We start from the raw sequence: 41,333 nt of genomic DNA, 5'->3' as shown, positions 1-41,333 counted from the left end.
TTTGCCCAGGACGATGCCGAGGCCGCAAAGGCCCAGTGGCGCCGTGTTGCGGATCAGCTTCGTCCCAAGCTGCCCAAGCTCGCAGCCTTCCTGGACGAAGCCGAGACCGACGTGCTCGCCTACATGACGTTCCCGCCGCAGCATCGGACCAAGCTGCACTCGACCAACCCGATCGAGCGTCTCAATGGCGAGATCAAGCGGCGAACTGAGGTGGTAGGCATCTTCCCCAACGAAGACTCCATCGTGCGCCTGATCGGCGCGATCCTGCTCGAACAGAACGACGAGTGGGCCGTCCAGCGGGCCCGTTACATGACGCTGGAAACCATCGCGCCCTTGAGCGATGATCCAACCGTCAGCCTTCCGGCTATCGCCAGCTGACCAGTCCGGCTCGCGCCGGCGAACGCGGTGTCCCACCGCCAGTTACACCATGCTCAGGGACACGATCTTCAGTGATGGCCGAACTTCTCAACCAGCAAGGATATTGCCCAGGTGGATCAGCGCGCTCCGGCCGTCACGAGACCAGCTTCACGGCCTTGTGGATCGCCTATCTCGCCATCGCCATGGCTTGCGCTCGCGCTATGACCGACTGCGAGATCGCGGAATGCTGGCAAAACGGGAAGCCGTGCGCGCCTCAGCATCCGCGAAACGACCCTCGCCAGGTGGGCTGAACATGGACTCGTTACCAGGCACGCCTACAATGCACACTATTGACTATACGAGATTCGCACATCGAGCCTGCCCCGCAAGCAATGCAGCGGGCATCGAGATCGAGCTTGGTGGCGGCCGTTGAACGGGACGGTGGAATTGGCTTGTCGATCGAGCCGTCGCCCTCACGACGGCAATGGCGCCAAAACCCTCAACTGAAGCTGAATTGGCTGTAGTATGATGCACGTAGTTGGCATAAAGCGACATGCCCAACCCGTCATGCCAGAGAATCTTGACCAGATCGCCGCGGCGGCCCCGGACGATATAGAGATCGCCGGCATGAGGATCGCGCTTCAAGCTTTCCTGAACCGCAAGCGCTAGGCTTTGCATGCCGCGACGCATGTCGGTGCGGCCAGTCGCGATCCAGACCCTGACGCCGCTCGGGACCGGGATCATCGTCGTTGCAGGAGCTCAAGAACCCGCTTTGCGCCTCGCCGCCGGCAACCGCCTTGCGTAGTTTGAGATGCGGCTGATGGACGCCGAGATTAGGTGTTTCCCAGACCCTCCAGCCCATCATCGGAGACGGAGGATTTGCGATGCCGAAGAGGACAACCGGTGGCGCCCCGTACTTAAAGCCGGCCAACCTCGGCGCGGCCGCTATCGACATCGAGTCAAAGATGCACATGGCCGCGGTGAACCCGGGCTGCACCGACACGCCAGTGGTGAATTCGGCACATACACGCAAGACCTGCATAAGCTGGCGGACTGGTTCAAAAGGCGTGCGGCGTGACCAGTGTCGCGATAGAATCCTCTGGGATCTTCTGGATCAAAGTCTACGAGATCCTAAAAAAGCGCGCATTTGAGGTCATTCTGGTCAACGCGCGGCACGCCAAGAATGTGCCTGGGGCGCAAAACCGATTTCAGCGATGTCGCTTGGTTACGCCAGCTCCACTTCCATGGCCTGTTACGGGGCAGCTTCCGAGCCGATGCCGAGATCGCAACCGTGCGAGCCTATCTGCGCCAGCCCGAACGGCTCGTGGAATATGCTGCCGCCCATGTCCAACATATGCAGAAGGCTCTAATGGAGATGAACCTGCAGCTCCATCATGTTGTCTCGGATATCACCAGCGCGACCGGCATGCGGATTATCCGAGCCATTGTTGCAAGCGAACGCAATCCCGACGCCCTGGCAACGTATCGGGACGTGCGCTGCCATTCATCGATTGAGATGATCCGCGCAACACTCGTAGGCAATGACCGCCACGAACATGTCTTGCGGGCGCGGGCGCGACGCCGGCGCTTGCCGAAGGCAGCGGCGATCGACAGCTCGAGGCCGTGCCGGCTAACCTCCCCGACCGGCAGTTCATTGCCGAGCGGCCGAACCAGAAGTGGATCGCCGACTTTACGTATCTCTGGACGGCCGAGGGCTGGCTCTACGTCGCAGCAGTGATCGACTTGTTCTCACACCGGGTGGCGGGTTGGTCGATGAGCGCCACCATGACAGCTCAGTTGGTGACCGATGCCCTGCTGATGGCTGTGTGGCGACGCGGCAAGCCCACGCACTGTTGCACCACTCCGACCAGGGTAGTCGGGGCGCATTCAAACGGTTGTCGCAACAAGTCATTTTCACTCATGACAGCAATTTCGTCAAGGGCTTCTGCCGGCGTTTTCCAGCCGAGTGTCTTTCTCGGTCGGGCGTTGAGGGCCACTGCTACAGCGGATATCTCGTCGGCGCTGTGGATGCTCAGGTCTGTGCATTTCGGAAAGTACTGCCGCAGCAACCCGTTGGTGTTCTCGTTAGTGCCGCGCTGCCAAGGCCGTTGCGGGTCGCAGAAGTAGACTTGGATGCCCGCTTCGAGGCGGTCGTGCTGAGCCATTTCTGCTCCTTGATCCCAAGTCAGCGTGCGACGTAGTTCTTAGCAAAGCGATGATGGTGGGCAAAGATCGCGTCACGCACGGCTTCCGCCCCGTGTCCGCAAGCGCAGGTCCATTCTTCGTGCACGGAGCTTCGCGATGCCTCGTGAATCGGGAAGGTGCAACAGCATTGTGAAGCGTGTCGTGCATTCGACCAACGTGCCGATCGCCGAGCTGGCAAGACCGAGGATGAGGTCTCCCTCCCAATGTCCCGGCACGGCTCGATCGGCTGCTTCAGCGGGGCGCTCACTGATCATGATGTCCGGCGAGACAAAGCCCTTGCCCCGCCTGGGTACGCGGCCCCTGGGCATGCGCAACACGCGTCCCGTTCGCAACCAGGCCGTCAGTTCGCTGCGTAGTACACTGCGCCCCTGAACGAAAGAGCCTGATAAATGGCTTCGTGGCTGATGCGCATCGTCTTGTCGTCCGGGAAGTCGATCGGCAAGCGTCGGGCAATCCGCTCAGGGCTCCATGCCTTGGACCATCGTCGATCCTTTCGCCGGCCATGCCTGCCGCCGTTCCACCGAACGGTGGGGCCAGCAATACAAGCTCCGCTCGGGGCTACAACACTACCGCCAAGTCTATCCTCCACATAAGTGCGCAAGGCTGCGTTCGGCGCAAGCTTAGTCGGCTTCGTCCAGCGGGCAGATTGGTCTGTATGCCATTGGGCAGTTGTGGCCCGATAATCTAGCCCCCGCCGCCGGTGGCCGCGTTCCGCCGCAGTTCACGGGAGACCGTCGAAGCAGCCCCTCCCAAGCTGGGGCCCAATCTCCCGTGCGAGAGATAGCGCGGCAGTTAGGAAACGAGACCGACAGCTGGGCAGCGGACTCCTTGAATCAGACCGCCGTCGCGCGCGCGAATTCGATGTAGATCTCCCGCAGCCGTTGCGTGATCGGCCCCGGCTTGCCATTGCCGATTTCCTTGCCGTCCACCGAGATCACTGGCTGTACGAACAGCGAGGCGTTCGTCACGAAGACCTCTTTCGCCTCCTGCGCCTCAGCGACTGTAAAGGCGCGATCCTCCACACGCATGCGCCGCTCCTCGGCGAGGGCCTGCACGGCCTTACGCGTGCAACCCGGAAGGATGATCGTGGAATTCGGGCGCGTCACGATAACGTCCTCGCGCGTCAAGATAAAGGCGGTGGAAGCCGTGCCTTCCGTGACAAAGCCGTCCTGGACCATCAGCGCTTCACCAGCACCCGCCTCCTCGGCCGTCTGGCGAGCCTGGACCTGTGCTAGCAGCATGACGCTCTTGATATCGCGACGGCCCCAGCGGATGTCCGGCACCGAGATTACGCCGATGCCCGTTTTAGCTTCGGGCGTGTCCACCAGCTCCGTCGCCCGCGTGAAAACAACAAAGGTCGAGGGAATATCCTTCGCCGGGAAGAGAAAGTTTCGCCCTCCTGGATTGGCACCCCTGGTCAGTTGTAGGTAGGTGAGGCCGCTTGTGATCTTGTTACGAGCAACAAGCTCCTTCTGGATTTCCTGGACTCTCTCCAGCGACACCGGCAACTTTAGCGAGATCTCACCTGCCGAGCGCTTCAGCCGCATCAAGTGCGACTCGTTATCCACCAGCTTGCCGTCTAGGACGGCGCCCACTTCGTAGATCGCGTCGGCGAACAGGAAGCCGCGATCTAGGACGGACACCTTCGCCTCGGACATGGGAATGAACGAACCGTTGAGGTAGGCGGTCAAGAGGAGCTCCTACAGAATATGCGTTAGTTTGAGGACATGCATAATTGGGCGCTCGACTTGTTAGACTCACTCTCGGGCCCGCGTCGGAACAAACATTCCTTATTTTTTATATAGAACCATATGATCCGATCTGTCAACGCTTGAGGCTGCGAACGGCGATAGGGGCATTGAACAGGTGGTGATCGCCGCACTGAACCGAGCCGCGTGAAAACGACAGACAACTTTGGGGGAGGTTATGAGCGAAAATATCGCCTCGTCATCGGCAGTTGCATGCGCCGAACCTGTCGCAAAGATCGGAGTTCAGATCGACCGAAAGCCCCTAAGTTTTTGAAGAATTAACAAGGCCAAGCAGACTCAGACGCCGAGATAGGCCTAACGAACGGTTGTTTCGCCCGATCCTAGTCTCATGCTTCGAGCGAGACGCTGGAGCGTCGATCCGCGGCAAGATCACGCATCACCTTGGCGATCTCATTTATGTTCGCAGCTCCGAGGTCCCGCAGCGGCAGCCGGACCGAACCGCCGTCGAAGCCACGCAGGTTCATGGCTGCCTTGGTGGTCTGAGGCTGTCCAAACTCTCGGGCCAGGGCACGAAGGGGATACCAGAGCCGGTGCAAATCGCGCCCAGTTGCGGCGTCGCCGGCTTCCAACGCTCGAAAGGTAGCAAGGATCAGTTCGGGCAGCGCACAGCTATTGGTGGAACTGATCCCATCAAATCCGCACATCATTGGGCCGAGAAAGGCCAGATCCGAGGCACAGAACAGGCGGATGCGCCCGCCGATCCGGTTCGCGATCTGATCAATCGACGTCGGAGTCAGGTCGCCCTGCTTGACGCCGACGACGCCCCGGATATCTGCGAGTTGCTCCAGAACCATTGGCGAGAGGGTGATTCCGATGCCAGGAGCGTTGTAGACCAGCACGCCAGTGCGCGAGAGTGGGGCCATCTCGCGGAAAAATGCGATGATCTGCGCATCGGTTACTTCGGACACGTACGGCGGCATGACCATGGGCACGCCGCCAAGTTCTCCGGCCAACGTCGTCAACTCGCGAGCGGCGCGAACATCAGAACCGGCGGCACACAACATGACAGGAACGCGGTCGCCGACGATATCCATTACCCTGCGGAAGGTCCTGGCGCGCTCCTCGAAAGCCCCGTCGGCTTTAAAAGGCGTGACGGTGATGTTGAACAGACCATGCAATCGCGCGTGACACTCGTTCCATTTCAGCCGGCGACTTCCAGCAAGCATCCATCCGGATGCACTCGCATCTCGAACAAGCACTCGCTTCCGCGCAGACGGCGGCAAGGTGACTGTATCCCCGGCTGCAGCTCTTGGAGACCGCCCATAATCGCCGGTCTTAACTGCTTCGCCGGGACAAGCCTGCTCCTGCATTTCTAATCCATGAGGGCATCGGCCGCCGTTAGCAAAGTGCTTAAGACCACGTCGGACCGCCGCCGACATCCGTCTCTGCCTTTCAGTGGCTTATGCGGTGGGCGTCGGTGCTGCGGCGAGTTTGTTCGAGCGCGTGTCCGGGTCGTGAGGACATTGCATGGCCACTGCGACGGGTGATCCGCGCCGCGGCCGTGCTCACTGAACTGACGTTCAGAAGAACTCATCCCCCGGGGCCGTCATCCATCTCAAGAGCGCAACGTGCTCTCATCAGCGGGCAAGACGCATCGCAACTAGGAATAACGCGAGCTTCCCGTTGTTGTGTGCCTATGAAGAACTGCCATTCAATCTTGCGCGGTTGCAGCCGTAGGACGTCGGATTTGGCGGCTCCGAGTTTTGCGAGCATCTGCGCGAGCACTGACACCTAAACAGGTCCACTGCCCTCATTCGGTAAGAGCCGCAGATCCGCTCTTTGCTAACTGTGTCGCATTCTCTCGTGAATATTACCAGAGGCTCGCTGCGCCGATCGCCAGCGCTCATCAGCACCTTGTCTAAGATCAGCACCATCAGGCCAGTGATCGCTGGCTATTCAAGTACTTTGGGCGTGTCCTACCAATCCGATAGAACGTCAACCGGTTATTCGGCCTCTTCGCTTGGATGCTAAGGCGCGAGCGTGGTCGTCAGCTTCGAGCGAGTGCTTGATAAAGTAGAGCGATGCGGGCTGCCGGTTGGCAGATTGAAGCGCGGATAGACAGGCACAAAGATCCTCGTGAGCTTTAATGACTTCGTCGGAATCAAGACACGGTCCGCACCTGTAGCGGGCCGCGATAGCGGTCCGCGCGCAGATGGCAGGCGACGAAGTGGCCTGGGGCGACCTCGCGCAGTTGCGGCTCTTCGCTGCGGCAGCGCGGAATAGTGAATGGGCAGCGCGTATGGAAGTGACAGCCGGAAGGTGGGTTAATTGGGCTGGGTACGTCGCCTTCGATGAGCAGGTGTTCTCGCTTGTAGCGCGGATCCGCGACCGGCGCCGCGGTGATGAGCGCCTGCGTGTAAGGATGTAGCGGCTCCTCGAAAACAGCGTCCTTGGGTGCGATCTCAACAATACGCCCTAGGTACATGACCGCGATGCGGTGGGCGATATGCTCCACAACGCCGAGATCGTGAGTGATGAACATATATGCGAGCTTTAATTCTTCCTGCAGGTCCATGAGCAGATTGAGCACTTGGGCCTGCACCGAGACGTCGAGCGCCGAGACCGGCTCGTCGGCGACAATGAGGGTGGGATTGACGGCCAGCGCTCGGGCGATCGCCAAGCGCTGGCGTTGACCGCCCGAGAACTCAAAGGGATAGCGCCGCATCGCCTCAGCGCGCAGCCCTACCTTCTCGACGAGGCCCGCGACTCGCCCGTCGCGCTCGCTGGCCGAAAGGCTCTCAAAATTCTCGATCGGCTCACCGACAATGGTGCCGGCCCTGAGCTTTGGATTTAGCGAGCCGTTGGGGTCCTGGAAGACCATCTGCACGCGCCGCCGGTGCTGGCGCATTTCGCCCTCGCTCAGATGCGTCACGTCGACACCGTCGAGCCGGATGGCACCACCAGTCGGGCGGGTGAGGCGGAGAACGAGCTTGCCCACCGTTGACTTGCCGCAGCCGCTCTCGCCGACGAGGCAGAGCGTCTCGCCCCGCGCGACGGAAAAGCTAACGCCGTCCACCGCCTTGACCCGCGCCACCTCGCGTCGCATCAAGCCGCGCACCACCGGGAAATGCTTCTGGAGATCGGTAACCTCCAGAGCAGGAGTGCTCACGTCGCTCGTGATCACTCCGGGCGCCCCCGTTCCGGGCACCCTCCGGGGGCCGCACGATCCGATATGACGATGCATCATATCGCAACTCCCTTCATGGCTTCCCAGCAGGAAACGAAGTGCGTTCGCTCGAAGCGTTCGAAAGGCGGCGCCTCGGAGCGGCACAGCTCAGTCGCGTATGCGCAGCGCGGCGCGAAAGCGCAGCCCGGCAAGGGCTGGTTGAGCATCGGCACGCTCCCAGGGATCTCGGTAAGGCGCCTAGGTCTATTCCGCAGCCCGCGGCGTCTTGGGATTGAGGCGATCAGCCCCTGCGTATACGGATGAAGCGGCCGGTCGAATAGTTCGGTCACCTCAGCCTCCTCGACCTTGCGGCCCGCGTACATCACGATCACGCGCTGGCAGGTCTCCGCGACGACGCCGAGATCGTGGGTTATGAGCATAACGGCGGAGCCGAAGCGTTCCTTCAATTCCAAGATCAGGCGTAGGATCTGCGCCTGGATGGTGACATCAAGCGCCGTTGTCGGCTCGTCTGCGATAAGGAGCTTGGGGTTGCAAGCGAGGGCCATCGCGATCATCACGCGTTGGCGCATGCCGCCCGAGAATTGATGCGGATAGTCCCCAAGGCGTTTCTCAGCATCGGAAATGCGCACAAGACGCAACATCTCCGCGGCCCGCGCCAACGCTTCGCTGCGATCCTTTTTCTGGTGGATAATCAATGCCTCGGCGATTTGGTCGCCGACAGTCAATACCGGGTTCAAGGACGTCATCGGCTCCTGGAAGATCATGCCGATGCGGTTGCCTCGGACGCCGCGCATCTCGGCCTCGCTAAGCGCCAGCACCTCGCGGCCCTCGAAGCGGATGCGCCCTCCCACAATGCGTGCGAGCTTGGCTGGCAGGAGACGCATGATGGAGAGCGCGGTGACGCTCTTGCCACACCCGCTTTCGCCTACGATACCAAGCGTATCGCCCGGTCTGATCTCAAAGCTCACGCCGTCGACGGCCCGCGTCACTCCGTCCTGCGTGAAAAAATGGGTCCGGAGTTCATCTACAGTGAGAAGTGGTGTACTTGCATTCATATTCATCTTTACATCCGGCGAGCAAGGCGGGGATCGAGGCGGTCGCACAACCCGTCACCGAAGAGATTGACCACGAGAATGACGAGGGTCAGGAAAATCCCTGGAAAGAAGATCGTCCAGGGGGCGCGGGCGAGATACAGCCGACTCGACGAGATCATGTTGCCCCAAGTCGGAATCTCGGGCGGCACGCCGAAACCGAGGAAGGAAAGCCCGGCTTCAGTTAAAATGGCGTAGGCGATGATGGACGTCGCCATCACGACGAGCGGTGCTACTGTGGAGGGCAGAATGTGGCGCGCAATTATTTTAAGGTCGCGGCTGCCCGAGGATACTGCCGCCGCGATAAAGTCCTGCTCGCGCGTCGAGAGCACGTTCGAACGCACCTGCCGCGCCACTCGCGGGATCGCCGGCAACGCGATGGCGATCACGACGATGCCGACTCCGGCTTTGAAGAGCGAGACCAGTGCAAGGGCAAGGAGAATCGAGGGGATCGCCATCGCCGCGTCCATGATGCGCATGACGACCCCGTCGAGCTGCCGGTAATACCCTGCGATAAGACCGATGAGGAGGCCGAAGGCATTCGATACCAAGGCGACCGTAAAACCGACCAACAACGATACCTGAGTGCCATAGATCGTTCGCGCATACACGTCGCGACCGAGATCATCGGTGCCGAACCAGTGCTCCCAGGAGGGTCCTTCCAAACGATGGGCGGCCGCCAGCGCCATTGGATCACCGGCAATGGCCGGCGCAAAGATCGCAACGAGTGTAAGGAGGATGAGCAGTGCCCCGCCCACGACGATCATTGGGTTGCGCCGGGCGAACACGCGGAATCCCGCGCGCTTGCTTGATGCCCCAACCGGAATGTCAGTGAACACCGCGGCCATCAGTAGCGGATCCTGGGATCGAAGAGCACGTAAGAAAGATCGACAAGAAGATTTACCAGCATGTAGACTCCAGTACTAACGAGGGTGATGCCTTGGATAATCGGAAAGTCGCTCCGGGCAATGGCGTCGACGGCAAGGCGGCCAATGCCCGGGATGTTGAATACAGTCTCGGTGATGACAACTCCCGCGATAAGGGACCCGAAGGCGTTACCTATCACTGTCACAATCGGTACCGCCGCGTTCTTGAGGGCGTGCTTAAAGAGCTGCTGCCGACCTGACACGCCTTTTGCGCGCGCGGTGCGCATATAATCCTCACTCAGTACCTCGAGCATGGAGGCGCGGATCATGCGAGCGATAAAGGCGACCCACGGAATACCAAGCGTCACCGTCGGCAGTACCATGCTACGCGCCCACTGCGCCACTCCGTGGGCGATCGGCGAATAACCCTGTACAGGCAGCCATTTGAGCTCGATTGCGAAGAGGAAGACGAACAGATAGGCCACTACGAAGATCGGAAGCGAAAATCCCAGGGTGGCAAAGCCCATTACCAACCGATCAAGTGCAGTGCCCGCCTTAGCCGCGGCTGTGACACCGAACAACAGCGCGACGACCACGGCGAAGACGGTGGTGGTCAAAGCGAGGGCAATGGTGGGTTCAGCGCGCTGGACGATGAGCGTCGTCACCGGCTCATTCCAGAACATGGAGCGGCCAAGATCGCCTTGCAGGAGGCTCAGTACCCAAAGAAGGAATTGCTGCCAGAGAGGCTTGTCGAGTCCGAGCTTCTGGCGGATCTCCTCGATGTGTTCCGGCCGCGCATCATTTCCCGCCAAGATCGCCGCGGGATCGCCAGGCGCCAAATGGAGCAGCAGGAAGATGAAGGTAGCGACGATGGCCATCACCGGCAGCATCGAAAGAAGGCGACGGATAATATAGCTGACCATTGATGCTCTCAGGTTCTGCGCGACGCCATCGAAAATAGGCTTCTCTGAGCCTCCGGTCGTTCCTGAAAAAGCCGGTCCGCTCTGTGTTTTTCCACGGACCGAATTAACCCTCGTGCGCAGATGGCTCTGCGCACGAGGGCTTTGCCGATCACGTCTTTTCGACGTTCCACCAGGGTGTGTACCAGACGGACTCTAGCATGCCGTTGACGTTAGCGCGCCTCGCCTGCCGCGGCGTGTACTGCCCGAAATAGACCAGCGGCACGAAACTCCAAGCGTTCTCCTGCATTTCGCGCGCGATCTTCTTGCGGTCCTCGATCGTCTGCGCGAACGCCCACTTGACGCGCAGTTCTTCATTCTTGGCATCGTTCGCCCACCCGTTCCCCGACAGCTTGCCGTCTAAGACGTGATGGCTGTAGAGTGGGTTACCGACAAGCGCAACTGCGTCTGAGGTAATGTAGACGTTCCAACCTCCTTGGTCAGGCGGCGTTTTGACGCCACGGCGTGTCACTGAACTGCCCCAGTCCATTGCCGCCATCTGCACGTTGATGCCGGCCCGGCGCATCTCGCTGGCGAAGATTTCACCCCAGTTCTTAAAAACATCGATAGTGGTTGTCTGCAGCAGCACCACGGGGCGACCCTCATAGCCGCCCTCCTTCAAAAGCTGCCTCGCTTCCGCATAATCCGGCGCAGTCTTGAACCAAGTCGTATTGCCGTCGTTCTCCATCGACGTGTTGCAAGCAAAGAGGGAGGGGCAGACCTTATAATACTTTGGATCGCTCGCGACTTGCAGGTAGTCAACTTGCTTGACAATGTGCAGCATCGCCTGGCGGCACTTCACGTTATCGAAGGGCGGGTAGAGGAAGTTAAAGCGGGCGTAGCCGATAAAACCCAGCGGATTGTTTTCCTGGAGCCTGATGTTCGGGTCTTGGGAAAGCTGGGCTTGGAGGTCCCTTGGCGGCACCTCGTAGTAGTCAATCTCACCCGCTTGCAGAGCGGCAATGGCCGTGTGTGCATCCGGCATATTCATCATGATGACGCGGTCGACCTTTGCTATCTTGCCGCCAGCGGTGCCGCTCGGTGGTTCTTGGCGCGGCACGTAATCCGGGTTCTTGTCATAGGCGTATTGAAAGCCGGGCTTGGTTCCATTGAGGTTGAACTTGAAAGGACCCGAGCCGATGACCGTGTCGATCTGTCGCGCCGGATCGGTCTCCGCTTCTTTTTTGCGCATGATGAAGAAAGTGCCCTGTGCGAGCACATCGATGACGATGCCGATGGGCTCCTTGAGCTCAATGGTGATGGTCTTCTCGTCTTTTGCCGAGATATTCCTCACATAGCTCATCATGAATCGAGCCAAGCCGTTGTTAGCCGCCCAGCGGCGCAGAGAGGCAATCACGTCGGCGCTTGTTACTGCCGTGCCGTCATGGAATTTGAGCCCATCGCGTAGCTCGAAGCTCCAGGTGAGCTTGTCGTCCGACAGCCCATATCTGCCGAGCATCTGCGGTTGCGGATTTTGCTGCGCGTCGAGCCCGAAGAGCGTATCGTAAACCATCGCTGCATGATAGCGGGTCATGTAAACCGAGCTGTAGACCGGGTCAAAACTGGATATGTCGCCATGCATCACGGCTTTGATTGTCTTGTTGCCGCTCCCTTGACCTAGCACGATCTGGGGCGCTGCGAGCGCCCCCGCGATGGCTAGACCGCCCTTCATGATCGCGCGACGCGTAACACCGTTTGCAGTCAAAGTCGTTCCATTCTTCATTTCCTTCCCTCCTCTAACGCCCCTTTTTCAGTTCCGATGTGCAATCGACAAAAGGGGTGGATTATTTTACGCGAGTGCTCGCGCCATAATGTTGTCGAGCCTTAAGACGAAGATGCCGCAGCAATTAGCCGGGGCCCGGAACTCCCCTCGTGGTTGTGCGAGCGAAGGACGCGCGTGGCGACAACTATCCCGAAGGGCAGCGGCCGGTCGAACGACCTTGGCGTTATGTCACCTTAGGCTACAGCCGAGGCGGCGTAGCCCAAGCAGTTTTCTGGCGTCCACTCTTGCGCAAAATCGTAACGCGATCGACCGGGACACTCGCACGGTCGGCAACTTGGTCTTTATAAGCGAGGGAGCCATCGCTGGGCGTTTTGACGAGCAGCATGATGTTCTGCAGCAGAAGGGGCAGCCACAAGACCGTCGTGTGTCTCAGCCACATGATTCTGCCAGCGAACGAAATCAGCTTACAGTCAAGGATCGCAGCAATTTCATACATGCCGCTGCCAAGCAGAATGCAGCGATCGAGGATCGAGACACCTGCTTCCAGGGGCGGAGCGAAAAACGCGTCGCGACAAGCCATCGAGGCCACGATTGATCTCCGATCAGCGAACTAAGCTGTTGTATTCAATTGAAATGCTCAAACCCGTGGATCTAGGATTAGACGCGAATTTGGGCTCCTTACGCGCAGATTGCCGGTCGTTTATCCCGCCACGGGCGCTCCCGCTCCAGTTGGGCAGCAAGCCGCAGCAGCGTCGCTTCGCCGCCGAACCGGCCAGCGAACATCATGCCGAGCGGCAGGCCCGCACTGCTCCATGCCAACGGCACGGACATCGCGGGCTGACCCGACATGTTGAACATAGATGTCCCCGGAAAGTGACGCCGACTGACCGGGCTCGTAAAGGACAAGGCCTGCGTCATCGAATTGAGCTCACCGAGACGTATTGGCGGGGCGCACAAGGTTGGGCTCAAGAACACATCGTAGTTCACAAAGAATTCGGCTAGAGCGCGCGAAATCTGAAAAACTGCGATTTCGGCGGCGACGTAGTCTGTTGCAGTTAGCTTTTGCCCATTGCAGGCCATCGCGAGCGTTGTCGTTTCCAAATCCTGGTCCGTCATAGTGCGGCCGAAGCGCTTTTCGAGGAGCTGCACGGTCATCGCGGTGTTGGCCTCGACGATAGTCATCAACACCTCGGCAGGATCGACCGGCAGCACCGGCGCTCGCTCCTCAACATGATGACCGAGCGAGTTCAGGAGCGCCGCGGTCTCACGCACAGCTGCGGCGATCTCGGGATCGATTGCATCGCCATGAGGCGAGTCGGCCGTAAACGCGATGCGCAGCGGTCCTGGCTCGCGCTTGATCTGCTCAATGAATGGCCCCTCGGGTGGTGGCGCATGATAGGGACTGGTCAGTTCCGGACCACACAATGCATCGAGCATTGCAGCACTGTCGCGCACGCTGATGGTCAGCACGTGAGTGCAAAACAAGCCGGCCCAACCCTGACCGCGATCCGGACCAACGGGATTACGTGCTCGCGTAGGCTTCAAGCCAAACACGCCGCATGCGGAAGCAGGAATACGGATTGACCCTCCGCCATCACCGCCATAGGCGACCGGGAGAATGCGCGCCGCGACGGCCGCTGCTGCTCCGCCCGAAGAGCCGCCGGCTGAATGGGCCGGATTCCAAGGATTACGGGTCGGCCCATGGAGACGCGGCTCCGTCGTCCCGAGCAACGAATATTCCGGCGCGGCAGTTTTACCGAAGATCGTAAGACCTGAGTTCAGAAACCGTTTGACAACCGTGCCGCTGTGATCGGCGACGTTATCCTTCAGCACGCTAGCACCAAACGTGGTACGCGTGCCTTCGAGCAGTTGGTCATCCTTTAGAAGAAATGGCACTCCAGTGAAAGGGCCCTGGGGCAGGCCTCTATCGATCTGCCGTTCTGCGTAGTCGTAGTGCCTGACCACCACAGCGTTGAGCTCCGAGTCTACCCTTTCAACACGAGCAATCGCTTCATCGAGCAACTGCTTGGCTGTCACCTCCTTTTTGCGCACGAGATCGGCCAGACCGACCGCGTCGTAATGCCCGTATTCCTGGAATGCCATTTAATGCCCCTCTTATGCAGCAGTGACTGGTCAATCAGGATTTGGTCGTTCGCTGCGCCCAGATGATCCTGATACGCGCTTGACTGCTCAACCAAGCGAGACTTCTCCGAACGATTAAGGTCTGACTTTTCCCTTCCAGGAACCCTCGGGCACAAGATGCCCTCGCGCATTCAGACCAGCGATTAGCGTGCTTAGCGACCATTGACTCCCGCTGTTGCCGTTTTCGCCAAACTCGACCAATCCAATGAACAGTATGATCCACCCGAATGTCAAGCGGATCAGTTGATCCTTATGCATACTTCTTCTCGGGGCCCCGCTTTCACAGGCGAGCGCAAAGTCGGTTCGCCGATCGGTCGCGAGGGCTCGCATCACTTTCGGCTAGCGTGCTGATTTTGACAGGGTCGAGATCCAGCACAGTGGCGGACATCCCGGACCGCCGGCGAAGCTGCGCAGGTGCATCGCGGCCTTAGTCGTTTGCGGCTGCCGGAATTCGCGCACCAGGGCGCCTAGCGGGTACTAAAGCCAGTGAGAGGTCGCGCGCAGTCACTGCATTCCCCATCTCCGGCACCCTGCAAGACGCGAGAATGAGTTCGGGCGGTGCACAGCTGTTGACCTAACTCAATCCGCCGAAGCCGCACATCATGGGACCAAGAAAGGTGATATCACAGGCGCAGAACAGGCGAATGCGCCCTCATGCGGTTCGCGATCTGGTCCACGGCGGACGGGGAAAGAATGCTTGACGCCGACCACCCGGTAATCGCAAGCCGCCAGCGTCGACGGAGAAAGGCTGATGCCAGCGCCCGGCGCGTTGTAAAAGAGCAGGCGGACCGCGACAGCGAGACCAGGGCTTGAAACTCCAGGATCTGCTTGTCAGTCACCTCGGAAACGAACGCGTCACTGCTCACCTGCGATCGTGGTCAACTCGGGGATGATGCGAACGTCGGCACCAACGCTGCACGGCACCGGCACACGGTCACCAACGTCCATGACAACTCGGAAAAGATCGGCACGCGCCACGGTCGACATCGCGGGAAACCGTAGGTGTCACCGATTAGAATTGTCGAAACCGAGGCCGATGATGCCCTCGATATTGCTCGCGTGAGATTGGCATAGTCGACGGTGCCGCTGGCATTGAATGGCGTGACCGCAATATTAAAACGTCCACGCAGTCGAGCCTTCAGCCATTTATCAGTCCAATCGGCGCAAGGACTGTAATTGCTGATGTCTACGTATTCTGCTGCTTCGACATTCAGCACTCACCGGCTGCCCATTCTCCATGAACCCATTACGCGGAGATAGAGAGAAAGAGCAGACGTCGTGAGGCGATCGGGAGCCGCACGAGCGCGCAGCACGTTTCATCCAGTAAACGAGCTCCCGCAGTATGCTAACCGCTTCGCGAAGTATAATCCAACAGTGATGTTCCTGTACAGTAGGAACGATGCTTACCAAGTATCGATACACGGGCGCTTGCGACTGGTGCGAGGCGGCCGCGGTGGTACCGAGCGCAGACCCGCCATGATCCATCGCCGTGTTTCCGCTGGATCGATCACGTTGTCGATCTCAAATGCCGAGGCAATTGATACGGCTTTGCCGTTGGCATAAAGCTCCGCAACTTTCTCCCTGTGATAGGTTTCCCGCTCGGACGGATCAGCGATCGCTTCCAGCTCTTTGCGGAAGCCGAGCCGTACGTAACCCTCCAGGCTCATGCCGCCGAACTCGCCCGTAGGCCACGCTGCCGTGAAGAAAGACGCGTGAAAACCACCCCCAAGCATGGACATCGCGCCAAGACCATAACCCTTGCGCAGCACAATGCCGAACAGGGGTACGGTGGCGCTCGCACCCGTGACAAACATACGCGAGACGTGACGAACGATAGCTGTCTTTTCGGCCTCGGGCCCGACCATGAAGCCCGGAGTGTCGCACAGCGACACGATCGGCAGATCGAATGCGTCACACAGCTGCATGAAACGCGCGGCCTTGTCCCCAGCAGCGGAATCGATCGCGCCGCCGAGGTGTTTTGGGTTATTGGCGATCAGTCCAAAGGGCTTACCCTCAATGCGGATTAGCGCGGTAATCAGGCCGACACCGAAGTCGCGGCGTAATTCGAGCACCGAGTTCTGGTCGGCAATCAACTTGATTATCTCGCGGATTTCATAGACACGGAGGCGATTCTCCGGGATAGCCTGCCGCAGCAGCCGTTGGTCCGCCATTTTCCAATCCACAAGTGAGCCCTGGAAATAGGACAAGTACTTTTGTGCCGCGCGCGTCGCTTCCTCCTCATCATCGACGAGGAGGTCGATTACTCCGTTCGGCGACTGGAAAGCGACCGGCCCGACCTCGGTAGCACGATAGGTACCGAGGCCGCCGCCCTCGATCATTGCCGGCCCGCCCATGCCTATCGAGGCATTCTTCGTCGCAATGATGACATCGCAACAACCCAGCATCGCCGCATTACCAGCGAAGCAGCAGCCTGAAACTATGCCGATCACGGGCACCAAGCCGGACAGTTTGGCAAACTGCACGAAGGACGGAACATCAAGCCCACTGATGCCGAGCCGGTCGGTATCGCCCGGCCGACCTCCGCCGCCTTCAGCGTAGAAGACCAGTGGCATCCGCCACTGTTCGGCCATCTTCAGCATGCGATTGATCTTCTTGTGGTTCATTTGCCCTTGCGTGCCGGCGAGGACAGTATAGTCGTAGGCGACTATCATGCAGCGGGCTTCGACCGGCCCGAAATGAGCGCCATTGACGGTCGCAACGCCCGCAACAAGTCCGTCAGCTGCTGTGTTCCGGATGAGGTCATCAAGCGATCGCCTCCGCCGTTGTGCGGCGATCGCAAGGCTGCCATACTCGAAGAACGACTCTGCGTCGACGAGCTGCGCAATATTCTCGCGCACCGTGCGCTGGTTGGTCTTCCGCCTTCGCTTGACCGCCTCCGGCCGGTTCTCGTCAAGTGTATTAGCTTGGCGGACCATGACTTCAGCGAGGTCCGGGCGGATATGATCCTGCTTGAGCTCAATCTGCTCGGCCGGAACATCTGGGGCGACATCATTCGGCTCGAAATACAGGATGGGTTCGCCTTTCATCAACGCCATCCCGGCGGCGGCCACAAGCTTCGTGACGCGCCCCCCCTGTTCGGCCGCAACAAGATGCTCCATTTTCATCGCCTCGATAACGGCGAGCTGCTGGCCCGGGCGCAATAGTTCTCCTTCACAAGCTTGAATTGTCACCATCGTTCCTTGCAAGGGTGCGACGACTGCTACTGATCCTAGCGGCGCTTCCTGAGAGATAGAGACATCTCCCTCGCGAAGCTCACGTTTCGCGGTGGCCGCAAAGAACAGCGGCTTTTGCTCGCTTGTCGCACCGCTCACGAGCGCCGCGACGTTCTGGTCGACAAATCTGGTACTTATACGATTGGCAAGGAAGTCCGGGTTATCCAGCACCGCTTGCAAGAACGATATGTTGGTGCCGACGCCATCGATCCTGAATTCACGGAGCGCGCGTGATGCTTTTCTTACTACATCGCGCCACTCCCTCGAGGAACAATGGACAACGATTTTCGCCAGCAAAGAATCGAATGCTGCGCTCGTCTTGTAACCGGCGTAGCCGAAGCTGTCGATACGGACGCCCGGCCCGGTCGGAGGCTCGAACACAGAAAGCAAGCCGCCGGTTGGCCTTGTCGCGCCGGTCCCATCCATTTTTTCCATATTGACCCGGAGCTGCATGGCATATCCACGTGGCTCGGGGATCGCTTTCTGCTCCAGATCGAGAGAGGCCAGATTAGCCCCGCCCGCAACTTCAAGCTGAGCACGAACGAGATCGATCCCCAAGACTTCCTCCGTGACGGTGTGCTCGACCTGCAGGCGTGGATTGGCCTCGATAAAAGCAAATGTGTGGTCACCTTCGGCTTGATTATCGACCAGGAACTCGAAGGTCCCGAGATTGTCATAGTGGGCGGCCGCAGCAAGCTGCTTGGCCGCCTCGATGATGCGCCTCCGCAGCGAGTCTCCGAGTGAAGGACTCGGCGCCACTTCGATCAGCTTTTGATTGCGCCGCTGGATCGTGCATTCCCGCTCCCACATATGACTGATCGCGCCGTGCCGGTCGCCAATGATCTGCACTTCGATATGGCGAGCAGAGCGGATTAGCATCTCTGCATAGACCTCCGCACTGCCGAATGCGGCGTTCGCTTCGGACTGGCAGCGAGCATATGCTTCGGCCAGATCGGCCGCGTTCTCAACTACGCGCATGCCGCGCCCACCGCCGCCCGCCATCGCCTTGATTATTACCGCACTGTTCTTGCCGAGTGCGTCGAAGAAGCACTTCACCTCATCGAGCGTCGAAGGCCCGGAGGTTCCGGGAATGATCGGCACCCTGCAGCGTTCCGCAAGTTGCCTAGCCGCCACTTTGTCGCCGAACAACTCAAGAGCAGACGGTGACGGGCCGACAAAGACGATGCCTTCCGCTGCGCAGCGGCGGGCAAATTCGGCATTCTCGCTCAGGAAACCATAGCCCGGATGGATCGCATCACATTCGGTTTCCCTCGCTGCGGCGAGCATCGTTTCGATACTGAGATAGGCTTGTGCGCTCCGACCGGGAATTTCATACGCCTCATCGGCAGCGCGCACGTGAAGCGACAGTGCATCATCTGCGGAATAGATAGCGACACTGGCGATATTCGCCTCCGCTGCTGCGCGAGCAATGCGAATGGCGACCTCGCCACGGTTGGCGATAAGAAGCTTGCGAACTGACATCACGATACTCCGGTAACATCGGCTGGGGCACACTGAGTGAAGTGAGGCCCGGTCCATTCCAAACCTGTCGCTTGCAGGCTGCACGACTCAGCATCGGAAGGATCCGATCCGGCATGCTTAGGACCGGCTTTCGAGAGCAAAGGGAGCACTCCTTCATCGTGCATGAAGCTCCCGTGCCGTCACTCGAAGCAACGACGCTGCACTTGTGCGCTTAAGTTGGAAGATCTCGCTTTTTCACCTTGCCCGTTGCGGTCATGGGCAAGGCTTCGATGAGACGCACCTCGGGTACCTTGTAGGTGGCCATCCGTTCCCTGCACCAGGATTGCAGCTGTTCGGCCGTGACGGTACCTTTGGCTTTTGGCTTTAGCTCAACAAACGCGACAGGGACCTGCCCCCTATCTGCGTCTTCACGCCCGACAACGCCTGAGCCGAGTACGGCGGAATGCTGTCCGAGTACGGCCTCGATTTCGGACGGGAACACGCTCATGCCCTTCACTTTGAGCATTTCCTTGCGGCGACCGAGAAAATGGATGAACCCGTTAGCATCGATCATCCCCACATCACCGGTGCACAACCAACCATCGACGAGAGCCTCTGCGGTGGCTTCCGGCTTATTCCAATATCCCTTCAGCAAGGAGGGCGTGCGCACCCGGATCTCACCTTCGCCGCCGATAGGCACCAGCACGCCGGTCTCGAAATCGGTGATCTTGAACTCGGCACCCGGGACCGGTAGGCCAACGAATATTGGTTGGGAGTTGAGGTCGAAGTCGTCCACATGGAAGCCGGTGGTGAAGGTATTCGAGGTGTGAGTTTCGGTCATGCCCCACGCGCCTTCAGCGAGAATGGTACCAGTGAGTTCGTTCCAGCGCCGTCGATAGTCCGGATTGAGCTTCTTCACAAAGGAGACCACCGGCACCTGCATCAACGAGGAGAGATCGAACTCGTTAACGCGGGGAGAATCCATCAGCTCCACGACGCCGTCGACGGGCATCACCGTGAGGGTGACGTTGTACGTCTGGATTGCAGCGAGCACACTAATCGGATCCCAGCGTGCCAGCAGAATCAGGGTGCTCCCTGCGAACAGTGGAAAGATCAGCCCGAGGTTTTCGCCCGCTATCCAGAATTCGGGAAAAAAGGATAAGCATACGCTCTTTTCACTGAGGCGGAGCGAGATGCTGTAGTTGGCGGCAGCGGTATAGACCATATCGCGCTGAGTGTGCACGCAGCCCTTTGGCATACCGGTGGTACCACCGGTATAGTTCAACGCCGCGACGTCATCGAGATTCGCGGGCGCGAATGGTGCTACCTCTCCGAGACCCGCAAGCGCAGGGATTAGATCGGTCGCGCTGGGGACGACAATGCGGTTGGTGCGGATAGTGTCCGGGATCGGAATTGTTGGCGAGGCCGGAATGACATCGGCAAAGCTTGTGACGATGAGCTCCCGTAGGCTGGTCCTTGATTTGACAGCATCGACGATTGCGACAAGCTGATCGAGTGCGACAATCACTTCAGCGCCGGCATCGTTGAGTTCATATTCGAGTTCGAAGGCACGCGAAAGGGGGGATACCGGAACGTGCACGGCACCCAGCTTGAGAATTCCGAAGAACACGATGTGGAATTGCGGACAGTTCGGCAAAAACACAGCGACCCTGTCGCCCCTGCAAACGCCTTTCATGGCAAGCAGCGCGGCGAAACGCTCGCTTTGCGCGTCGAGTTCGGCATAGCTCAGAATGTTGCCATAAAAGATAACGGCAGGATGTTCGGGCTTGCGTTCCGCCCAGGCTCTCAAGTATTCCGATAATGCAATTTCGCCGTGCGGGTATTGCGGCTCGCGCGGCACCCCTTTGGGCCAAGCCTTCCGCCATAGTGCGTGTAGCTTTTCAAGATAGCGGCTTTCGTTGACAATTTCGTTCATCTTATCTTTCCTCGAGCGCAGACGCGCCCTCTGTGCACCCTTCCGGATGGCCGTTTTGCTGGTGCCGGAAACTGTTAGGAGCAGCTGCTAGAGAAATCAGCGGCGGCTACCGACCCTTTAACTGTCGCTACAAAGATGGCGATGATCCAAGCGGATATGGCTACGGCCCAACACCAATGCACGTCGCAATCGAGATTTAAGTCTGCACGAGCGAAGTGAGGTGAGAAAAGTGTTTTTATCAAGCAGCCAGTCTAGCGACTCGCAATTTTTGATAATGCGCGCCTTGTAAGCTACTGCGAACACGCATCGGTACCGTGTTAGCAGCTCTCGAATTTAGCAATTCTCTCTTCCTTACGCATGATGGCGCGTATCCCATTGAGTGCGGACCAGATCGCCTGTGTTCGAGAGTTGCAGGCGCGCGTCTGCTCCATACTTGAATTGCAGGCGTCCAGCGCCTCGTTAAGCAAAATTTCGCTTTCAGTTGGCAGCCCGAACGCGGTCTCCGTGGCCGTAGCATCACGCACAGCATCGAGGAGTGGTGGAAATGCGTGGCCGTGGATAGAGCCGACAAGTTGTTTGTTGGTGCAGTCAGGGATCCGCCGGCCGTCGATCTCAATGATACAACAACTTTCACCATGGGCAGCGTAAGGAGGGTGCGGCTTGAACCGTAAGGCCGGCCACATCGATCCACCGCAACGGCCTTCGTTCCACGCAGATATCGATGCAGCCACAGCACTAGCTACCCCACTGTTATGGCCTCGAGCCGGTCCCGTCATGGCCATCTCGGTAAATCAGACGGCGCCACTGAACAACATGATCCCAATCAATGTCAATAGGATCACCTGATCCACGGATCACAGCGTGAGCGGCAAGAGGTAACTTTTGATCAAAGAAAGCGGGTTGAGCCCACAGTGAGAGTTCTGGTCCTGACGAGACAACACGAGATTGCTCAGGCGGCGGTACCCCTCCCGAAGATCATTTTCGATCGGGGCCCGCACCGTTGTACCATCCTTGTCCTTCAGACCACTAATAGCCCATTGGTGATTGGAGACGCCTCGCTGATGAATTGCAAATTCCGGATACAGATCATGAGCGACGGTCCGATGCGCAACCACTGTGTCTCGACGAGCGCGACCGAACGTGGCATTTCCGAGGTCCCGTAGAGACGGAAGTGGAATGTGAACCTCCTCCGAATCGATGGACACCCGCAGTAGGCTCGAAGAGCCAGGAGGTGTCGGATGGAAGGACGTCAACGTCGCTCGTTTACCGACGACTACAAGCGGCAAGCGGTTGATCTCGTAGCGTCTAGCGGTCGCTCGATCTGCTCGGTTGCCAAGGAACTTGGCTTGCGTGATTCCGTGCTACGGCGGTGGGTGGAGCAGCGAGGGGCCCGGCTGGAGCCGACGGCGGCGGCGCGGCGCCGCGCAACGCAGACGACGCTGCCGTCGGCGGACCACGCGGCGGAGATCGCTAGTCTGCAGTGCGAGAACGATCGGCTGCGCATGGAGCGCGATATTTTAAAAAAGTCCATTGCGATCTTTGCTGGAGTTCAGAAATGAGATTTCGCTTCATCGAAGCTCGCCGCGCCGACTATTCAGTGACGATCATGTGCGCATGCTTGGCGTCTCGCCTGCTGGCTATTACGCCTGGCGAGCGCGCCCTGAGAGCCAGCGGGCCATTGCCAACCGTGAGCTCGTCGACGAAATCAAGCGGGTTCATCACGACACAAACGGCCGCTACGGCAGCCCGCGCATCATGCCGAGCTGAGGGCCCAAGGCCGTGGAGCGAGCCGTGGTCGCATCGAGCGGTTGATGCGTCGTCACGGTATCAGAGCCATCATGGCGAGGCCGCAACGGGTGCGCACCACCGACAGCCGTCACGATTTCCCGATCGCGGCGAACTTGCTCGAGCGCAACTTCGTCGCCGCCGCGCCGAACCACATCTGGCTCGCCGACATCACCTATGTCCAGACTGATCAGGGCTGGCTCTATCTGGCCACGGTCATGGACCTCTACAGCCGCAAGATCGTCGGCTGGGCGATGGCGGATCGTTTGCGCGCCGAGCTGCCTCTGGCGGCGTTGCGGATGGCAATCGCGGCGCAGCGGCCAAATGCCGGCCTGATCCACCATTCCGATCGCGGCGTTCAATATGCCTCGGCGGATTATCGCAAGCTGATGCGAAGCCACCGGCCTCAGGGCCTCGATGAGCCGCAAGGGCGACTGCTATGACAATGGTCCGATGGAGAGCTTCTTTCACACGCTCAAGACGGAGCTCGTTCACCACCGGCACTATGAAACGCTGGCAGAAGCCACACGAGATCTCTTTGCGTATATCGAGGGCTTCTACAATCGAATTCGTCGTCACTCCGCCATCGGCTTTATCAGCCCGATCGAGATGGAGCTAGAAGCAGCTTAACCCTGTCCATTTTTTCGGTGGAAGATCAATGCTTTGTTTAGACGAAGAACATCGGCGTATTGCACCCATTACGCGGGCGTATTGCCTGTCTTCTTCTGCGGATCGAACAGCGGCTCGAAGCCCTTGTAGCAACCGGCTTGCAGGATGCCGGCAAGACCGCTAGGTGCTTCTGGGGATTTTCGCCTCGTCGGTCCCTCGAGGCGTAATAGACCACCACCGGCGGCGCAGGCCCGGCGAACGGCCGGTCATCCCGAACATAATGAGGTGGACGGTCACCGCCCTGAAGCTTGTTTAGACCGGAGACATGGCTGACGGCTCTTCGGACACATCACTGACAGTTTGGCCGCGGGTCAAGTCGATTGATGCGAAACCTGCCAGCTGGCAAAGTAGATTCCGTAACGGCCGTCGCGATCGAGCGGCCTGATGGCCAGTTGCTCGCCGCAGAAGGCTTGAGGGGCTTTCCACATCTAGCCCTTGTAGGCGATGTAGCTCCGTCTCGAGGAGACCGTGCGGACGGTCTCCCGGCGTCGTATTGCACCTTCGGCACGCGATCGGGCATGGCACCGGAGCTCGGCCGGTAGCGATCGGCTGGAATGCCCATACCCAAGCTGTCATGTGGCCGCTCCAGATTGTAGATCGTGCGCCAGGCGTCGAGAGCGCGCTGAAAGGTGCAGAACGTGCGCAGAGCAAACACTTCCGCTTTCAGGCTGCGATGAAAGCGTTCGTTCTTGCCGCGGCCCTGCGGATGCCGCGGCCTGGCATGGACCACCCTGACGCCGAGCTTGAGCAGCCGCGTTGGCGGGCGCAGGGATCAAGATCTCCATGGATGGCCGCGGTCGTTGGATGGACAACGTCTTCATCGAGCGGCTGTGGCGGTCGCTCAAGCATGAGGACATCTATCTCAAGGGCTATACCGACGGCCACGAGGCCAAGGCAGGGTCGCGAGCTTGATCGCCTTCTACAACGATCGTCGCCTTCATCAGGCGCACGGCTATCGCACGCCGATGGCGGTCTGGCGCGGGGATGCAGGCCGCGAAGGCTGCGGACATGGTGGACAACGCTGACGCGTTGACCACATGCCCACAGCAGCTGCAGCACACAGCGTGATAGAAAGGGATCAGGAGCGGTCCGTTTCCAACTAACAAACCGGTTCAATCGGTCCCGCTTCGCAGGTCTATTTCACTTGTTCCGAACTAGTCTCGACGGCGCGCGTAGGAGTAGCCAGCTGCATTTTTAAGTTCCGCGGCTTTTGGGACATTTTCTTGCGGAGTAACGCTCACATTAACAGCCGGCGTGCGAGCACGCGGTACTTGTGAACTTCGGTCGGGCCTTCGTAGATCCGCGACATGCGCTGCTCGTCGTACCAGTGCGCCAGCGGACTCTCATATGTGCAACCCGCTGCGCCGTGGATTTGGATTGCACGGTCGATGACGCGTCCGACCATTTCAGTGCAGGTCATCTTGATCATACTTGCTTCGACGCGCGTATCCTCACCACGATCATCTTTATCAGCGCAAGCGTACAGCATCAGCCGCTCCTTTTGGATCTCGATCCATGAGTCTACAATCATCGACTGAACGGCCTGCTTGTCGCTGAGCGGCCCTTCGAACACGAATCGCTGTTTAGCGTGCCCAATCATCATATCATAGCAACGGCGAGCTATACCAAGCGCCCTCGCACCGACCTCGAATCGAGCACTCGACAGTTGGTGTTGTGCGGTCTTGAATCCGGAGCCCTCCGCGCCGATGCACGCAAGGCTATCAACCCTGCAATTCTCAAATGTAAGCTGATGAGCCGTGATTCCACCCAGCATCGACACCGAACGCGCGATGAGACCTGGATTGTCCTTCTCTACAGCGAACATCGAAATGCCATTAGTCCCTGTCTGGTTGCCGGTGCGAGCAAAAACTAACACGCCGTCGGCATCCTCGAATAAGCTGATCCAACTCTTCGAACCGTTGATGACCCAGTTTTTGCCGTCCCAGTCAGCGTAGCTTGAAACCGCGCGAGCCGGATCGGCTCCCCCGCCTGGCTCGGTCAACGCCCAACTATATTGCTTGGCATCAGCTAGGAACGGGTCCAGGTAGCGGGCTTTCTGCTCTCCCTGGAGATGAAACATGGCGTGGGGGACCTCACCGCCAAAGCGAATCGGCGACAGACATTTGGAGTTTTCTTCGATAATGGCGAGGCGATCGACCAGAGAAAGGTGCACTCCCCCAATTTCGGGTGGCAGCCGGAGCCCCCATAATCCAACTTTACGGGCCGCTACGCGTCCGGGCTCGTAGTGCGCGCAATTTAACTTCTCGCCTCTGAGCATTCGCGCCTCGAGAGGCGCTTGATGATCCGCAACGATCCGCCGAACCAAATCGACAAGCGCGCGCGTTTGTGCCTTGAACTCGTACATTTCGCTTCTCGTCTCCTCTTTGCAAAGATAATCAATGAATGGTCCACTCTGCGCAGAGCGTCCTAAGATCAAGGAAAGTTGGTCTGGGCTGACCTCTCCTTACATCAGCCATCGTCCAGTTCTCTTTGCCGCTTCGGCACCCACAGAAACGTAGCGAGAACCAATTTTAGGTAAGCGACTGCCGCCTGAGCGGTCCGGCACGATGATTGCTGCCGAGATCGAGCAGCATGTCGATTGCCGTTTCCCTTCGCTACATTAGGGGATCGAGCTGGTTCCATTCGTTTCCCGTTGCACGCAAGCAAGCTAGGATTTTACGACGGATATGACTACGAAGCCACCAAGGGCTATCTCGCCCCCTCCTCCAAAATCCGGTAGGGACTTCTTGCGCACGCAGCTTTGACTCTCTCTGGCTGCCCATGCGGAGCGACGTAGGAAGGCTCCTGCTGATCGTGGAGCGCGCTATGTTGGAGGCTTAACTGCTTTCCTCGCATCTTGTCCCAAGCAGCAGGCATCTCCTCCGCTCCAGAACTCAACGAACCAGAGCCTCTATGTCGAGCTGCTAGCGCGATGAACTGCGAGCTCTTGACCGGTCGAACTTATGTGTGCGCTTAAACTGGCTCCGGAATTTTGGACAGGGCGGTAAGTGGAGTTTCTGCCTGACGGCGGGCGCAAGATTGACTCGCGAATCAGGAGAGGCGATGAGCAGACGACCCCGTTGGCACCACGCCGGCATTCAAGGCGAAGGTGGCGTTAGCCGCAATCAAGGGCGAGATGACGCTGACCCAGCTGGCTGAGCATTTCGACGTGCACCCGAATCAGATCACGAAGTGGAAAGCCCAGCTACAGGAAGCGGCGGCCGATGTGTTCGGTCCTGGCGGAGGCAACCGAATGAGCGAGCCCGCGGTGGACGTGAAAGCGCTGCACGCCAAGATCGGGGAGCTGACCTTAGAAGGCGCGCTCAGCAAAGCCGGCCTGCTGAGCGCAAAGCGTGATCCATCGTGAGCACAATCTGCCGATCACCAGGCAGGCGGAAGTTTTGAAGATCAGCCGTGGCAGTGTCTATTATCTACCACGTCCCGTGCCGCCCGCCGACCTCGCCATCATGCAACGGCTCGACAGGTAGCATCTGGAGTTTCCGTTCGCCAGTTCGCGAATGTTGCGAGACCTGCTGGCTGCCGAGGGCAGCAAGAACCGCCGCCGGCATGTCAAAACGCTGATGCGGCGGATGGGGATAGAGGCGCGCTACCGCCGGCCGCGCACCACCAAGCCCGAGCCTGGACACAAGATCTATCCATATCTGCTGCGCGGCATGGAGATCACGCGCCCGAACCAGGTCTGGGCGATGGACATCACCTATATCCCGATGGCGCGGGGCTTCGTGTACCTGGCTGTTGTCCTGGACTAGCGACCCGTCGGGTGCTGTCGTGGCGCGTCTCGATCGCGATGGACGCCGCATTCTGCGTCGAGGCGCTGGAGGATGCTCTCGCTCGCCGCGGCAAGCCGGACATCTTCAACACCGACCAGGGCTCGCAGTTCACCGGCGCGGCGTTCACCGGCGTGCTCGCCAGTCACGGCATCGCAATCAGCATGGACGGCCGGGTCGCCTGGCGCGACAACGTGTTCGTCGAGCGGCTGTGGCGCAGCGTCAATATGAGGAGGTCTATCTGCGCGCCCACGACACCGTGTCCGACGCCCGCGCCTCGATCGGCCGATGTCTCGACTTTTTACAATGGCCGGCGTCCTCACTCGAGCCTTGACGGCACCCCGGATCAAGCTTCTTCAACCCGCTGCCGTTCCGCGCGGCAGCTTAATTTTGGCGGAAGCTCCACTTATCGACGCAAAATTGCTGTTCAGACAACCGGGGACCACCTCACTCCCTATGTTTCCGAATCACGAGCATCGCGATTGTGAATGGCAGTACGGAACTGTACTTATGCCTTTCCAAAGGAAGCTCACAAGTTTGCACTGCCATCAACTACCAGGGCTGACAATTGATCTAGATGAAGCATCTGTCCACAATCAGCACATGTACATCGGAGGCATCCTGCCGGGAGGAATGACATGCAGATCAAGTATGGTTTTTTCTCGCCGCTAAATTCTGCCGGATGCGCTGAGCCGTCACAGCCTTAGCGGGCTGGATCATGACAAAGTGGTCCACGATTCGAGCCTCCCTGGAGCCACGCGTCTAACGTTTGGGTAAAATAAGACCCCCGGACTACCTCTGATTGGCAGTACGATGCTATGAAGTCCCTGAATGGTAGCAAGAACAGGCTGGATAGCGACACGCGGCTTTGCCAACTCGGCCGCGATCCCACTCGACACGCCGGGATGGTGAACGTGCCGGTCTACCGGGGTTCTGCAGTCGTTTCGGAGACCCTGGAAGAAAGAGATTCGCTCGATCCTATACTGAGATACGGTCGCTTCGGCTCGCCGCTATCTCGCGCTCTTGAATCGGCCGTATGCGACTTGGAAGGCGGCTATCGCTCAATCTTATTCCCATCGGGCTTATCTGCGTGCACACACTCGCTTCTTGGGATGCTGAAGGCGGGCGATCACGTTCTGATCACTGACAGCGTCTATGGGTCCGTGAGAACTTTTGCGGACCAAGTCCTCGCGAGGCTTCAGATCGAGGTGCAGTATTTCCATCCAACTCAAGTTTCAGATCTCGCGAGCAAGATCAGGGCAAACACAAGGGTCGTTTATCTTGAGTCTCCTGGGAGCATTACCCACGAAGTTCAGGATGTTTCCGCCTTCGCTGCCATTGCGCATCGATCTAAAGCGTTCGTGATCTTGGATAACACTTGGGCAACGCCCCTCTATTTCAAACCTTTTGAGCACGGCGTCGACATCTCCATACAGGCCGCGACGAAGTATATCGGTGGCCATTCGGACGCATTGCTAGGTATCGCAACTGCAAATGAGGCAGCATGGCCCGCGCTGCAGTCGACTGCTCACCATTTCGGAGAGATTGCCGGAGCAGATGACGTCTATTTGGCCCTGCGAGGATTACGCACGCTAGGGCTCCGTATGCAGCGTCATTGGGACAATGGTGTCAAGCTCGCGCAGCATCTGCAGCCGCATCCGGCGGTCGACAAAGTCATGCATCCAGCCCTTCCAGAAGATCCTGGCCACGAGCTTTGGAAGCGGGACTTTTTCGGGGCAAGCGGACTGTTTAGTGTCGTACTGAAACCAATGTCGCGATCTCGACTTTCGGTGCTTCTTAACAGCCTCCGGCTTTTTGGCATCAGTTCAGCCTGGGGAGGCTATGAAAGCTTCGCAATACCAGTTGATCCACCCAGCCGAACTGAAGCGCCGCTCGCATTTGTGGGGCCACTAATTCGGATTCACGCCGGCGTGGAGAACGCCGGTGACTTGATTGCGGATATCCATCAGGCGCTGCAAGCGGCGACTGAAAACGTGTCCGGCGCTCCAAAGAGCGAGGGAGCACGCAATGCCTGATGTCGAAAGGAAGTTGGGGACGCGAGTAGTGTCTCTTATGCTGTGCGACTGCAAGATCGCGACGAGTAGCTTTTGTGGATCAACCCTGCTGTGTTTCTCTGGCGATAAGCGCCGGACTGGCGTCATCGGCGCTCACGCGCATTAACTACGGTCCTGAAGACAGGGCTTCGAGTTGCGGGTCGAAATCGGTAAACCTCGCTTCACCGCATTCCCTTTAAAAACGAGGTAGACCAATTTTTAGATGTGCATACATGCCAACGAGCTGCAAAAACTTATCGCACAAGGCGGTGGATCGCAGACGTATATTTTTGGGAAAAAATTCACAACAATCGGCGAAAGATAAAGTAACACCCTTCGACTGGGAGATTTTCGATGGTCACGTATCAGAGCGGACGTTTGATTTTCACGTCCATGCGCCCCGATCACGGGGCGGATTTATTCAAGTTACATAATGACCCGCTTGTCCGGGAAGTCATCTTCGATAATATTCCGCAGACCGTTGAGGATGTGCGCAAGTCGCTCGACAGGGCTTTAGACCAGTGGCGAAAGAACGGCTTCGGCTGGTGGATGATCTACGAAAAGACCGATGATGGTGTGATTTTCATTGGTCGATGCGGGTTATGGGAGTACGAGGACGCCAATAGTCTCGAAATCGGCAGTATGCTTTCCGAGCACGGAAGAGGACGGGGTATTGGGACGGTAGCCGCGCGCTTCGCAGTCACGCATGCCTTTCGCAACTCGAGCAAGGAGAAAATCGTTAGTGTCATTGCGCATGGAAATGCTCGATCGGAGCGAGGTGCCAAAAAATTTGGGCTGCGCTATATAGACAATCGCCTTGATAAGCGGGACGGCAAGATCAAGCAATACTACGAGATGACTCGCGAGGAGTATTTTACGAAGCTTTACCACCACATTGCACATACGTAGCAAGTCAGCCAGTAAGACTGTATGTCCTTTGACGGCCGTGAGGTGGTTCTGGCGGTATTGAAACGACTCAAGGAGCCTATTCTCACGCCAAGAGGACGAACCGTGGAAGACTAAACCGTGGTTTTCGTAGGGTTGGATGTTGCCAATGATGGGCATGCCGTTGCGATTGCCGAGAGCGGGCGCGATGGTGATGTTCGCGTTGAAGTCTCCTCTGACGACACATCGTTGCGACGACTCGACCGCAAGCTTGCGCGATCTCGCCAACGAGCGGCGGCGTTTCGGCTATCGCCGGTTGTTCGTCTTGCTGCGGCGGGAGGGCGAGCCATTGGGGGGCAACCGGATCTAGCGGCTTTACCGCGAGGAAGGGCTCACCGTCCGCAAACGGCGGGCTCGCCGCAAGGCCGTGGCGACCCGTGCCCCGATCCTGGTCGAGGTGAGGCCGAACGCGCGCTGGTCGCTGGACTTCGTCCACGACCAGTTCGCCAATGGCCGACGCTTCCGCATCCTCAACATCGTCGACGACGTCACCAGGAATGCCTGGGCGCCATTCCGGAGACGTCGATCTCGGGGCGGCGCGTGGCCCGCGAACTGACGGCAATCGTCCAGCGACGCGGCAAGCCAGGAATGATGGTGTCCGACCATGCACCGAATTCACCTGCAACGCCATGCTCGCTTGGTGCAAGGACGCAGCCATCGAGTGGCACTTCATTGCGCGGAGAAAGCCGATGCAGAACGGCTTCGTCAAGAGTTTCAATGGCCGGATGCGCGATGAGCTACTCAACGAGACCCTGTTCTTCGATCTCGATGACGCCCGCGCCAAGATCGCCAACTGGGTCGCCGACTACAATCTCCAGCGTCCCCACTCGTCGCTGAAATACCTGACCCCCGCGGCCTACGCCGCCCACCTCACCGAAACGGACGATCGGCTGCGCAACCCCGACCAGCTCCGCCGATCGTCCGTTGCTCCATCCGCGCCACTTGGCGTACAAAAACTCAAGACTCTAACTGCCGCTGGATGAAAATGCAGTGGCAGGTCAGTCGCGCAAAAGCGTATTGGTGTAATTGCCCAGTCGGAACTGGTCGGGATAGTGAAGACGGGGCGAGCGCGGCTGGCGGGCAATTGTCAGCTCGGATTGGTCACTTGGCCGAGGCAAGCTGAAATCCGGCGAAGGGTTGCTGCTCGCGTTTTCCGGCGCCATCAAAGAGTGAACCAGAAGCCTCGCGCGCAGGACAAATATCACCGTATTAGGCGAATGGCCCTGAACGGCTTGCCGGATAATCCGGCGGTTACGATCGGACCACGCCTGCTAGCCGCAAGAAATTTGAAAGCAACACATCGCCCCTGTTGTGAGAGTATCGACTCCGGATGGCACTGCACACCATAGGTCGGCTGATTGCGATGTGCGAGGGCCATGATCTCGCCCTCTTCGGAGCGCGCGGTCACGGTGAGCTCCGGCGCGCCCCGCTTGTCGAGCTCGACCACAAGAGAATGGTAGCGCCCCACGCGAAGCGGGGAGGGGAGGTCTTGGAACAGGCCGCGAGCGTCGTGTGATATGTGAGAGGACCGGCCATGCATAGGGCGGCGCGCACGCGTCACCCGTCCGCCAAAAACACTCCCAATGCATCGATGTCCGAGGCAAATTCCGAGAATCGGGACGTGGCCTGAAAGTTCACGAACGACGGACGTAGATATTCCCGCCTCATTCGGAGTGCGGGTTCCAGGGGGATAACCGCGGCGCGTGGCTTGAGACAAACAAAGTCGCTGACGCCGACCACGTCGTTCCGGATCACTTCGGTTGCTTCACCGAGCCTGCGGAAGTAGCGAGCGATATTGAAGACGAACGAATCGTAGTTGTCGATGATGATAATCAAGGTACACCGGGTGCACGAAATGCATCGAAGATCCGCTCCGCCTTGGCGAGCGTCTCCTCGTATTCGGTGTCGGGGTCCGACAACGCGGTGATCCCGCTACCCGCATGGAAGATGGCCTGGTCCCCGTCGCTGGTGACCGTACGGATGGCGATATTTGTGTCCATCTGCCCGGCAAAGCCGATAGCCAAGCCACAGAAAGATTTCCAGCAATGCGCAGTCATACGTCGCATGGCCAGTGATCTCAATCTCCCAATCGAGATCGTCACCGTGCCGACGGTGCGAGAGCGTGACGGGCTCGCGATGAGCAGTCGCAACCGGTATCTTGGCGGTGAGGAGCGGCGGCGAGCTCTGGCCATTAGCCATGGCTTGTTCGCCGCTGTAGATGCGTTTTGCGAGGGAGAGCGCGACGTGGAAAGGCTCATTGCAATTGCAAGAAGGCATTTGAAAACTGTTGATCAGCTGCAAAATCCGAGCTTGTCGACGGCGAGACGCTCAAAACCGGCTGAGAGTCCCTTGCGGCGTACTGCTGCGCTATGCGCTGCCGCCTATGTCGGTTCGACACGCCTGATCGACAACGTGCTGCTATCTTGCCCGAGTCCCTAGGCACGAATCATTCGTGATCGGGCTCGATATCGAGAGTTAACGAAGAGCACACGCGCTGAGGCGGGCTGCGCGTCTTTCCCGCAGGTAATCACGTGCAAGCTACGAACCAATCGCTGCCCGCGTGTCGTTCTTCGAACATAATTCTACTCGCTCGGATGCCCGTTGATCACCTGCACGTCAAAGCCTAGGCCGGCCGCTGATGCGCATAAAATCCTCGCGCCATTCTTCCTCGCCGCCGAACTTTGCTTGTTCGCAGCGGTAGTTTGAGGAAATAGAGCGTCACAATTCGGTAAAAAGGCTGCGGCCGGGTCAACCATCACTGAACGGGTCAACCATCACTGAAGGCTCCGGCAACCGCGAAATTTGCTGTGGCGGAGATCGAAACCGCCAAGACGATTTCCGCACCCATTACCGACTTTGCAGATGCCCGGCCGCGAGGTCGCGAATACGTGAGTGCGCCTCTGCCGAGGCGTACACGCAGTCGAACTCCTGCGCCCGTTTTCGCAAGCTCCACGCGTTCTGGAGAATAGAGGAAGGCCAAACCACGTCGTGCCGATAGGAGGCGAGAATGCGCAACAGCTCTCAATTGACCTACCATGTGTCGGGAAAGTGTTGTGCGGTGTGCGGTGGGAAATTCGGGCTTATCCGCCATTACTGCTGGCGAAAGGCTCTTTGCTCCAAGAAGTGCGTGGACCGCTTCAAGGTGAGGCGGGAAGCTGACCATAAATGGCTTCGATGGTCGCGGACTGCCTGAAGGATGAGGTGCCAGGCAAAAGGGGCGCCGAAGTTGGTCAAAAGGACCACGTGCCTATACGATCTTAGCGCCGCCCCTGGCCTGGTTTGATGGATCATTACAGATCCCAGTGTAGGCGCGTAGATCGGCGGATTCATGCGATGAGGTTTGTGCTGGTCAATCATAGGACCTTACGCGGAAACAGAACGTGCTTTGTATGCTCTCGATATCTGCGTTCCGGTTACGTGCGAGATGTCGCATCGCGGAAAGAATACTGCAACTATGATTGCTATCGACACTGGCACGTCTCGGATGGCGCTTTCCCGTTCGTGACCTCGCATGCTGCTCTCAGGCGTGACATAAACGATCTTGTTTCTCTGGGACAGGCAACCTTGCTGAGCGCGGCTTCGTGTTGGCTTCAGGTCGTGACTGACTCGATGGTGTTGATTAATCCCGCCTTGAGCCAGGGGAAGCGCTCCTCGCCGGAGGGAGACCATTCTAGTTAAGCAGTGCTAAGGTTGGACATCAGCCAACAAGGCGTTGAGCGCGGATCAGTGGGAGCGCTGTCGCATCGTGAAGCAGGCCCGAGCATAATTGGCGGACGGCAAACGAGAGGGGCGAGTGTCAAGCCATGGTCAGAGCTCAGGAAGAGGATGATCTTGGCGCTCGGATTTGGGCTCTTGAGAGCACGGCGCTTCATCGCGGCGGTTAGCTTTTTGGGTTTCGCTCTGCTCGATCGTTTGGAGCCAAGTCATCGTCCATCGTGTCCAACTCACCTTCACTCTTTACTGATTCTATCGATGTTCTCCAGTAGACGGGGCTGTCAGCACAGCAGGCCGTTATTCCGGCGCCCGCAGCAAATGATATGAGACAGACACGCAGCCGAACGAATGGCTAATGTCTTTGCGGTAACGAGCGCCCAGATCGGGTCCGCCCGGCTTGAATGGCTGACGCCGAGCGCAACGATATGGCGTACTGAGCAGCAGCTGAAACAGCACCTTGTTTGCCTGGTAGCGGTCCGCGGGGCGGCTTCCTTTCGAACGTGCAATGACCAGCGCGCCTTAGCTCGTGCCGATAGACCAGCGCCAACGGCGCCTTCGCCGTCTTAGGGAAATGTCAAACACTGAAAATCGATCAGACATAGTCTCGTACGAACGCCACTTACAAGGATTCTATGGCTCCTTCCTTGGAGTCCAGTTTCGCTATCAGACGCGCTTTGTCGAGGCGATCCTTAAGTCCGGCGAGGCTGCTCACCAACTCGGCCAGCTCACGGACGCCGCCATTACCGAAAATAAGGGGATAAAGGCTTCGCTGCTTCTCAGCGATGTCAGCCAGATATTTGCGAGCTTTGTCAGAGAGAGAAAGGTGCACGACCCGGCCGTCTTTGGATCACGGACTGCGACGGAGAAAACGTTGCTTCTGGAGCAACTTGGATTGAGTCGTGACAAACGAGGGGTCAACTTTCATGAGCTTTGCCACCATGTTGACCGGAACACCCTTGCCCGTGTTCAAGTCTGCGAGCGCCCTCAAGATCAGCAGTTGTGGACCCGTGATGCCAAGCGCATTGGCTTGGAAGTGGCGAAACTCGTCCAGAGAGACGTTAATGGATCTGATCTCCCAGGTCAGTCTGTGGATCGCCTCCTGACTGTCAGGAGGCCAAGTTTCGAGCGTTCTTGAATGGCTGGGCAATGCCGGCAGCACCAGATGGTCAGGAACTACACTCTTGTGCTTGAATTCTGGGCGAGGCCCGAAGTCGCTTGGACAGCCTCATCGCGTTCCACCCGATCACATGAAGGACGAGGTGGCAAAGCCAAAGCAACGCACCGGATGAGCTCGCGACTAGGGCAAGGAAGAAATCTAATACAGCGCAGCGTTGCACAACTGGTGGGAAGAAAACCACCGAAAACGGCGCTTCGATCGCAGAATTTCAGCGCAAGGCGAGGTGGGCGGGCGTACGCAATGCGACGTAGCCGTTGAACTAAGGCCGCAGATCAGCGAGACGGTCCCGTTGCTGCGAGAACCTATTTGAATTCTTGAAAGCGTCTGCTCGTGTTATCATCTTGCTCGAGCATGGGGAATCTCGACATGTTGGATGCTGCCACCACAGTCCTCTGCGCGCTGTCCTTGACGAGGTCTGCGGGAATATTTCTCGGACTGATACTGGCATCCGCGCGTGTCGCTTCGAAAATTCTGGAAGCCGCCAGTAAAGGTGAGAGGGCGCACGAACGCCTCAGGCAAATCGGTTTGGATGCCCTTGCCCAAGCGCCAACCATGTGGCGGTAGATGAGGCGATGACGATGGCGCTCAGGTGAATTTCCAAGTCACAGTCCTAAAGATCCTAATCAGCTATCCAGACGGGTTTGCGCCAATGGAGGACCTTAAGCGCGACATGGCAATTCTGGCGACGAGCGGCCGCGATTGGGCGCAGCGCACCAAACGGTTGGGCGCCCGTGTACCGGACTTAGATATTTTCTCGCAGGCGCTTGTCGAGCGCACAAATGGTGGCTGGCGGATCACCCAGAAGGGACGCTCTGTGCTCGCGTTCAAGGAAGCGAAGACGAGTCTTGCAGATGTACCGCATAACATGGGCCCGGCCGCAACAGATCAGCCGGAGCCTGTACAAAGCGAACCGCCTGCCATCGAGTTTACCAGAGGGCCGCATGAACGACGGCGGCCACGGACTGTCAGTAAGGCGAGGCGCGCCGATAGACCTTAGGCATCAGCAATCCCGCGATCGCCCGCCTGGACTTCGGACTTTTGAGATCGTCATCAAGTCGCACGCGCGTCCGATCACGAGCAATCCACATAGAGATGACCGCACGGGCGCAAGTTCGTTGCGATCGTAATCGAGCTTTCTTGGGCGCGATCACGAATGGACAAGTCTGGGACCGACGCGACCGTCAAATGAGTGCCTACCTCTCCTTGCGGCGCCGCGCCGGCGGCCAGCAGGGGCCAAAGGCATCGTCCGGCACCAGGATCGGGCACGTCGAACGACGGCCACGACGGCCACAAGGGATCGTTTGACCGGTCGCGTGTCGAGCGCGCCAGTTGCAGAAGAACGGCCAGAAGTTCTGGAGAACAGCGTGGATGTTCTTTCTTTGTTCCATTGTGAGTGCGCTTTTCCCGTGGTCTCGGCAGGAAGTATCACAATTTTGTTGCATCAAATATCACGCAACAGTAGGAGTCTTCTCCAACGCTACCTTTTTCTGCACGGAAGGACCTATGGCGCCGGAACCCAGCGAATCTCAGTCTGCCGAAAGGCAAATGCGCCAGGCAGCGTTGGCCGCCCTTGGAACCACCGTAGCCGCGACCGTCGCGCTCTAAAGGGGTGTCGTGGCTCTTACGTCTCTTTCAAAGCAGCAGGCGCGGATCAGCAATTCGTCGGTAGCCTTTGCCCGTGAACGCGAGGTTGTGCCCGGCGGCAGCATGAGAAATGCCACCTGGTTCGCGCCGCATCCTCCCTACGCAGCAAAAGGAACCGGTTGCTGGGTGGAAGATATCGACGGTCGCCGGTTTCTGGATTGCGCGAATAACTTCTTCTCGTTGATCCACGGCCATGCCTTCGCCCCCGTGGTGGAGGCCATTGGTGCCGCGGTTGGCAACGGAACGGCCTTTGGATTGCCGACGGAGAAGGAGATTGCGCTAGCTCAATTGATCACCGGCCGATCGCCGGCCTGCGAGCAGATCCGCTTCTGCATGTCGGGCACGGAAGCGGTGATGTTTGCAGTAAAGGGCGCTCGCGCTCTCACCGGGCGAAGCGCATTAGCCAAATTTGAGGGCGCCTATCATGGCTCCTATGACTGGGTCGAGGTCAGTCTTGCGCCCGATCCTGATTGCTGGGACGATTCTGACGGCAACCCGGCATCGATCGCTTCTTCCGAGAGCGTACCGGAACATGTATTGCAAGACACCATCGTCTTGCCCTGGAGCGATCCAGGGCGCTGCGCTGCTATTCTCGCCAAGGAGGGCTCTCGGCTCGCCGCGCTCATCATCGATCCCGTTCCGTCACGGGTCGGTATGGTGCCCGTGTCCAGGGAGATGATCGATGTCCTCCATGCTGCCCGAGAGAAGCACGGATTTCTGATCATCAGTGATGAGGTGATTTCGTTCCGCCTCTCCTATGCCGGCGCTCATCCATTGTTCGGTCTGCGCCCTGACCTGATCACTCTTGCGAAGATCATTGGCGGGGGCATGCCCATAGGAGCGGTCGCAGGTGAGGCCCACGCGATGGCCGTGTTCGACCATACGCAAGGCAAGCCACGCGTTGCGCTCGGAGGCACGTTCACTGCCAATCCACTCGCCATGGCTGCCGGCCTCGCGGCACTGACTGCGCTGGATGAGCCGTCGATAGCTCGGTTGAACCAGCTTGGTTCTGATCTGCGGGCGGCAATCAACCTCAATTTCATCGACAGGCGAATTCCAGCTCAAGTGACAGGCAACGGATCATTGTTCAGGCTGCATCTTAGCTCCCAGCCCGTCACCGATTATCGGTCCTGCCGCACGCTCGTACCCGAGACCCTCCAAGCTGTTCATGCTGGCGTACTCGAGTATGGCGTGCTGCTAACCCCGAATTGTTCGGGCGCGGTTTCAACTCCGATGGATTCCCCGAGCATCGATCACGTGACCGCGGCACTTACGCAAGCTGTCGCCGATGCCTTCGCGCGCCAACCTTGGGAGAAATAGTGCTCTGAAGGCCCGCACGGGCGTCGCTACGAAGCTCATCTTGCTGCGTCTTTCGTCTCTGCAGTTTCTAAACATCGATCACTCTTTGGGAGAATAGACATGATGCCTCTTGATCGCCGTGACGTGCTGAAGCTGGCAGGCGCAGCTGCAGTTGGACTTGCCGCTCCTGCAATTGCTCAGGCGCGTCCAGCATTGAAGATCGCGTCCGTCGAAACCCTGAGCGGTCCGGGATCTACCGTCAACCGTCTCTGGTCGTTGGGTCTGAAGTACGGCATTGAGAAGATAAATGCGCAAGGCGGTTGGAACGGGCAAAAGATCGTCTATGCAGAGTACGACACCGAGGGAACGACTGGAGGCGCTTCGCAGAAGACCCAGGCGGCCATCGCAGACGGCGCCCACATCATTGCGCACGGCGGATCCTCTAACATTGGCGGTCAGATCACCGAAGATGTCCGCAAGTGGAACTTGCGCAATCCAGCGGCGAAAGTTCTGTTCTTCGGATTGGGCATCGAGGCCCTGGAGCTGACCGGAGCCAAATGTCACTATCATTTCTTCCGGTTTGCGACGAATGCTGACATCCGCATTCGAGCGCTCGTGGCCGGTCTGAAGGCAGAAAATGCCCTCGGCAAGAAAGTGTTCTCCATCAACCAGAACTATTCCTGGGGCCATGATATCCAGGCCGCGCTCGAGCAGAGCGCTGGCGAGAGTGACTTCACGCTCGTAGATAAGGTGCTGCACGACGTCAATAAGATCCAGGATTTCAGCCCCTATGCTGCCCGTATTGCTACCTCGGGTGCGGATACGGTTTTCACCGGCAATTGGGGAAATGATCTTTCGCTTCTCCTCAAGGCCGTCCAGGCCGCAGGCCTCAAGGTGAGGTTCGCCACCACCTTCCTCGACCTTCCAGGCGCACTGTCATCAGCAGGATCCGCAGCGCTCGGCTATTTCCATGCCGAACTGTGGAATCCGCAAGCCTTTGGCGCATTCGGGCAGGAACTATGGACCGACTACAAGGCAAAGATGGGCACCGTTCCCTCAACAAGCGAAGCGAAGTCGATCCTGGCTCTGCTGTTCCTGCAGCAGGCGCTGAAGACCATTCCCGAGGCTTCAAAAATAGACGTCGATCAGATTGCCCAAGCACTCGAACGGACGTCCTACAAGGCGCCGACCGGCGATGTCACCATGCGCGCTGCCGATCACCAGATCGCCTGGCCGATCGTCGTTTCCAAGGTGGAGCAGGGCGCCAAGTTCGCAACCGACGGCACGGATATGGGATTCGTCCCGGTCAAGGTGATCCCCGGCGGCGAAGTGCTCAACACCGTCCAGGCCAGCTGTAAAATGCAGCGGCCATCCTAGGGGGCTCCGTGACCTATCTCCTCACGTCACTCGTGAATGGCCTCGTCTTCGGCTTGCTGCTGTTCATGGTATCAGCGGGCTTGACGCTCATCTTCGGGATGATGGGGGTCCTGAACTTTGCGCACAGCTCGCTGTACATGCTCGGAGCTTACCTTGGCTACTCCATCGGACGATGGACCGGCTTCTGGCCGGCCCTGCTCCTCGCGCCGCTGGCCGTAGCCCTGCTCGGCGCCTTCATCGAGCGCTACATGCTCAGGCGTGTTCATCGGCATGGACATGCCCAGGAGCTGCTTCTCACCTTTGGCTTGGCGCTGATCATACATGAAGCCATCAAGCTCATGTATGGCCCATATCCGGTCGAATACGCCATTCCGGCAGAGCTTGCCCGCACAGCCTTCAACATGAACGGCCTGAACGTTCCGCTGTATCGGCTGTTCATCGGCGCTGTCGCGGTCTCGATGTTCGCATCGCTATTCTTGCTAATGAGATACACCCGCCTGGGACTGATTGTGCGGGCGGCACTTTCGCAGCCGCTGATGGTCGAGAGCCTCGGCCATAATGTAGGGTTCGTTTTTCTCCTTGTGTTCGCTATCGGTGCAGCGCTGGCTGGGCTTGCCGGGGCGGTTGCCGGAGCCTTCTACCCCACCGGTCCGAACATGGCCGAGGACCTCGGATCGATCGTGTTTGTCGTGGTGGTCGTCGGCGGGTTGGGCTCGCTCGAGGGCGCACTCGTCGCATCCTTGGCTATTGGCCTCCTGACGACCTTAACCGTTGGGCTCGATTGGACACTGGCCGGCGCCCTTGCCCCCTTTGGCCTGTCAGGATGGGCGGCCTCGATCGGCGGGCCGTTTTCGATCACCCTGTCGAGCCTCACCGGCTCGCTGCCCTTCATCATCATGCTCTTTGTTCTGCTGTTCCGGCCCGCCGGTCTGATGGGAGAGCGGTCGTGAACCGATATCACCGGATAGCCTTTTGCCTTGCCGCAGCCATCGTGCTGCTCGCTCCGCTCACTTTCAGCGACCGGTATGCGAACCTCGCTATCCGCATCCTGGTCGCTGCACTGTTTGCCACTGCGTTCAATCTCTTGTGGCGGCAGGCGAGACTTCTCTCGTTCGGGCACGGGGTCTATTTTGGGGCCGGCATGTTTGCGGCCGTACACCTGATGCGCGCCAATGAAGCGGGCTTGAATGTCCCTCTCATCCTGGTGCCGCTCGCCGGCCTGTTGTCCGGCCTGATCATCGGCCTGCTTTGCGGCTTCATCGCCACACTGCGCAGCGGAGCCTATTTCTCGATGATCACGCTCGCCATTGCCGAGCTGATCTATTCGCTTGGTCCGCGTTGGCAGGCCCTGTTTGGCGGTGAAGCCGGAATTTCGAGCATGAGATTACCCAGCATGGGCCTCAGCTTTGCCGCGCTGAATGAAGTTTATCTCATTGTGCTCGGCTGGAGCGCGCTCGGTTTCATAGCCATCTGGTTTTTTGCCAAGACCCCGCTGGGTCAAATCGCGTACGCGCTGGGCGACAATGAACGACGGCTTCAGTTCCTCGGCTACCGCACCCATGCCGTCAAGGTGTGCCTGTTTGCGCTCTCGGCCGCGATATCAGGGCTGGCGGGAGGCCTGTTGGGGATCGCTGCCGAAAACGTGGACTATACGGTGTTTGGTCCGGCTTCATCCGCCGCACCAGTGATCCAGACTTTCATTGGAGGCGCCGACGTTCTTTTCGGACCGGCCTTCGGCGCAGCAATTCTGACCGGCTTTGGCAACGTCTTCTCGGACGTCACGCGACTTTGGCTCCTTTATCAGGGACTAGCGTTCGTTGTGGTGGTCATGTTTCTTCCCGACGGGATCGCTGGATCCCTCCTTTCCACCAAAAAGCGGCCGTTACGAGAAGCCATTGCCACCACCCTAGCGGTCCTTCTTTGCTCAGCTAGCCTGATCTTTCTATGCGAAAGCGCGTCGATCCTGCTCAGCGATTCCTATGCGTCGCTTCGGGCGAACCAGGGCGGCTCTT

Annotated in this window: 25 protein-coding genes and 9 pseudogenes (1 of these 34 running past the window's edge); 15 read left to right on the top strand and 19 right to left on the bottom strand. The window is 58.7% G+C overall.

Going from position 1 to position 41,333, the window contains the following annotated elements:
• On the top strand, window positions 1-378 hold a 378-nt coding region (locus AC24YW_RS29165; protein WP_487485931.1), incomplete at its 5' end, for a transposase.
• A 333-nt stretch (window positions 379-711) separates the two neighbouring features.
• Here AC24YW_RS29165 and tnpB read toward each other — a convergent pair.
• Window positions 712-1,101 (bottom strand): IS66 family insertion sequence element accessory protein TnpB, encoded by a 390-nt coding sequence (gene tnpB / locus AC24YW_RS29160; protein WP_487485930.1) that lies wholly within the window; start codon window positions 1,099-1,101, stop codon window positions 712-714.
• A 140-nt stretch (window positions 1,102-1,241) separates the two neighbouring features.
• On the opposite strand from tnpB, the pseudogene AC24YW_RS29155 reads away from it, so the two are divergent.
• Window positions 1,242-2,237 (top strand): annotated as a pseudogene (locus tag AC24YW_RS29155) (DDE-type integrase/transposase/recombinase); the annotation flags it as partial.
• A gap of 48 nt (window positions 2,238-2,285) precedes the next feature.
• Here AC24YW_RS29155 and AC24YW_RS29150 read toward each other — a convergent pair.
• From AC24YW_RS29150 to AC24YW_RS29095, 12 genes and pseudogenes are all read right to left on the bottom strand, one after another.
• Window positions 2,286-3,315: pseudogene (locus AC24YW_RS29150) on the bottom strand (IS30 family transposase); the annotation flags it as partial.
• A gap of 80 nt (window positions 3,316-3,395) precedes the next feature.
• Entirely contained in the window at window positions 3,396-4,253 is an 858-nt protein-coding gene (locus tag AC24YW_RS29145) for a D-amino-acid transaminase (RefSeq protein WP_487485929.1), read from the bottom strand.
• A gap of 404 nt (window positions 4,254-4,657) precedes the next feature.
• The gene (locus AC24YW_RS29140; protein WP_487485928.1) at window positions 4,658-5,449 is read right to left on the bottom strand and encodes a dihydrodipicolinate synthase family protein; all 792 of its coding nucleotides are present in this window, start codon (window positions 5,447-5,449) and stop codon (window positions 4,658-4,660) included.
• Window positions 5,450-6,432: 983 nt separating this feature from the next.
• The gene (locus tag AC24YW_RS29135) at window positions 6,433-7,440 is read right to left on the bottom strand and encodes an ABC transporter ATP-binding protein (RefSeq protein ID WP_487485944.1); all 1,008 of its coding nucleotides are present in this window, start codon (window positions 7,438-7,440) and stop codon (window positions 6,433-6,435) included.
• A gap of 74 nt (window positions 7,441-7,514) precedes the next feature.
• A complete protein-coding gene (locus tag AC24YW_RS29130) occupies window positions 7,515-8,519 on the bottom strand; it encodes an ABC transporter ATP-binding protein (RefSeq protein ID WP_487485927.1) in 1,005 nt (334 codons plus the stop codon).
• 2 nt (window positions 8,520-8,521) lie between these two features.
• Entirely contained in the window at window positions 8,522-9,397 is an 876-nt protein-coding gene (locus AC24YW_RS29125; protein ID WP_487485926.1) for an ABC transporter permease, read from the bottom strand.
• Window positions 9,397-10,338, bottom strand: coding sequence for an ABC transporter permease (locus AC24YW_RS29120; RefSeq protein ID WP_487485925.1), 942 nt, complete (start codon window positions 10,336-10,338; stop codon window positions 9,397-9,399). The genes AC24YW_RS29125 and AC24YW_RS29120 overlap by 1 nt, the downstream gene beginning before the upstream one ends.
• A gap of 148 nt (window positions 10,339-10,486) precedes the next feature.
• Window positions 10,487-12,097: an ABC transporter substrate-binding protein gene (locus AC24YW_RS29115; RefSeq protein WP_487485924.1), complete on the bottom strand. Its 1,611-nt coding sequence runs from the start codon at window positions 12,095-12,097 to the stop codon at window positions 10,487-10,489.
• Window positions 12,098-12,335: 238 nt separating this feature from the next.
• Window positions 12,336-12,686, bottom strand: coding sequence for a hypothetical protein (locus AC24YW_RS29110; protein ID WP_487485923.1), 351 nt, complete (start codon window positions 12,684-12,686; stop codon window positions 12,336-12,338).
• Between the two features lie 89 nt (window positions 12,687-12,775).
• Complete coding sequence (locus tag AC24YW_RS29105; protein WP_487485922.1) at window positions 12,776-14,200, bottom strand: amidase; 1,425 nt, start codon at window positions 14,198-14,200, stop codon at window positions 12,776-12,778.
• Window positions 14,201-15,642: 1,442 nt separating this feature from the next.
• On the bottom strand, window positions 15,643-18,954 hold the full coding sequence (locus AC24YW_RS29100; RefSeq protein WP_487485921.1) for an acetyl-CoA carboxylase family protein: 3,312 nt from the start codon (window positions 18,952-18,954) through the stop codon (window positions 15,643-15,645).
• Window positions 18,955-19,165: 211 nt separating this feature from the next.
• Window positions 19,166-20,869: an AMP-binding protein gene (locus tag AC24YW_RS29095; RefSeq protein ID WP_487485920.1), complete on the bottom strand. Its 1,704-nt coding sequence runs from the start codon at window positions 20,867-20,869 to the stop codon at window positions 19,166-19,168.
• A gap of 1,238 nt (window positions 20,870-22,107) precedes the next feature.
• Between AC24YW_RS29095 and AC24YW_RS29090 the strand changes: the two are divergent.
• Window positions 22,108-23,284 (top strand): annotated as a pseudogene (locus AC24YW_RS29090) (IS3 family transposase).
• Between the two features lie 92 nt (window positions 23,285-23,376).
• Here AC24YW_RS29090 and AC24YW_RS29085 read toward each other — a convergent pair.
• Both AC24YW_RS29085 and AC24YW_RS29080 read right to left on the bottom strand, forming a co-directional pair.
• Window positions 23,377-23,543: pseudogene (locus AC24YW_RS29085) on the bottom strand (IS66 family transposase); the annotation flags it as partial.
• A 32-nt stretch (window positions 23,544-23,575) separates the two neighbouring features.
• A pseudogene (locus tag AC24YW_RS29080) lies at window positions 23,576-24,074 on the bottom strand (integrase core domain-containing protein); the annotation flags it as partial.
• Window positions 24,075-24,079: 5 nt separating this feature from the next.
• On the opposite strand from AC24YW_RS29080, the gene AC24YW_RS29075 reads away from it, so the two are divergent.
• Window positions 24,080-24,235, top strand: coding sequence for an integrase core domain-containing protein (locus AC24YW_RS29075; protein ID WP_487485919.1), 156 nt, complete (start codon window positions 24,080-24,082; stop codon window positions 24,233-24,235).
• A 325-nt stretch (window positions 24,236-24,560) separates the two neighbouring features.
• On the opposite strand, the gene AC24YW_RS29070 is transcribed toward AC24YW_RS29075, so the two are convergent.
• Window positions 24,561-25,688, bottom strand: a complete 1,128-nt coding sequence (locus tag AC24YW_RS29070; RefSeq protein WP_487485918.1) for an acyl-CoA dehydrogenase family protein — start codon at window positions 25,686-25,688, stop codon at window positions 24,561-24,563.
• A 698-nt stretch (window positions 25,689-26,386) separates the two neighbouring features.
• Here AC24YW_RS29070 and AC24YW_RS29065 point away from each other — a divergent pair.
• The 4 genes and pseudogenes from AC24YW_RS29065 to AC24YW_RS29050 form a co-directional block, all read left to right on the top strand.
• Window positions 26,387-27,499: pseudogene (locus AC24YW_RS29065) on the top strand (IS3 family transposase).
• 430 nt (window positions 27,500-27,929) lie between these two features.
• A complete protein-coding gene (metC, locus tag AC24YW_RS29060) occupies window positions 27,930-29,147 on the top strand; it encodes a cystathionine beta-lyase (RefSeq protein WP_487485917.1) in 1,218 nt (405 codons plus the stop codon).
• Window positions 29,148-29,519: 372 nt separating this feature from the next.
• Window positions 29,520-30,074 (top strand): GNAT family N-acetyltransferase, encoded by a 555-nt coding sequence (locus AC24YW_RS29055; protein ID WP_487485916.1) that lies wholly within the window; start codon window positions 29,520-29,522, stop codon window positions 30,072-30,074.
• Between the two features lie 247 nt (window positions 30,075-30,321).
• Window positions 30,322-31,093: pseudogene (locus AC24YW_RS29050) on the top strand (IS3 family transposase); the annotation flags it as partial.
• Window positions 31,094-31,311: 218 nt separating this feature from the next.
• Here the strand turns inward: AC24YW_RS29050 and AC24YW_RS29045 are convergent.
• The 3 genes and pseudogenes from AC24YW_RS29045 to AC24YW_RS29035 all read right to left on the bottom strand — a co-directional run.
• Window positions 31,312-31,767: an anthranilate synthase component II gene (locus AC24YW_RS29045; RefSeq protein WP_487485943.1), complete on the bottom strand. Its 456-nt coding sequence runs from the start codon at window positions 31,765-31,767 to the stop codon at window positions 31,312-31,314.
• Entirely contained in the window at window positions 31,668-31,946 is a 279-nt protein-coding gene (locus AC24YW_RS29040; protein WP_487485947.1) for a hypothetical protein, read from the bottom strand. Before AC24YW_RS29040 ends, AC24YW_RS29045 begins: the two co-directional genes overlap by 100 nt.
• Window positions 31,943-32,134, bottom strand: a pseudogene (locus AC24YW_RS29035) (chorismate-binding protein); the annotation flags it as partial. The gene AC24YW_RS29040 and the pseudogene AC24YW_RS29035, both read right to left, overlap by 4 nt.
• A 4-nt stretch (window positions 32,135-32,138) precedes the next feature.
• Between AC24YW_RS29035 and AC24YW_RS29030 the strand changes: the two are divergent.
• From AC24YW_RS29030 to AC24YW_RS29000, 7 genes and pseudogenes are all read left to right on the top strand, one after another.
• A pseudogene (locus tag AC24YW_RS29030) lies at window positions 32,139-32,549 on the top strand (pantoate--beta-alanine ligase); the annotation flags it as partial.
• Window positions 32,550-34,395: 1,846 nt separating this feature from the next.
• A complete protein-coding gene (locus AC24YW_RS29025; RefSeq protein WP_487485915.1) occupies window positions 34,396-34,959 on the top strand; it encodes a hypothetical protein in 564 nt (187 codons plus the stop codon).
• 631 nt (window positions 34,960-35,590) lie between these two features.
• Window positions 35,591-35,998, top strand: a complete 408-nt coding sequence (locus tag AC24YW_RS29020) for a hypothetical protein (protein ID WP_487485914.1) — start codon at window positions 35,591-35,593, stop codon at window positions 35,996-35,998.
• A gap of 617 nt (window positions 35,999-36,615) precedes the next feature.
• Window positions 36,616-37,965, top strand: a complete 1,350-nt coding sequence (locus AC24YW_RS29015; protein WP_487485913.1) for an aspartate aminotransferase family protein — start codon at window positions 36,616-36,618, stop codon at window positions 37,963-37,965.
• A 99-nt stretch (window positions 37,966-38,064) separates the two neighbouring features.
• Window positions 38,065-39,321, top strand: a complete 1,257-nt coding sequence (locus tag AC24YW_RS29010; protein ID WP_487485912.1) for an ABC transporter substrate-binding protein — start codon at window positions 38,065-38,067, stop codon at window positions 39,319-39,321.
• Window positions 39,322-39,329: 8 nt separating this feature from the next.
• Window positions 39,330-40,271 (top strand): branched-chain amino acid ABC transporter permease, encoded by a 942-nt coding sequence (locus AC24YW_RS29005; protein WP_487485911.1) that lies wholly within the window; start codon window positions 39,330-39,332, stop codon window positions 40,269-40,271.
• A protein-coding gene (locus AC24YW_RS29000; RefSeq protein ID WP_487485910.1) for a branched-chain amino acid ABC transporter permease crosses the window boundary here: on the top strand, window positions 40,268-41,333 show its 5' portion. It continues 131 nt past the right edge of the window; 1,066 of the gene's 1,197 nt are visible here — the first part of the coding sequence; it begins with the start codon at window positions 40,268-40,270; its stop codon lies beyond the right edge, outside the window. The genes AC24YW_RS29005 and AC24YW_RS29000 overlap by 4 nt, the downstream gene beginning before the upstream one ends.

It is taken from the genome of Bradyrhizobium sp. USDA3516 (assembly GCF_057651995.1).
Note: the sequence above shows the minus strand (reverse complement) of the source record. Positions and strands in the feature narration are given on the sequence as shown.

Bases quoted from the DNA above. Each gene is read 5' to 3' on its own strand.
- tnpB (WP_487485930.1), bottom strand. From the start codon at position 1,101: ATGATCCCGGTCCCGAGCGGCGTCAGGGTCTGGATCGCGACTGGCCGC.
- AC24YW_RS29120 (WP_487485925.1), bottom strand. From the start codon at position 10,338: ATGGTCAGCTATATTATCCGTCGCCTTCTTTCGATGCTGCCGGTGATG.
- AC24YW_RS29070 (WP_487485918.1), bottom strand. From the start codon at position 25,688: ATGTACGAGTTCAAGGCACAAACGCGCGCGCTTGTCGATTTGGTTCGG.
- AC24YW_RS29095 (WP_487485920.1), bottom strand. From the start codon at position 20,869: ATGAACGAAATTGTCAACGAAAGCCGCTATCTTGAAAAGCTACACGCA.
- AC24YW_RS29100 (WP_487485921.1), bottom strand. From the start codon at position 18,954: ATGTCAGTTCGCAAGCTTCTTATCGCCAACCGTGGCGAGGTCGCCATT.
- AC24YW_RS29055 (WP_487485916.1), top strand. From the start codon at position 29,520: ATGGTCACGTATCAGAGCGGACGTTTGATTTTCACGTCCATGCGCCCC.
- AC24YW_RS29125 (WP_487485926.1), bottom strand. From the start codon at position 9,397: ATGGCCGCGGTGTTCACTGACATTCCGGTTGGGGCATCAAGCAAGCGC.
- AC24YW_RS29025 (WP_487485915.1), top strand. From the start codon at position 34,396: ATGTCAAACACTGAAAATCGATCAGACATAGTCTCGTACGAACGCCAC.
- metC (WP_487485917.1), top strand. From the start codon at position 27,930: ATGAAGTCCCTGAATGGTAGCAAGAACAGGCTGGATAGCGACACGCGG.
- AC24YW_RS29105 (WP_487485922.1), bottom strand. From the start codon at position 14,200: ATGGCATTCCAGGAATACGGGCATTACGACGCGGTCGGTCTGGCCGAT.
- AC24YW_RS29115 (WP_487485924.1), bottom strand. From the start codon at position 12,097: ATGAAGAATGGAACGACTTTGACTGCAAACGGTGTTACGCGTCGCGCG.
- AC24YW_RS29130 (WP_487485927.1), bottom strand. From the start codon at position 8,519: ATGAATATGAATGCAAGTACACCACTTCTCACTGTAGATGAACTCCGG.
- AC24YW_RS29010 (WP_487485912.1), top strand. From the start codon at position 38,065: ATGATGCCTCTTGATCGCCGTGACGTGCTGAAGCTGGCAGGCGCAGCT.